We start from the raw sequence: 56,656 nt of genomic DNA on the forward strand, positions 1-56,656 counted from the left end.
CACCGAGGACGCCACCAAAGTGGTGCTGCTCACCGGCTCCATGGGCATGCCCGCGCGCCGGAAAGCGCTGCTCGACCTGGCGACCGGCGAGGCGGGCATCGTCATCGGCACACACGCGCTGATCGAGGACAAGGTCCGCTTCCACGACCTCGGCCTGGTCGTCGTGGACGAGCAGCACCGCTTCGGCGTGGAGCAGCGCGACGCCCTGCGCTCCAAGGGCAAGCAGCCGCCACACCTGCTGGTCATGACCGCCACCCCCATTCCCCGTACGGTCGCGATGACCGTCTTCGGCGACCTGGAGACCTCCGTCCTGGACCAGCTCCCGGCCGGCCGCTCGCCGATCGCCAGCCATGTGGTGCCCGCCCAGGACAAACCGCACTTCCTGGCGCGCGCCTGGGAGCGTGTGCGGGAGGAAGTGGAGAACGGCCACCAGGCGTATGTCGTCTGCCCCCGGATCGGCGACGACGCCGACGAGGCGGCCAACGCGAAGAAGAAGTCTCCGGAGTCTCCGGAGTCCCCGGAGGACGCAGCGGAGAAGCGTCCCCCGCTGGCCGTGATCGAGATCGCCGAACAGCTCGCGGCGGGCCCCCTGCGCGGTCTGCGCGTCGAAGTGCTGCACGGACGGATGCAGCCGGACGACAAGGACGACGTCATGCGCCGCTTCGCCGCGGCCGAGGTGGACGTCCTGGTCGCCACCACCGTCATCGAAGTCGGCGTCGACGTCCCCAACGCCACCGCCATGGTGATCATGGACGCGGACCGGTTCGGCGTCTCACAGCTGCACCAGCTGCGCGGCCGGGTGGGCCGTGGCTCGGCCCCCGGGCTGTGTCTGCTGGTCTCCGAGATGCCGGAGGCGAGCCCCGCCCGGGCCCGGCTCAAGGCCGTCGCCGCCACGCTCGACGGCTTCGAGCTCTCCCGTATCGACCTCGAACAGCGCCGCGAGGGCGATGTGCTGGGCCAGGCCCAGTCCGGAGTGCGCTCCTCGCTGCGGATGCTCGCGGTCATCGAGGACGAGGAGATCATCGCGGCGGCCCGCGAGGAGGCGGTCACGATCGTCAGCGAGGACCCGGCGCTGGAGCGGCTGCCCGAGCTGCGTACGGCGCTGGACGCGCTGCTCGACGAGGAGCGCGAGCAGTACCTCGACAAGGGGTGACCGCCCGCCCACGACCCGGTGGGGCGCGAGGTCATATCGTGGGGGGTGCCCGACACCACGCACGCCCCCACGACCCGACGACGAGGACCGACACCATGACCCGCGTGATCGCCGGCGCGGCCGGCGGCCGTCGCCTCGCCGTCCCGCCCGGCACCGGCACCCGACCCACCTCCGACCGTGCCCGTGAGGGGCTGTTCTCCAGCTGGGAGTCCCTCCTCGGCACATTCAGCGGCATCCGTATCGCCGATCTGTACGCGGGCTCCGGAGCCGTGGGCCTGGAGGCGCTCTCCCGGGGCGCGTCCCACGCCTTCCTGGTCGAGGCCGACGCCCGCGCCGCCCGCACCGTCCGGGACAACGTCCGCGCGCTCGGACTGCCGGGCGCCGAGGTCCGTACCGGCAAAGCGGAACAGATCGCCACAGGTCCGGCCCCCGACGCCCCGTACGACGTGGTGTTCCTCGACCCTCCGTACGGCGTCGCCGACGACGAACTCCGCGAGATTCTGCTCACACTCCGTACGCGGGGGTGGCTCGCGGACGATGCTCTCGTCACCGTGGAGCGCAGCACCAGAGGCGGCGCCTTCGTATGGCCGCAGGGCTTTGAACCACTGCGGGCGCGTCGCTACGGCGAGGGCACGCTTTGGTACGGTCGCGCCGCATCCACGTGCGAAGACGCACGATGACCGAACCGGAGAGCGAGGGACTTCCGTTGCGCCGAGCAGTCTGTCCAGGGTCATTCGACCCCATCACCAATGGACACCTCGACATCATTGGCCGCGCCTCCAAGCTGTACGACGTCGTCCACGTCGCGGTGATGATCAACCAGTCCAAGCAGAGCCTGTTCACGGTCGAGGAGCGGATCGACCTGATCCGCCAGGTCACCAGGGAGTACGGAAACGTCGAGGTGGAGTCTCACCACGGCCTTCTCGTCGACTTCTGCAAGCAGCGCGACATCCCGGCCATCGTCAAGGGGCTGCGCGCGGTCAGCGACTTCGACTACGAGTTGCAGATGGCCCAGATGAACATCGGCCTCTCGGGCGTCGAGACGCTGTTCGTCCCGACCAACCCCACCTACAGCTTCCTCTCCTCCAGCCTCGTCAAGGAGGTCGCCGCCTGGGGCGGCGACGTCTCTCACCTGCTGCCTCCCGTCGTACACCGGGCCCTGACCGAGCGCCTCGGTGAGAAGTGACGGTCTGACAGTCGAACTGCCCGTACAGTCGTTCCGTCCGTCTCCAATCAGCTGTAGAGAGTGGCGAGCACACGGTGGACGTGCAGAAGAAGATCGACGAGATCGTCCAGGCGGTCGGGAACGCCCGGTCCATGCCCATGTCGGCCTCCTGCGTGGTCAACCGCGCCGAGCTGCTCTCCATGCTCGAAGAGGTCCGCCAGGCCCTCCCCGGCTCGCTCGCCCAGGCGCAGGAGCTGATCGGCGGCCGTGAGCAGCTGGTCGAGCAGGCCCGCGCGGAGGCCGATCGGATCATCGAGACCGCCCACGCCGAGCGCGGTTCGCTGATCTCGGACACCCAGGTCGCCCGCCAGTCCCAGGACGAGGCCGAGCGCATCCTCGCCGAGGCCCGCCGCGAGGCCGAGGAGATCCGCGCCGAGGCCGACGACTACGTCGACTCCAAGCTCGCGAACTTCGAGGTGGTCCTCACCAAGACCATCGGCTCCGTGGACCGCGGTCGCGAGAAGCTCCTCGGCCGGGGACCCGGCCTGGACGAGCAGGGGTACGCGGACGCGGACGCCCCGGAGTACAGCGCGGACCCGCAGACCCTGATCCAGCGCGCGGACGAGTACGTCGACACCAAGCTCGGCGCCTTCGAGGCCGTGCTCTCCAAGACCCTCGTCGCGGTGGGCAAGGGGAGGCTGAAGCTGCACGGGCGGACCACCAGCGACGCGCTGGGCGAGCACATGGCCGCCCAGGACGCGGCGGGGACGCAGCAGCACGCCAGTGACGCCGACTATCTGGCGGGTCTCGCGGAGCTGCCCGAGCAGCAGCAGGTCCAGCCGCCACCGCAGTACCAGCCGCAGCCCCAGCACGACCCGTACGCCTACCAGCAGCAGCAGCAGCAGCAGCAGCAGCAACAGCAGCAGCCGCAGGAGGCCTACGCCGCCTACCAGCAGCAGGATCCGTACGCCGCGTACCAGCCCCAGCAGCCCCAGCAGCAGGGCTACGACCAGCAGTACGCGCAGCAGGACCCGTACGCCTACCAGCAGCAGCAGCAGCAGCAGCCCCAGCCCCAGCCCCAGCAACCGCCGCAGCAGGGCTCCGCTCTCGACGAGACGAGCCTCTTCGATACGAGCATGATCGACCTCGAACAACTGCGCCGGTACGAGCAAGAGCGCTGAGCAGGAGGCGCGTCCCGGCCGCCGAGTACCGGATTGGGTCTACGGCGGCCGGTCAAGTATCCTGGCTCTTCGGTCGCGCGTAGATCCGCGATCCCGGCTGCCCGCTTCGACTCCGGAGCAGGACGGCCCCTCCATACGATCCGAAAGTGGTAAATCCCCTGAAAGCGCGCCTTGACCATCGCAACCCCCTCGTGTTCGACACACACGAGCTGGGGCGGCGTCCCGGTGCGCTCCAGCGGCTGAACCATACGGTCGAGACTCCCCCGGACTTCGGTATCGAAGGGGTTGTCGGTGTGCCCGTGGGCGCGCCGATGAAGCTTTACCTCCGCCTCGAGTCGGTCATGGATGGTGTGCTTGTCTCCGGCACCGCCCGTGCAACGGCCGAGGGGGAGTGCGTAAGGTGTCTGGAGCCGATGCGCCAAGATGTCGTGGCGGACTTCCAGGAACTGTTCACGTACCCCGACGCCGACGACCGGCTCCGCGGTCACACCGCGGAGCCGGTCGACGACGCCGAGGACGAGGACGTGCTCTCTCTCGAGGATGGTCTGTTCGACCTCGAACCGGTGCTGCGTGACGTGGTAGTGCTCGCACTGCCGATGCAGCCGGTGTGCCAGGAGAGCTGTGCCGGCCTGTGCCCCGAGTGCGGGGTCAGGCTGGATGAGAACCCGGACCACCACCATGAGGTCGTCGACATTCGTTGGGCGGCACTGCAGGGACTCGCCGAAACCGTCAAGGACGGCGAGAAGGACGATATGGGCGACGACGCTGATCCAGGCGTCGACGAGAAGCAGGAGAAGTAGCCGTGGCTGTTCCGAAGCGGAAGATGTCGCGCAGCAACACGCGCCACCGCCGGTCGCAGTGGAAGGCTGCGGTCCCCACCTTGGTTTCGTGTGAGCGTTGCCAGGAGCCGAAGCTTCAGCACATTGCGTGCCCGAGCTGCGGCACTTATAACAAGCGCCAGGTCCTCGAGGTCTGAGCGGCTGGTGAGAGGCCCGATGTCTGAGCTGTCCAATGCCAAGAAGCAGGCAGACGACGCAGTAAACACAGTCAGCGCAGCCTCGTCCCACACGATCCTGGAAGGGCGGCTCGGGTATCACCTCGAGACCGCCCTTCTGGTGCGTGCGCTGACCCACCGTTCGTACGCGTATGAGAACGGCGGTCTGCCCACCAACGAGCGGCTCGAATTCCTCGGGGATTCGGTGCTCGGTCTGGTGGTCACCGACACGCTGTATCGCACCCACCCCGACCTGCCTGAAGGCCAGCTGGCCAAATTGCGGGCCGCGGTGGTCAATTCGCGTGCGCTGGCGGAGGTCGGTCGTGGCCTTGAACTCGGTCTTTTCGTTCGGCTCGGCCGGGGCGAAGAAGGCACGGGAGGCCGGGACAAGGCGTCCATCCTCGCCGACACCCTGGAAGCGGTGATCGGCGCGGTCTACCTCGACCAGGGCCTCGAAGCGGCCTCGGAGCTGGTGCACCGGCTCTTCGACCCGCTGATCGAGAAGTCCTCCAACCTCGGCGCGGGCCTGGACTGGAAGACCAGTCTCCAGGAACTGACCGCCGCTGAGGGGCTCGGAGTCCCGGAGTATCTCGTCACCGAGACCGGCCCGGACCATGAGAAGACCTTCACTGCTGCCGCCCGCGTCGGTGGTGTCTCGTACGGCACCGGCACCGGCCGCAGCAAGAAGGAAGCGGAGCAGCAGGCGGCGGAGTCGGCGTGGCGGGAGATCCATGCCGCTGCGGACGCACGCGTGGCGGTGGGGAAGGAACCCGCGGCCGCGGTGACCGACGTGGCCGACGGCACCACGCCGGCCTCCGAGGAGCCGACCGAGTCGACCGAGTCGACCTCGGAGCCCGCGGACAAGGCCTCGGCCTGATTCTGCATTCTGCGTTTCCGCGCTTTCAGCCGTGAGGCCCCGCTCTCCTGGAGTCGGGGCCTCACGGCTTTCGGCGACGGCCGCGGCGGTACGCTGCGGGCGTCACCGTGTGAGTATTGAAGGAGCCCCGTGCCCGAGCTGCCCGAGGTCGAAGTCGTACGGCGCGGACTCCAGCGCTGGGTCAGCGGACGCACGATCGCCGAGGTGGAGGTCCTCCACCCGCGCGCGGTCCGCCGTCATCTCGGCGGCGGCGACGACTTCGCGGCCCGGCTCAAGGGCCACACTGTCTCCATCGCCGCCCGCCGCGGCAAGTACCTCTGGCTGCCGCTGGCGGACACGGACTCCTCGATCCTGGGCCACCTCGGGATGAGCGGCCAGCTTCTCGTACAGCCACAAGCCGCCCCCGACGAGAAGCATCTGCGCATCCGCATCCGCTTCGACGACGCGCTCTCCACCGAGCTGCGCTTTGTCGACCAGCGCACCTTCGGCGGGCTCTCCCTGCACGACAACACCCCGGACGGCCTTCCCGATGTGATCGCGCACATCGCCCGCGACCCGATCGACCCGGCCTTCGACGACGACGCCTTCCACACCGCGCTGCGCCTGCGCCGTACGACCGTCAAACGCGCGCTGCTCGACCAGTCGCTGATCAGCGGCGTCGGGAACATCTACGCGGACGAGGCCCTGTGGCGCGCGAAGCTCCACTACGAGCGGCCCACCGCGGCTCTCACTCGTCCCCGCTCGGTCGAGCTCCTCGGCCATATACGGGAGGTGATGGTCGCGGCCCTCGCCGTCGGCGGCACCAGCTTCGACAGCCTGTATGTGAACGTCAACGGCGAATCGGGCTATTTCGACCGGTCATTGGACGCGTACGGGCGTGAGGACGAGCCGTGCCGTCGCTGTGGCACACCGATGCGCCGCCGCCCCTGGATGAACCGGTCGAGCTACTTCTGCCCGCGCTGTCAGCGCCCGCCGCGCGCCTCGGCCCGCGTCTCGCCCCGCATCGCGTCGTAGCGCTCCCGCGCCGACAGCACCTCGGGCATCTGCCCCTCCACGAACTGGATGAGGTTCAGCAGCCGCTCCGAGACCTGGCGGCCGAGCGGGGTGAGCTCGTAGTCGACCCGCGGGGGATTGGTCGGCTGCGCTTCGCGCCGTACGAGCCCGTCGCGTTCCAGCGCATGCAGAGTCTGGGAGAGCATCTTCTCGCTCACGCCGTCCACCCGCCGCCGCAGCTCATTGAAGCGGAGGGTGCCTTCGTGCAGCGCCCCGAGGGTGAGACTGCCCCAGCGGCCGGTCACGTCCTCCAGAGTGGAGCGCGACGGGCACTGGCGGGAGAACACATCAAAGGCGCTCGGCATGCGGCCACCATACGACACTGCGCTAACTGACGGATTGCGCAAACTCGCGGTTAGGGTGCGGTCCTACGTGCGACCTCAGAGGCGCGAGGGTGGCGCGGGCGACCTCGACGTTCAGAAACCGAAGTTCTGCGTCCACCAGGGACCGCCGGCGCCCAGGTGCACACCCACGCCCAGCGTCTTGTAGTCGCAGTTCAGAATGTTCGCGCGGTGGCCGTCGCTGTTCATCCACGAGGTCATCACCGCAGCCGCGTCGGCCTGCCCGCGGGCGATGTTCTCGCCGCCGAGACTCTCCACGCCCGCCTGGGCGGCACGGTCCCACGGCGTCAGACCGTCCGGGTTGGTGTGGTCGAAGAAATCACGCGCGGCCATGTCGGCGCTGAAGTTCCCGGCGAGATCCGCGAGCGCGGCATCCGCCCGCACCGGGCTGCACCCGACCTTCGCCCGCTCCTCGTTGACCAGACTCAACACCGCCGCCTCGGCGGCCGCGGCACTGGACGAACCGGTGGAACCGGACGGCGCGGGCCGCTCCTGCGACCTGTCGGCGGCAGGCGGCTCCGTACGGGGCGGGATCGTGGAGGGCTTCTTCTCCTGCGCCTGCGGAGCCTTCGTCTGCTCCGAGGGCTCCACCGACGGCTTGGCCGGCTTGACCGGCGTGGGCGAAGCTGTCTTCTTCGGCGGCGCCTGCGGTGTCTGCGGGGTCCGGGCGCTCGGGCTCGTGGGAGCTGCGACGCTCTCCGTCGGCTCGGCGCTCGCCTCACCCTGTGTCACGAGCTCCGGGGGGCCGTCGGTGCGCACCTGCCCGCCGGAGTCGCTGCCGCCGCCGATGTTGAACGTTTCGCCGCCCGGCAGCAGGCCGGACGTAACGGCCACGGCGCCTACCGCCATGGCCGCGGAGACCCCGAGCAGGCCGGTACGTATGGGCACACGGCGCGGCTTGCGGCGCCCGTCACCTCGGTGACTGCCTGCCGGTCCGTCCGCGTAGTCATCCGCGACGGGTACGGCGGCGGAGCGTCGGTGGCGTCCCATCTGCTGTGCCTTCCTGATACCTGAGCTCGGAGGTCAAACGTCAAATGCTTCACCCATACGGGTGACTCGCATTGCGACGGGACTGTAGCCCATGGCCTCTGGGCCCGAAGTGCTCTGAGCGGAATTGGCCGGTTACCTTGCACGCATGAGCGACGTTGCGCGACTGACCGCCTGGGTACGCGGCCGAGTACAGGGAGTGGGCTTCCGCTGGTTCACCAGGGCAAATGCTCTGGAGATCGGGGACCTCACGGGATTCGCCCTGAATCTGGACGACGGCAGAGTGCAGATCGTGGCGGAAGGCCCACGTGAGAATTGCCACCGTTTGCTGGAGTGGCTTCGCTCCGACGACACACCCGGCCGTGTGGAAGGTGTCACTGAGATCTGGGACACCCCGCGTGGTGGTTACCAGGACTTCGCGATCCGGTGACGCCGACGCGATTCCGTCCGTCCGGAGCCCGCCGGAGAGTCGCCGCAGACGGCAGCCCACAGCGGAAAGCCGCTGGTGGTTGCCAAGAAGAGCCACTCGTGCCAGGCTGCGCCGGTAAGAATGATCTCCACGCCCTCAGGGCCCCGCAGCAGAGGCTCGGCCGCGCATTTCACGGCCGTATACCCCCGGGTTGCCCGCCGATACGGGGCGTGATCGTGTTGACCGTCAAACTTTTTGGTGAGACTCTGGAATCCCCGCGCACCTTAGCTGTTTGGCAGTACGAACCGCAGCGTCAGTAGGCAAGTACACGCACTGTCGAGCACCGCGGGTGCGAATCCCTCACGACCCACACCGCTTCGGTCGGTCACTCAGTGTGGAGGACCATCCATCATGGCAAAGGCGCTTCTCGGTTACGTCGGCGGTTCAGACCCGCGACTCCTCGCCGAGATGCGACGGCTTCAGCAGCGTGTCCAGGACCTCGAATCCGAGCTGGTACGGATTCAGTCCGAGAATGACGCGCTCAACGCCGCCGTCGCTCACCACCCCGGAGAGTCGTCGATGCTTGACGGCATCGACATCGACGTACACCAGCCGGAGCCCGCGCTCACCTGAGCTCGGGGTTCTGCGCCGGGAGTCCGGGAGTTCCGAAGTTCCGTCGCACCATCGCACAAGATATGCAAGGGACGCCTCGGCGTCCCTTCTTTCTTTTACGTCTTCGTCTGTATCTGCCCTCCACCTTGATGGGTGAAACCGACACGACCTGTCCGCCCGGGCTGTCCGCCCGGGCGAGTCGCAGTCCATCGGCTCCGGCAGTACCGGCACAGCGAAAGGTAGAGTCGGGTGGCGTGCATCTCAAGGCCATGACCCTGCGCGGGTTCAAATCCTTCGCGTCCGCCACGACGCTGCGCTTCGAGCCCGGCATCACCTGCGTTGTCGGGCCCAATGGCTCCGGCAAATCGAATGTGGTGGACGCGCTCTCCTGGGTCATGGGCGAACAGGGAGCCAAATCGCTGCGCGGCGGCAAGATGGAAGACGTCATCTTCGCCGGGACGACCGGGCGGCCCCCGCTCGGCCGCGCCGAGGTCTCCCTCACCATCGACAATTCCGACGGCGCGCTCCCCATCGACTACGCCGAAGTCACCATCACGCGGATCATGTTCCGCAACGGCGGCAGTGAGTACCAGCTCAACGGCGACACCTGCCGCCTCCTCGACATTCAGGAACTGCTCTCCGACTCCGGCATTGGCCGCGAGATGCACGTCATCGTCGGGCAGGGCCAGCTCGACTCCGTACTGCACGCCGATCCCATGGGACGCCGGGCCTTCATCGAGGAGGCCGCCGGGGTACTCAAGCACCGAAAGCGCAAGGAGAAAGCGCTGCGGAAACTGGACGCGATGCAGGCCAACCTCGCCCGCGTGCAGGATCTGACCGACGAACTGCGCCGCCAGCTCAAACCGCTGGGGCGGCAGGCCGCGGTGGCGCGGCGGGCCGCCGTCATCCAGGCCGATCTGCGCGACGCCCGGCTGCGGCTGCTCGCCGACGATCTCGTACGGCTCCGGGAGGCGCTGCGCGGCGAGCTCGCCGACGAGGCCGCGCTCAAGGAGCGCAAGGAGGGCGCGGAGGCCGAGCTCAAGGCCGCGCTGACGCGCGAGGCGGAGCTGGAGGACGAGGTAAGGCGGCTGGCGCCGCGGCTGCAACGGGGCCAGCAGAGCTGGTACGAACTCTCCCAGCTGGCCGAACGGGTGCGCGGCACGATTTCGCTGGCGGACGCGCGCGTGAAGAGCGCGACCGCGGCGCCGGCGGACGAGCGGCGCGGGCGCGACCCCGAGGACATGGAGCGCGAGGCCGCCCGGATCCGCGAGCAGGAGGCGGAACTGGAGGCCGCGCTGGAGGCGGCCGAACACGCCCTGGAGGACACCGTCGCGCACCGCGCCGAGCTGGAACGGGAGCTGACGGTCGAGGAGCGCCGGCTCAAGGATGTGGCACGGGCGATCGCCGACCGGCGCGAAGGGCTGGCCCGGCTCGGCGGCCAGGTGAACGCGGCCCGTTCGCGGGCGGCCTCCGCACAGGCCGAGATCGACCGGCTGGCCGCCGCGCGCGACGAGGCGCGGGAGCGGGCCGTTGCCGCGCAGGAGGAGTACGAGCAGCTCAAGGCCGAGGTCGACGGCCTCGACGCCGGTGACACCGTACTGGGGGAGCGGCACGACGCGGCAAAACGCGACCTCGCGGAGGCGGAGGCGGCGCTGAGCGCGGCCCGCGAGGAACTCACCACCGCCGAACGCAAACGCGCGGCGCTGGCCGCCCGCCGCGAGGCCCTGGCCCTGGGCCTGCGCCGCAAGGACGGCACAGGCGCGCTGCTGGCCGCGAAGGATCGCCTGGCGGGGCTGCTGGGGCCGGCGGCGGAACTGCTCAGGGTGACCCCGGGCTTCGAGATCCCGGCGGCGGCGGCGCTGGGGGTGGCCGCGGACGCGGTAGCGGTGACGGACCCGGCGACGGCGGCGGAGGCGATTCGTCTGCTGCGCAAACAGGACGGGGGCAGGGCGGTACTGCTGCTGGCGGGGACGGGGGGCGGGGCACCGGACCGGCCGCTGGGTGTGGGCGAGGGCGCGGCCGGTGCGGCGGGCCAGGCGGCTCCCGGCTCGGGGGCGGACTCGGGCGTGGTGCTGCCCGGTCAGGCGGCCCCCGACCGGGCCGACGACGCCGCGCGCCTGCTCCTGGCCGAGGGCCGAGCGGCCCGGGACGCGGCGGACGGACCCGGCACGTCCGGACCCGGCGGGGTTTCCGCGGACGTCGGCGCGCCCGCTGACACGCAAGGCGCCGCCGACACGCAAGGCGCCGCCGACACGCGTGGCGCCGCCGGCACGCAAGGCGCCGCCGGCACGCGTGGCGCCGCCGGCACCGTACGCGACGCCGCCCGCTCCCCCCGTGTCGTCGAACTCATCCGCGGGCCCGCCGAGCTGATGACCGCCGTACACCGGCTTGTACAGGACATGATCGTCGTCGGGACGCTGGAGGACGCCGAGGACCTCGTCTCCTCGCGGCCCGAGCTCACCGCCGTAACCGCCGAGGGCGACGTACTCGGAGCGCACTTCGCGCAGGGCGGCTCCGCCGGAGCGCCGAGCCTGCTGGAGGTGCAGGCGTCCGTGGACGAGGCCGCCGCCGAGCTGGACGTCCTGGACGTACGGTGCGAGGAGCTGTCCGCCGCACAGCGGGACGCCGCCGGGCGGCGCGGTGAATGCGCCGCGCTCGTCGAGGAACTGGGGGAGCGCCGGCGGGCCGCCGACCGCGAGAAGTCGGCCGTCTCGGGCCGGCTGGGGCGGCTGGCAGGACAGGCCCGCGGCGCCGCCGGGGAGGCCGAGCGGACGACCGCGGCCGCCGCCAGGGCCCAGCAGGCGCTGGAGCGGGCGCGCGAGGAGGCCGAGGAACTGGCCGAGCGGCTGTTCGTCGCCGAGGAGGCCGCCGGGGACAGCGCGGAGGAGGAGCCCGATACGCAGGTACGGGACCGGCTCGCCGCCGACGGCGCCAACGCGCGCCAGACCGAGATGGAGGCCCGCCTCCAGGTCCGTACGCACGAGGAGCGCGTCAAGGGGCTCGCGGGTCGGGCCGAAGCGCTCGACAGGGGAGCGCGCGCCGAGCGCGAGGCACGGGCGCGCGCCGAACAGCGCCGCGCCCGGCTGCGCCACGAGGCGGAGGTCGCCGCCGCGGTGGCGAGCGGCGCACGCCAGCTCCTGGCGCATGCCGAGGTGTCGTTGGTACGGGCCGAGGCCGAGCGGGTCGCCGCGGAGGCGGCCAAGGCCGAGCGTGAGCAGCAGCTGACGGCCGCCCGCGCACAGGGGCGCGACCTCAAGAGCGAGCTCGACAAACTCACGGATTCAGTTCACCGCGGCGAGGTACTCGGAGCGGAAAAGCGGCTGCGGATCGAGCAATTGGAGACCAAGGCCCTGGAGGAATTGGGCGTGGAACCGGCCGGGCTGATCGCCGAGTACGGCCCCGACCAGCTGGTGGAGCCGTCCCCGCCCGCGGAGGGAGAGGACCTGCCGGATGACCCCGACCACCCACGCAACCAGCCGAAGCCCTTCGTACGCGCCGAACAGGAGAAGCGGCTCAGGTCCGCCGAACGGGCGTACCAGCAGCTCGGAAAGGTGAACCCGCTCGCTCTGGAGGAGTTCTCGGCGCTGGAGGAGCGGCACCAGTTCCTCTCCGAGCAGCTTGAAGACCTGAAGAAGACGCGGGCCGACCTGTTGCAGGTGATCAAGGACGTGGACGAGCGCGTCGAGCAGGTCTTCACCGAGGCGTACCGGGACACGGCCCGGCAGTTCGAGGGCGTCTTCTCGCGGCTCTTCCCCGGCGGCGAGGGGCGGCTGATCCTGACGGACCCCGACAACATGCTCACCACGGGCGTGGACGTCGAGGCCAGGCCCCCCGGCAAGAAGGTCAAGCGGCTCTCGCTGCTGTCGGGCGGCGAGCGGTCGCTGACCGCCGTCGCGCTGCTGGTGTCGATCTTCAAGGCGCGGCCGAGCCCGTTCTATGTGATGGACGAGGTCGAGGCGGCGCTCGACGACACCAATCTCCAGCGGCTGATCCGGATCATGCAGGAGCTCCAGGAGTCCTCCCAACTGATCGTGATCACGCACCAGAAGCGGACGATGGAGGTCGCCGACGCGCTGTACGGCGTGTCCATGCAGGGCGACGGCGTCTCCAAGGTCATCAGCCAGCGTCTCCGCTAACTCTTCAAATAATGAACACAATTCGCAGATCTTTGTGTCCATTTTGGGCTATATCTCGAATATTTACTTCAAAACTTGAAGGAATATCCTCTGCAACGTTGCCTTTGCCTTCAAGTGGTGGGCGAGCGGAAGTCGTGCGCCACTTAAAGGGCTCGCCCCACGCCCGGCGAAGCTGCCGGACGGCCCCAGGAGTACACCGTGACCAGCACCGCGCAGCCCCCACCGCCATCGGGAGCCCGAGAGGCCCACCCCGATCATCTCGGGCATGTCATCTTCATCACGGCCGCCGCCGCGATGGGCGGCTTCCTCTTCGGTTACGACAGTTCCGTCATCAACGGCGCCGTCGAAGCCATCCGGAGCCGCTACGACATCGGCTCGGGCACGCTCGCCCAGGTCATCGCCGTCGCCCTGATCGGCTGCGCCATCGGCGCCGCCACCGCCGGCCGGATAGCCGACCGCATCGGCCGCATCCGCTGTATGCGGATCGCCGCCACGCTCTTCACCATCAGCGCCGTCGGCTCGGCGCTGCCGTTCTCGCTCTACGACCTCGCCTTCTGGCGGATCGTCGGCGGCTTCGCCATCGGCATGGCCTCCGTCATCGGCCCCGCGTACATCGCCGAGGTCTCCCCGCCCGCGTACCGCGGCCGGCTCGCCGCCTTCCAGCAGGGGGCGATCGTCATCGGCATCGCCGTCTCCCAGCTGGTGAACTTCGGCATCCTGCAGATCGCGGACGGCGACCAGCGCGGCGAGATCCTGGGCATCGAGGCCTGGCAGTGGATGCTCGGCGTCATGGTCGTCCCGGCGGTGCTGTACGGACTGCTGTCCTTCGCGATCCCCGAGTCGCCCCGCTATCTGATCTCCGTCGGCAGGATCACCAGGGCCAGGGAAGTCCTCCGCGACGTCGAGGGCCACGCCGTCGACCTGGACGCCCGCGTCGCCGAGATCGACCTCGCGATGCGCCGCGAACACAAGTCGACCTTCAGGGACCTGCTGGGCACGCGTTTCGGCTTCCTGCCCATCGTCTGGGTCGGCATCGGACTCTCGGTCTTCCAGCAGCTCGTCGGCATCAACGTCGCGTTCTACTACTCCGCGACGCTGTGGCAGTCGGTCGGCGTCGACCCGTCCAGCTCGTTCCTGTACTCCTTCACCACATCCATCATCAACATCGTCGGCACCGTGATCGCGATGACCCTGGTGGACCGGATCGGCCGCCGTCCACTCGCCCTCATCGGCTCGACCGGCATGGCGCTCGCGCTGGCCGTCGAAGCCTGGGCCTTCTCCGCCGACCTGGTCGACGGCAAACTGCCGACCACCGAGGGCACCGTCGCGCTGATCGCCGCGCATGTCTTCGTGCTCTTCTTCGCCCTCTCGTGGGGCGTCGTCGTCTGGGTCTTCCTGGGCGAGATGTTCCCGAACCGGATCCGCGCCGCCGGTCTTGGCGTCGCCGCCGCCGCGCAGTGGATCGCGAACTGGGCGATCACCGCCAGCTTCCCGAGCCTGTCGGACTGGAACCTCTCCGGTACGTACGTCATCTACACGGTCTTCGCCGTACTCTCCATCCCCTTCGTACTCAGGTATGTGAAGGAGACGAAGGGCAAGGCGCTGGAGGAAATGGGCTGACCCGGCTGACCCGGCTGCCCTGGCTCACGTGGACGTGGAGGTGAGCCGGGGCAGTACGTCTTCGCAGAACAGCCGCAAGCCGCGCCACCCCTCGTCCACGGGCAGCCCGCCACACAGCGGATGCAGCACCAGACTGTCCGCGGCGAGCTGCGCGCACTGGTCCGGCGTCACGATCCGGTACACACCCTCGCTCCGCAGTTCCTCGACCGTCGTGGCCTTCGAGCGCACCGCCGAGCGGATGTCCTTGGACTGCCAGGAGGCGTACATCCGCGCCTCGTGCAGGAAATGCCCGCCGTACTGGGCCCAGGCGCGGTCCGGGTCCTCCGCGATGTGCAGCAGCGGCGTCGTCGCCGCGGGCATCATGGTCCAGCCCTCCGTCCCGTACTCCGCACGCCGCTCGTGGTAGTACGCCTCCAGCTCCGGCAGATGCGCGCTCGGGAAGAAGGGCAGCCCCAACCGGGCGGCGCGGCGCGCCGCGGCCTGCGACGAACCGCCCACCAGCAGCAGCGGGTGCGGTTGCGTGTACGGACGCGGGGTGACCCGTACCGTACGTCCGCGGTACTCGAAGGGCTCGCCCGTCCACGCCTTCAGCAGCGTGTCGAGGAGCTCGTCCTGAAGCCTGCCGCGCCGGCCCCACTCGACGCCCAGTTGCTCGTACTCCTCGGGCCGGTACCCGATGCCCGCGACTGTGACCAGCCGCCCCTTGCCGATCAGATCCAGTACGGCGATGTCCTCCGCCAGCCGCAGCGGATCGTAGAGCGGACCGATGATCGCGGAGACGGTGACCGCTATACGGCGCGTCGCGCCGAGCACCGCGCCGGCGAAGACGAAGGGGGAGGGCAGCCAGTTGTTGGCGGCGCCGTGGTGCTCCTCGGTCTGGACGGTGTCGACGCCGTGGTCGTCCGCGTACGCGGCCATCTCCAGGGCGGCGCGGTAACGGGCCGCGTGGGTCTCGGGCGTCGCGTCGGGTTCTACGAGATTGAAGCGGGCCACTGTGAAGGCCATGGGAACGGTCCCCTCCGCCGGGTGTGGGTATGCGAGGGGGAGATTAGCTGACGCAGTGTCAGGTAGACAGGGTGTTGACGGGGCCCCGCCGAGCCTGCCGGGAAACGAACGGGCCTCCGCCCGGTCACGCATACTGGGCCCTGTTATGGACTTCCTCATCATTGCTGTAGTCATCGCCCTGGTCGCGGTCGGCGCGATCAGCGCGCTCGTGGTCGGCAGCCGCAAGAAGAAGCAGCTGCCCCCCTCGGCGCCGCCGCGCACGCCGACCATCACTGCTCCGCCCGCCGAACCTCAGGTCGGCGAGGAGGCCGCCCCGACGGTCGAGGAGCCACGCCGAACGATCGAGGAGGTCGACCTCCCCGAAGCCGCCGAGGCCGTCGAGACCCCGACCGCCGTCGAGGACCCGGTCGTCGCGGCACCCCCCATCCCCCAGATCGAGATTCCCGAGCCGACCGCGGGCCGACTGGTCAGGCTCCGCGCCCGCCTCGCCCGCTCCCAGACCACCCTCGGCAAGGGACTGCTCACGCTGCTGTCGCGCGAGCACCTGGACGAGGACACCTGGGAGGAGATCGAGGAGACCCTGCTCACCGCGGATGTCGGCGTCGCGCCGACGCAGGAGCTGGTCGAGCGGTTGCGCGAGCGCGTACGGGTGCTCGGCACGCGCACTCCCGAGGACCTGCGCACCCTGCTGCGCGAGGAGCTGCTGAACCTCCTCGGCACGGACTTCGACCGCGCGGTGAAGACCGCGGGCGGCCTGGAGACCCCGGGCGTCGTCATGGTCGTCGGCGTCAACGGCACCGGAAAGACCACGACCACCGGCAAGCTGGCGCGGGTCCTGGTCGCGGACGGCCGCTCCGTGGTCCTCGGCGCGGCGGACACGTTCCGCGCGGCAGCCGCGGACCAGCTCCAGACCTGGGGTGAACGGGTCGGCGCGCGCACGGTGCGGGGGCCGGAGGGCGGCGACCCTGCGTCGATCGCGTTCGACGCGGTCAAGGAGGGCATCGCCGAGGGCGCGGACGTCGTCCTGATCGACACGGCGGGCCGGCTGCACACCAAGACGGGCCTGATGGACGAGCTCGGCAAGGTCAAGCGCGTCGTGGAGAAGCACGGCCCGCTGGACGAGATCCTGCTGGTCCTGGACGCCACGACGGGCCAGAACGGCCTGGTGCAGGCGCGGGTCTTCGCGGAGGTCGTGGACATCACGGGCATCGTGCTGACGAAGCTGGACGGCACGGCGAAGGGCGGCATCGTGATCGCGGTCCAGCGGGAGCTGGGGGTGCCGGTGAAGCTGATCGGGCTGGGGGAGGGAGCGGATGATCTCGCCCCCTTCGAGCCGGAGGCGTTTGTGGACGCGCTGATCGGCGAGTAAGGGTCCCGTGCCGGGGGCGCTGCCCCCGGCCCCGCGCCTCAATCGCCGACGTGGCTGACTTCGTGCCCCGGGCCCTTGTCGGGGCGCTGCGCGAACCCCGAACCCCGAACCCCGCGCCTCAATCGCCGGCGGGGCTGGTTTTTGCCGACGGGACTGACTTTTCGCCCCGGGCCCTGGTCGGGGGCACTGCCCCCGACTCGCCTCCACGCCTTGGCGGGCGTGGGGGACCCCAAACGCTCCATCTCCCCATAGCCTTCGGCATGAGACATGAGAGGTGCCCCCGGACGGGCTTGAATTTGCCGGGCCACCGGCAACCTGAGCCTCGTCGGCGGAAAACCCAGCCCCGCCGGCGTTGAGGCGCTGGGGGGTCCCCACGCCCCAGGGCGTAGGGGGCGGGTTCGGGGCAGCGCCCCCGACCAGGGCCCGAAGCATCCAGCCCGTCTGGGGTAACGGGGACCCCGCACCCCGCCAAGGCGCAGGGGGCTGGGGCGCCAGCCCCAATCAGGGGTGCGAGCGATGGCAGACGTACGCCAGCGTGCCCAGCAGCAGCCGCGCCTGTGGCGGCGACACCGCCGTGTCCAGCGACGGCCCCCGCAGCCACCCCACCGGCCCCAGCCCCGCCCGGTCCGACGGCGGCGCCGTGATGTAATCGCCCGCGCCCAGACAGCGCAGGTCCAGATCCGCGTCGTCCCAGCCCATCCGGTAGAGCAGCTCCGGAAGCTCGGCCGCGGCCCCCGGGGCGACGAAGAACTGGCAGCGGCCGTCCGGGGTCGTCAGGACCGGGCCCAGCGGGAGCCCCATCCGTTCCAGGCGCACCAGCGCCCGGCGGCCCGCACGGACGGCGACGTCAAGGATGTCGAACGTACGGCCGACGGGCAGCAGCACAGCCGCCCCCGGCACCTCCGACCACGCCTCCGTGACGTCGTCCAGCGTCGCGCCGGCCGGGACCTCCGGGGCGAAAGCGAGCGGGTGCGCGCCCGGGGACGTACAGTTCGGGACGCCGCAGGAGCACTGGCCCGACGACCCCGCTCGCGCGCCCGGGACCACGGCCCAGCCCCACAGGCCGGTGTACTCGGCCACCACCGTGCACTCTCGTGCCCGGCCACGGCGGCGTGAACCGGGCGGCCTGATCTCTCTCATGCCCCGGCTCTCGCTGGCGCCGCGGCTGCCGCCGATCGTGAAACCCATGCCCCCTCCAACTGGTCGCACTCGCCGGTGGTTACGACCCGAAGTCTCCTCGTAACACAGCGTCGCTATCGGTTGAGTTCGGGCGGCGCACTGTGGCGAGCGGGGTAGTGCGGACCAGACCGCGCGCCTGTGGGCGCAACGCTCCGCTGACTCCGGACTGTCGTGTGCCAAGTGAACCGTGGGTGACCGTAGGGGAGTTCATTCGAAGGGGTGGCGAATGGTGGCGTTTATGGAATATCCCTCGCTGGAGCGGTGATCGTAGGGTTACGTTCAGTGCACGAGTCCTGGAGTTTCGCGCAACCGCGGGTATGCCGGTGGCAACTCGGCCTCCTGTTCGATGGGGCGCTTACCTCCGTTCAGGCCGTTGCAACTCACGGCATTCTGGTAGGGGTTCGAGCGACATGGCTTCATCGGATGGGGGCGTTCCCGTGGACAGCAGCGGCGCGAGCGGCGCAGGCGGCGCAAGCGATACGGGCGATGCGGGCGGCGTGCCCGGCACGGACACCGGCAAGCGCCCCAACGCGCAGTTGAGTTCCTGGTTCGCGCGCAGCGGCTGGTCGAAGGGCGAGCTGGCCCGCCAGGTGAACCGCCGCGCCCGCCAGCTGGGCGCGCACCACATCAGCACCGACACCTCACGCGTACGCCGCTGGCTGGACGGCGAGCAGCCGCGGGAGCCCATCCCGCGCATCCTCTCCGAGCTGTTCTCCGAACGGTTCGGCAGCGCCATCGCCATCGAGGACCTCGGACTGCGCTCCGCGCACCAGTCACCCTCCGTGTCCGGCGTCGACCTCCCCTGGGCGGGCCCCCAGACCATCACGCTGATCAGCGAGTTCTCACGCAGCGACCTGATGCTGGCGCGACGCGGCTTCCTCGGGACCTCGCTCGCGCTGGCTGCCGGCCCCGCCCTCGTAGAGCCCATGCAGCGCTGGCTCGTGCCCACCCCCCCGGGCGAACCCAAGCGGCAGGTGGAGCCGACAGCGCTGCGCAGGGCCTCCCGGCTCTCCAAGCCCGAGCTCGACCTGCTGGAGACCACCACCGCGATGTTCCGGCAGTGGGACGCGCAGTGCGGCGGCGGACTGCGGCGCAAAGCGGTCGTGGGCCAGCTCCACGAGGTCACCGACCTCCTCCAGGAGCCGCAGCCCCCTGCCACCGCCCAGCGGCTCTTCGCCTGCGCCGCCGAACTCGCCGAACTGGCAGGCTGGATGAGTTACGACGTCGGCCTCCAGCCCACCGCCCAGAAGTACTTCGTACTGGCGCTGCACGCCGCCAAAGAGGCGGGCGACAAACCGCTCGGCTCGTACGTCCTCTCCTCCATGAGCCGCCAGATGATCCACCTCGGGCGGCCCGACGACGCCCTGGAACTCGTCCATCTCGCGCAGTACGGCAGCCGCGACTGCGCGTCCCCGCGCACCCAGGCAATGCTGTATGCGATGGAAGCGCGCGCGTACGCCAATATGGGCCAGCCGAGCAAGTGCAGGCGGGCCGTCCGGATGGCCGAGGACACCTTCTCCGACGCCGGTCTCGACGGCGAGCCGGAGCCCGACTGGATCCGCTTCTTCTCCGAGGCCGAGCTCAGTGCCGAAAGCGGCCACGCGTACCGCGACCTCGCCTATGTGGCAGGCCGCAGCCCTACGTACGCCTCGCTCGCCGAGCCGGTGATGGAGCGCGCCGTCGACCTGTTCCGCGATGACCCCGAACACCAGCGGTCGCACGCGCTCAACCTGATCGGCATGGCCACCGTCCACCTGCTGAAGCGAGAGCCCGAGCAGGCCACAGCCCTGGCCGCGCAAGCGCTCAAGGTCGCCGGAAAGATCCGCTCCGAGCGGGTCAACACCCGACTGCGCAAGACCGTGGACACGGCCGCCCGGGACTTCGGCGACGTCCCCGACGTTGCCCACCTCACCGACAAGCTCACCTCCCAGCTGCCCGAGACCGCGGAAGCGGTCTGAGCGGTTTTTGGCGGTCTGAGCAGTCGGGCCGCAGGGCCTCCGGCCGCGACGCTCACCCACCACAGCCGACTCGGCTCCCCCCGTGCCAGGACCGCCGGATGATCGTCGCGGCCGGGCCTCCGCCCACGCGCAAGGCACCCCGGCAAGGTTGCGGCATGGTAACGGCGGTGCGGACCATGGAACGGCAGTTCATCGGGGCGTAACACAGCGGACGTCTTCGTCACTGCCTCGAAACATCGAGGGGCATCGACGGAAACCGCATTACGCCAATCTCGTGCCCCATAACCGGCCCGCCCTTCCGCACGGGCTCCCCCGCACGCGGCCGCACCTACCGACTGAGGAGACGCCGATGCCTTCAGGCATCTCGACGCTTGCAGCAGACGCAGCACCCACACTGTCTGCCGCCAACACCGGCTTCATGCTCATCTGCTCCGCTCTGGTGATGATCATGACGCCGGCCCTGGCCTTCTTCTACGGAGGCATGGTCCGGGTCAAGAGCACCCTCAACATGCTGATGATGAGCTTCATCAGTCTCGGCATCGTCACCATCCTCTGGGTGCTCTATGGCTTCAGCGCCGCCTTCGGCACCGACAAGGGCGGCTTCATCGGCTGGACCTCGGACTACGTCGGACTCAGCGGCATAGGGATCACCGAACTGTGGCCGGGCTACACCATCCCGGTGTACGTCTTCGCCGTCTTCCAGCTGATGTTCGCGATCATCACGCCCGCGCTCATCAGCGGCGCGCTCGCCGACCGCGTGAAGTTCACCGCCTGGGCGCTGTTCATCACCCTCTGGGTCACCGTCGTCTACTTCCCCGTCGCCCACTGGGTCTGGGGCACGGGCGGCTGGCTCTTCGAGATGGGTGTCATCGACTTCGCCGGTGGTACCGCGGTCCACATCAACGCGGGCGCCGCCGCCCTCGGCGTGATCCTCGTCATCGGCAAGCGCGTCGGCTTCAAGCGCGACCCGATGCGCCCGCACAGCCTGCCCCTGGTCATGCTCGGCGCCGGCCTCCTGTGGTTCGGCTGGTTCGGCTTCAACGCCGGCTCCTGGCTGGGCAACGACGACGGCGTAGGCGCCGTGATGTTCGTCAACACCCAGGTCGCCACCGCCGCCGCCATGCTCGCCTGGCTGGCATACGAGAAGATCCGCCACGGCGCCTTCACCACCCTCGGAGCAGCCTCCGGCGCCGTCGCCGGTCTGGTCGCCATCACCCCGTCCGGCGGCGCCGTCTCCCCGCTCGGCGCGATCGCCATCGGCGTCATCGCCGGTGTGCTCTGCGCCATGGCCGTCGGCCTCAAGTTCAAGTTCGGCTACGACGACTCCCTCGACGTCGTCGGCGTCCACCTCGTCGGCGGTGTCGTCGGCTCCCTGCTCGTCGGCTTCTTCGCCACCGGCGGCGTCCAGAGCAAGGTCGAGGGCCTCTTCTACGGCGGCGGCTTCGAGCAGCTCGGCAAGCAGGCCACCGGCGTCTTCGCCGTACTGGCCTACTCTCTGGTGGTATCGGCACTCCTCGCCTTCGTCCTCGACAAGACGATCGGCATGCGCGTGCCCGAGGACGTCGAGGTCGCCGGCATCGACCAGGTCGAGCACGCCGAGACCGCGTACGACTTCAGTGGTGCGGGCGGCGGGGCAGGGTCCCGGCAGACCACAACCACACCGGGTGACTCCGTGGCAGCCGCGGGACAGAACAAGAAGGTGGACGCATGAAGCTCATCACCGCAGTCGTGAAGCCACACAGGCTGGACGAGATCAAAGAGGCCCTCCAGGCCTTCGGCGTCCAGGGGCTCACGGTCACAGAGGCCAGCGGATACGGCCGCCAGCGCGGCCACACCGAGGTCTACCGCGGCGCCGAGTACACCGTCGACCTCGTCCCCAAGATCCGTATCGAGGTACTGGTCGAGGACGCCGACGCCGAACAGCTCATCGAGGTCATCGTCAAGGCGGCCCGCACGGGCAAGATCGGCGACGGCAAGGTCTGGAGCGTGCCGGTCGACACGGCGGTACGCGTACGAACCGGCGAGCGCGGACCCGACGCTCTCTAAAGCGACGCACTGCAAGGCTGTACGGCTGTAAAGGGAGCTGCTGGGTGACGAGTGTCGAAGTGACCACCGAAGCGGAAGACTCGGGACCCAGCGGCTATGCGGCGGCCCGGCTGGCCCTTCTCACCGAGAAGGGCCAGCCGGGGCCGCCGCGCCGTACCGCCCTGGCCCAGCTGACCGACGACTGGCTGTCCGCGCTGTTCACCACCGCGGCCAAGGAAGCCGGAGTACGGAGCGCGGCGCTCGTCGCCGTCGGCGGCTACGGCCGCGGCGAACTGTCGCCACGCAGCGACCTCGACCTGCTCCTGCTGCACGACTCGAACGCCGACGCGAGCGACATCGCCGCCCTCGCGGACCGCATCTGGTACCCGGTGTGGGACCTGGGCCTGGCCCTCGACCACTCCGTACGCAACCCCGCCGAAGCCCGCAAAACCGCGGGCGAGGACCTCAAAGTGCAACTGGGCCTCCTGGACGCACGCCCCGTCGCCGGAGACCTCGGACTGGTCGCCGGACTGCGCACCGCCGTACTCGCCGACTGGCGCAACCAGGCCCCCAAACGCCTGCCCGAACTGGACGAACTCTGCCGCGAGCGGGCCGAGCGCCAGGGCGAACTGCAATTCCTCCTCGAACCCGACCTCAAAGAAGCCCGCGGCGGACTGCGCGACGTCACCGCACTGCGCGCCGTCGCCGCCTCCTGGCTCGCCGACGCACCCCGCGAAGGCCTCGCCGACGCCCGCAGGCGGCTGCTGGACGCCCGCGACGCACTGCACCTGACCACCGGCCGCGCCACCGACCGGCTCGCCCTCCAGGAGCAGGACCAGGTCGCCGCCGAACTCGGCCTGCTGGACGCCGACGCACTGCTGCGCCAGGTCTACGAAGCCGCACGCGTCGTCTCGTACGCCACCGACGTCACCTGGCGCGAAGTGAACCGCGTACTGCGGGCACGGTCCGTACGACCCCGGCTGCGCGCCATGCTCGGCGGCGGCCGCGGCCCCCAGACCGAACGCACCCCGCTCGCCGAAGGCGTCGTCGAACAGGACGGCGAGGTCGTACTCGCCCGCGCCGCCAAACCCGACCGCGACCCGGTGCTCCCGCTGCGCGCCGCCGCCGCCGCGGCCCAGTCCGGCCTGCCGATCTCCCTGCACGCCGTCCGCCGGCTCAGCGCCGCGGCCGCGAACCACCCACTGCCCGTGCCATGGTCCGCCGAGGCCCGTGAAGAGTTCGTCACCCTGCTCGGCGCCGGCGAACCGACGATCGCCGTCTGGGAGGCGCTGGAGGCCGAAGGCCTGATCACCCGGCTGCTGCCCGACTGGGAACGCGTACGGTGCAGGCCGCAGCGCAACCCCGTACACACCTGGACAGTCGACCGGCACCTCGTCGAAGCGGCGGTCAAGGCCTCCGCACTCACCCGCCGGGTGGGCCGCCCCGACCTGCTGCTGGTCGCGGCCCTCCTCCACGACATCGGCAAGGGCTGGCCCGGCGACCACTCCGTGGCCGGCGAGACCATCGCCAAGGACGTCGCCACACGGATCGGATTCGACCGGGCGGACGTGGCCGTGATCGCCACGCTCGTACGCCACCACCTGCTGCTCATCGACACCGCGACCCGGCGCGACCTGGACGACCCGGCGACGGTCGCCGCCGTCGCCGAGGTCGTCGGGACGGTGGGCACGCTGGAGCTGCTGCACGCCCTCACCGAGGCCGACGCGTACGCCACCGGGCCCGCGGCCTGGTCCACCTGGCGCGGCTCGCTGGTCGCCGACCTCGTACGCCGGGTCGCGGCGGTCCTCGCGGGCGACGCCCCCGCCGCACCGGAACCGGCCGCGCCGAGCGCCGAACAGGAGCGGCTCGCCATAGAGGCGCTGCGCACCGGCGAGCCGGTACTCGCGCTGCACACCCACACCGAGCCGCCGGACGATTCCGCGGACCCGGCACAGGCTCTGCCCGAACCGGTCGGCGTGGAGCTCCTGATCGCCCTGCCCGACCAGCCGGGCGTGCTGCCCGCGGCGGCGGGAGTCCTGGCCCTGCACCGCCTGACGGTCCGCGCCGCCGACCTGCGCTCGATCGAGCTGCCCACGGAACTCGGGGGCTCCTCGGACGTACTGCTGCTGAGCTGGCGGGTGGCGGCCGAGTACGGCTCCCTGCCCCAGGCGACCCGGCTCCGTGCCGATCTCCTGCGGGCGCTGGACGGCACGCTCGACATCCCGACCAGGCTCGCCGAACGGGAGGCCGCGTATCCGCGCCGCCGCGGGGTCAAGGCCCCGCCGCCCCGGGTGACGGTGGCTGCGGCGGGCTCGGCACTGGCCACGGTGATCGAGGTCAGGGCGCAGGACGCTCCGGGGCTGCTGCACCGGATCGGGCGGGCGCTGGAGGACGCGGCGGTACGGGTGCGGAGCGCGCATGTGTCGACGCTGGGGGCGAATGCGGTGGATACGGTCTATATCACCCGCGAGGATGGCTCGCTGCTGGCGGATACGGAGGCGTCGGCGCTGGCGAAGGTGCTGGAAGACAGCTTGCGGTAGCGGAGGGCGTGACCTGCGGCGTGGTGGGGCGTTGAGCATGGTGTGCTCCCCGAGCGTGCGGGGATGGTCCCACGATGGTCGCAGATCCTCGAGGTTGGGGACAGTGCTCCCCGCACTTGCGGGGCTTATACGCCCTCGTCCGCCGATTCCGGTGGGCGAGGGCGATGTACTTGCGGGGCCGGATACCCTAGAGGCCGACTGCCATCTGTCCCCGACACCGCTGAGGATCCGCGACCACCGTGTTCGATACCCTTTCTGATCGCCTCGCCGCGACTTTCAAGAACCTCCGGGGCAAAGGCCGGTTGAGCCCTGAGGACATCGACGCCACGGCACGTGAGATCCGTATCGCGCTGCTGGAAGCAGACGTCGCACTGCCCGTCGTTCGGGCCTTCATCGCGAAGGTGAAGGAAAGGTCGCTCGGCGCTGAGGTCTCAAAGGCGCTCAACCCGTCGCAACAGGTCATCAAGATCGTTAATGATGAGTTGGTCGGCATCCTCGGCGGTGAGACGCGCCGCCTTCGTTTCGCCAAGCAGGCCCCGACCGTGATCATGCTCGCCGGTCTCCAGGGCGCCGGTAAGACCACCCTCGCCGGAAAGCTCGGCCTCTGGCTCAAGAGCCAGGGCCACTCGCCCCTGCTCGTCGCGTGTGACCTCCAGCGCCCCAATGCCGTGAACCAGCTCGCCGTCGTCGCCGAGCGCGCGGGTGTCGCCGTGTTCGCGCCCGAGGCGGGCAATGGCGTCGGCGACCCGGTCAAGGTAGCCAAGGACTCCATCGAGCACGCGAAGACCCGGCAGTACGACGTCGTGGTGGTCGACACCGCCGGGCGTCTGGGCATCGACGTCGAGATGATGCAGCAGGCCGCGGACATCCGCGACGCCGTCAGCCCCGACGAGATCCTCTTCGTCGTCGACGCGATGATCGGTCAGGACGCGGTCAACACCGCAGAGGCCTTCCGCGACGGCGTCGGCTTCGACGGTGTGGTCCTGTCCAAGCTGGACGGCGACGCCCGCGGTGGTGCCGCGCTCTCCATCGCGCACGTCACCGGCCGCCAGGTCATGTTCGCCTCCAACGGCGAGAAGCTGGACGACTTCGACACGTTCCACCCGGACCGTATGGCGTCCCGCATCCTCGGCATGGGCGACATGCTCAGCCTGATCGAGAAGGCCGAGCAGACCTTCAGCCAGGAAGAGGCCGCCCAAATGGCCTCCAAGCTGGCGAGCAGCAAGGGCAAGGACTTCACGCTCGACGACTTCCTGGCGCAGATGGAACAGGTCCGCAAAATGGGCTCCATCTCGAAGCTCCTCGGAATGTTGCCCGGCATGGCGCAGATCAAGGACCAGATCAACAACATCGACGAGCGGGAAGTGGACCGCACCGCCGCGATCATCAAGTCGATGACGCCTGGTGAGCGTCACGAGCCGACGATCATCAACGGTTCGCGCCGTGCTCGTATCGCCAAGGGTTCAGGTGTTGAGGTCAGCGCCGTGAAGAACCTGGTGGAGCGGTTCTTCGAGGCGCGCAAGATGATGTCGAAGATGGCTCAGGGCGGCGGGATGCCCGGCATGCCCGGGATGCCGGGCATGGGTGGTGGCCCCGGCCGCCAGAAGAAGCAGATCAAGCAGGCCAAGGGCAAGCGCAAGAGCGGCAACCCGATGAAGCGCAGGGCCGAGGAGCAGGCAGCCGCGGAACGCCGCGAACAGGCGGCGCAGGGTGGGGCCTTTGGGCTTCCCGCGGCTGAGCAGGACAAGAACTTCGAGCTGCCGGACGAGTTCAAGAAGTTCATGGGCTGACACCTGGTACGAGTCCCCGAGCCCGAGCCCGCGCCGCCAGAAAGCGGACGCGGGCTCGGTGCGTACGTACGTGTCAGGGCGTACGCGCGATCAGGTACCGGAACACATTCGGCATCCACACCGTGCCGTCCCGCCGCTTGTACGGATGCAGCGCCTCCGTTATCTCCTTCTCCACCTGCGCCTGGTCCGTCGCCTGGATCGCCGCCGTGTACAGGCCCGTCGACAGCATTCCGCGCACCGCGCTGTCCATGTCGGCGTAGCCGAACGGGCACGCCACCCGCCCCGAACCGTCCGGCTTCAGGCCCGCCTGGTGCGCGACGTCCTCCAGGTCGTCCCGCAGCGCCGGGCGGTAGCCGCCGCTCGTGCGCAAGCGGTCGGTGAGGCGGCAGGCCACCCGTAGCACCCCCGAGGTGGCACAGCGCTCCGGTGGCCCCCAGCTCGTCAGCACCACGGCTGCGCCGTGTTCCGAGAGTCCGACGGAGGTTTTCAGCGCCGGTACGAGGTTCTCGGTGTCGCCCGCCGCGCCACCGATCGGCTGGAACGCGGTGATCAGGTTGTACGGCGGCCGGCCCGGCCCCTCCGCGGCCGAGGCATCGCCATCCAGCAGCTCGGCACGGGCACCCGCACCGCCCCGAGCCGCCCCCATTCGGTCGCGCGCCAGCGCCAGCCGCTCCCGGTCCGTGTCGACGCCGGTCACCCCCGCACCCCGCGAAGCCGCGATCAGCAGGGCCAGGCCTGAGCCGCAGCCCAGGCCGAGGAGCTTTGTCCCGGAGTCGGTCTCAAGTCGCTCGTACACCGATTCGTAGAGCGGCACCAGCATCCGTTCCTGGATCTCGGCCCAGTCGCGGGCGCGGGCGTGCGCCTCCGTCGGAGACGTCAGCTCTGTGCTGGGTCGGTCGTGTCGGTGCTGGACGAGCGTTGGTGTCATCGAAGCGCCCCAATCCGCCAAGAGGTCAGCGAGCCCTGAAGGACAGCCCCCCGTGTGCGTACGCTTGCGCTCCCCCCCCCGTATGCCAGAGAACTCCGCATGCGTCCCCAAGTCCAGTGCTTGTAGGGCAATGCTTGTGTGCTGCTTGTGTGCTCCGGGCGTGCTCTCGGCATGCTCCGGTCGTGCGCCCCCGTGACGCCGCCGATTCAGGGTCGATTTACGCTCGGGTGCCGTGTCGCCGTACCATGCCCGCCATGGCAAAGGCACCCGTTCTCACGCCCCAGGCGGAAGACTTTCCACGCTGGTACCAGGACCTGATCACCAAGGCCGAACTGGCGGACAACGGACCGGTGCGCGGCACCATGGTCATTCGGCCGTACGGCTACGGCCTGTGGGAGCGGATGCAGCACGAAATGGACGCCCGCATCAAGAACGCGGGTGCCCAGAACGCCTACTTCCCGCTCTTCATCCCTCAGTCTTACCTGACGAGGGAAGCTCAGCATGTCGAGGGTTTCGCCCCGGAGCTGGCGGTGGTCACGCACGGTGGCGGCAAGGAGCTGGACGAGCCCGTCGTCGTACGCCCCACCTCCGAGACGATCGTCAATGAGTACTTCTCGAAGTGGATCCAGAGCTACCGCGATCTGCCGCTGCTGATCAATCAGTGGGCGAACGTGGTCCGCTGGGAAATGCGCCCGCGTGTTTTCCTCCGTACGACGGAATTCCTCTGGCAGGAGGGCCACACAGCCCACGCCACGTACGAGGACGCCCGCGACTACGCCGCGCATATCCACCGGGATGTCTACGCGGACTTCATGGTCAAGGTCCTCGGCATCGATGTGGTGCTCGGCCGTAAGACGCCCAAGGAGCGGTTCGCGGGGGCCATCAACACCCTCACGCTCGAAGCGATGATGGGCGACGGCAAGGCCCTCCAGATGGGTACGAGCCATGAGCTCGGCGTCAACTTCTCCAAGGCTTTCAACACCACGTATCTGTCGAAGGACGGCAAGCAGGAGCTGGCCTGGCAGACGTCCTGGGGGTCCTCCACCCGGATGGTCGGCGGGCTGATCATGTCGCACGGCGACGACAACGGGCTGCGTGTCCCGCCGCGGCTGGCGGCCGTCCAGGTCGTCGTCGTGGCCATCAAGGGCGACGAGGCGGTGGCCAAGGTCCGGGAACTGGGCGACCAGCTGACGGCGGCCGGGCTGCGTGTGCAGGTCGATGACCGTATCGATACGCCGTTCGGGCGCCGCGCGGTCGACTGGGAGCTCAAGGGCGTTCCGGTGCGGATCGAGATCGGCCCGCGCGATCTGGAGGCGGGCACCGCGATGCTGGCCCGCCGTATCCCGGGGGGCAAGGAGCCGGTGCGGATCGAGGCGCTGGCCGGGCTGTTGCCAGAGGTCCTTGAGAAGGATCAGGCGCAGTTGCTGCGGGAGTCGCGTGAGCGCCGTGAGTCGCGTACGAGCGAGGTGACGACCGTCGAGGCGGCCGCGGAGGCGGCGGTCGCCGGTGGCTGGGCGCGTATCCCCTGGTCGACGCTGGGCCCGGAGGGTGAGGCCAAGCTCGCGGAGCAGGCGGTGTCCGTACGGTGTCTGGTGGCCGAGGACGGGTCGGTGCCGGATACCGACGACGCCCCCGGTACGGTCGCGATCGTGGGCCGCGCCTACTGATGGTCACGTCCATCGGTCACGTCCATCGGTCGCGCCATCGGTCGCGGTGATTGGTCGCGTTCATCAGTTACGTCCATCAGTTACGTCCATGCCTCCGGCAATGCCCGGCGCGCGGACTGTCTCTACGCGCCGGGGCGTACGCGCCGCTACGTACCAGCTTGGTGCGAGCTGTGAAGCTTTCTCCGCAGATCAGCGCACCCGCCCTCGTCAGGACGCATCAATGGCAACTGACGGGTACGTGCAAATTATTTGGGATGCCCCGTAATGGAACCCGTGGGCACTTCGGCTCGTTATCACGACGTGAGCACGACACCACCTGTTCTCGCCGCAGAGCTGGCACAGGCGTGGGCCGATATTCAGCGGCACCACCCCGAGTTGCCTGATCTAGCCGCGCCAGAGTCCCTGATCGGAGAGTCCTCGTCCGCCTGCGGCGCCGAGCTCTCCTTCGAGCGACTGCTCCATGAGGCAGTCCATGGCATTGCCGCCGCCCGAGGTGTCCGCGACACCTCACGCGCCGGCCGCTACCACAACCGTCGATTCCTGGCGATCGCCGAGGAGATGGGCCTTGACCATGCCGAGGAGCCGCATCCCAGCAGCGGTTTCTCCCTGGTCGTGCTCAGCCCCGAGGCGAAGCGCCGCTACCGTCCAACGATGGAGAGACTCCAGCGTGCCCTCAAGGCACACTCGGTCGCCACGGCCGCCGATACGAAACGGACCTTCCGGGGTCCGGCCGCCCGCCATGGCTCCTCCGGCGGCGGCGTGCGCGTCAAGGCCGTCTGTGACTGCGGGCGCAATGTCCGGGTCGTGCCGTCGGTCCTCGCGCAGGCGCCGATTGTCTGCGGCGGCTGCGGCAAGCCCTTCCGTATCCCGGAGGTAGTGGGCATGGCGAGCTGACCGCATGGTCTGTGGCACAATGGCTTGCTGTACTCGACAGCCGCATAGGAACCCTCTCGCCTCCGGCTGACGCGTCCATCGGGCACCCCGAGTACCGCAACCCCACGTGGCATCTCGTTGTGCCCAACCACGTCAAGACCAGGAGACACCACTTCCGTGGCAGTCAAGATCAAGTTGAAGCGACTCGGCAAGATCCGTTCGCCTCACTACCGCATCGTCGTCGCCGACTCCCGTACCCGCCGTGATGGCCGGGCGATCGAGGAGATCGGCCTGTACCACCCGGTCCAGAACCCGTCGCGCATCGAGGTCGACTCGGACCGCGCGCAGTACTGGCTGTCCGTCGGCGCGCAGCCGACCGAGCCGGTCATGGCGATTCTGAAGCTCACCGGCGACTGGCAGAAGCACAAGGGCCTGCCGGCCCCGCCGCCGCTGCTGGTCGCGGAGCCGAAGGCCGACAAGCGCGCCGCGTTCGACGCTTTCGCCAAGGGCCTTGAGACCGACGAGTCGAAGGGTGAGGCCATCACCCCGAAGGCGAAGAAGGCCGACAAGAAGGCGGACGAGGCCGAGGCTGCCTCGTCGGCGTCCGCCGCTGAGTCGACCGAGGCCTGAGCATGCTCGAGGAGGCTCTCGAGCACCTCGTGAAGGGCATTGTCGACAACCCGGACGATGTGCAGGTCGCCTCGCGCACTCTGCGCCGCGGACGGGTGCTTGAGGTCCGGGTTCACCCGGATGACCTTGGTAAGGTGATCGGCCGCAATGGCCGCACCGCACGCGCCCTGCGTACCGTCGTGGGCGCCATCGGCGGCCGTGGGATCCGCGTCGACCTCGTTGACGTGGACCAGGTTCGCTGAGCAGCTGAACGTACGCGGATGTACGTAACACCGGCACGGGCCGGGGAGGGCTTTCGGGCCGTCCCCGGCCCGTAGCCGTCTACGCGGCCCCTGAGCCGTAGGCACACGACAGGAGTACTCACGTGCAGTTGGTAGTCGCGCGGATCGGCCGCGCCCATGGGATCAAGGGCGAGGTCACCGTCGAGGTGCGTACGGACGAGCCTGAGCTGCGGCTCGCGCCCGGCGCCGTACTGGCCACCGAACCGGCCTCCACCGGACCGCTGACCATCGAGACCGGGCGTGTGCACAGCGGCCGGCTGCTGCTGCGCTTCGAGGGCGTACGGGACCGCACGGGCGCCGAAGCCCTGCGCAACACGCTGCTGATCGCCGAGGTGGACCCGGAGGAGACGCCCGAGGACCCCGAGGAGTTCTACGACCACCAGCTGATGGACCTCGATGTGGTGCTCGCGGACGGCACGGAGATCGGCCGGATCTCCGGGATCAGCCATCTGCCCTCACAGGACCTGTTCATCGTGGAGCGGCCGGACGGCAGCGAGGTGATGATCCCCTTCGTGGAGGAGATCGTGTCCGAGATCGACCTGGAGGAGCAGCGGGCCGTGATCACCCCTCCGCCCGGACTGATCAACGCCGATGAGGCGGTGGTCGTCTCGTCCCGGGACGAGACGACGCAGGATACGGCTCAGGACGACACGCAGGACGACACGCAGGGCAAGACGCGGGACGAGAACTGATGCGGCTCGACGTCGTCACGATTTTCCCCGAGTACCTGGAACCGCTGAACGTCTCGCTCGTCGGCAAGGCACGCGCGCGTGGGCAACTCGGCGTCCATGTCCACGACCTGCGGGAGTGGACATACGACCGGCACAACACCGTGGACGACACCCCCTACGGCGGCGGCCCGGGCATGGTCATGAAGACCGAGCCCTGGGGCGACGCCCTCGACGACGCGCTCGCGAGCGGCTACGAGGCGGGCGCGCACCATCCCGTGCTGGTCGTGCCCACACCCAGCGGCCGGCCCTTCAACCAGGAGCTCGCCGTCGAGCTTTCCGAGCGGCCGTGGCTGATTTTCACCCCGGCCCGCTACGAGGGCATCGACCGCCGCGTCATTGATGAGTACGCGACGCGGATGCCGGTGTACGAGGTGTCCATCGGGGACTACGTCCTGGCCGGCGGCGAGGCGGCCGTACTGGTGATCACGGAGGCGGTGGCCCGGCTGCTGCCCGGCGTACTCGGCAACGTCGAATCGCACCGGGACGACTCCTTCGCGCCAGGTGCCATGGCCAATCTGCTGGAGGGCCCCGTCTACACCAAGCCCCCGAAGTGGCGCGGACAGACGATTCCGGACGTGCTGCTCAGCGGGCACCACGGGAAGATCGCGCGGTGGCGGCGGGACGAGGCGCTGCGGCGTACGGCACTCAACCGGCCCGATCTCATCGAGCGCTGCGACCCGGCAGCCTTCGACAAGAAGGACCGCGAGATCCTCTCCATACTGGGCTGGTCACCCGAGCCCGGCGGCCGATTTTGGCGCAAGCCGCAGGACGTGGAAGAATAGGCCGCTGCTCTAGATCCGGTCGGCGCCCCTGCCACAGGGGGAACGACGCCCGCCCGACGCGAACAGCACCCAGACTCTCTCCTTACGATCATCCGCCGATGACCTGTGGCATCGGCGAGGAAGCAGACCATTCATGGCCAGCCTGCTCGACACTCTCAACTCCGCGTCGCTGCGCAGCGACCTCCCCGCCTTCCGGCCCGGCGACACCGTGAACGTTCACGTGCGTGTCATCGAGGGAAACCGCTCGCGTATCCAGCAGTTCAAGGGCGTTGTCATCCGCCGTCAGGGCTCGGGCGTCAGTGAGTCCTTCACGGTTCGCAAGGTCTCCTTCTCCGTCGGTGTCGAGCGCACCTTCCCCGTGCACAGCCCGATCTTCGAGAAGATCGAGCTCGTCAGCCGCGGTGACGTGCGTCGCGCCAAGCTGTACTACCTGCGCGAGCTGCGCGGCAAGGCTGCCAAGATCAAGGAGAAGCGCTACAACTGAGTAGCGCTGCGGGAGCGCCGCGATTGACGCGACTGAGCTTCGGCTCACACTCGCGCGCTCACGCCCAGGGCTCATAGGACGGCCGGATAGGCTCTGAGCCCGATGGACACCGAAGCGAAGCACACGGAGCGCGACCGCTCTTCCTCCCCCGACGCCGGGGAAGAGGAAGAGGGGTCGCGCTCCGTGCGTGCGTCGCGCCTCTTGCGCGGGGCGCGCCTGGCCGGGATCTCCTGGCGCAGAGCGGGGGCGCTCGGGCTTGTCTGCACGGTTCTCGTGCTGCTGTTCAGCCATTTCGTGGTGCAGCCCTTCCAGATTCCCAGCAGCTCCATGGAGCCAACCCTGCAGGTCGGGGACCGGCTGCTGGTGAACAAACTGGCGTACGGGTCCGGCTCCGGGCCGCAGCGCGGGGACGTGGTCGTCTTCGACGGCACGGGATCCTTCGTACGGGAGGGTGTGGCGGAGAATCCGGTCAGTGCGGTGACGCGCGGGGCGCTGGCGGCGCTGGGGCTGGCGGAGCCCGCCGAGACCGACTTCGTGAAGCGCGTGGTGGGCGTGGGCGGTGACCGCGTGGTCTGCTGTGACAGGGGAGGCAGGGTCGAGGTGAACGGCGTACCGGTCGAGGAGAGCTATCTCCATCCCGACGACGTCCCCTCGGAGGTCCCCTTCGATATCGTCGTGCCACAGGGCACTCTGTGGGTCATGGGAGACCACCGGAGCAACTCGCGCGACTCCCGGGATCATCTCGGGGAGCCCGGCGGTGGCATGGTGCCCGTCGACAAGGTGATCGGACGGGCGGACTGGATCGGCTGGCCGGTCGGCCGGTGGACCGGGCTGGAGGGGACGGACGTGTTCTCCCGCGTACCGGACCGGGTGCCGGACGACTACGTACCGGATTCGGGAGCACAGGAATCCGGAGTGCCGGATTCCGGAGTACCGAAATCTGGAGTGCCGGATTCCGGAGTACCGAAATCTGGAGTGCCGGAGCCGGGACGAACGCCCGGCGGCGCCCATGGGTAACCGCGGGCGCTCTGCGAGCCACCGGTCCGACACCCGGCTGCCGACGGGGACCCGGCCGACGAACGGCGCCAGGTCGCTGCCCGGCCGGGCGGAGCGGCGCAGGCTCGCGTCGAAGGTGAAGCGCAAGCGGCGCCGGTCGGCGGTGAAGGAGATACCGATCCTGATCACCGTGGCGCTGATGATCGCGCTGGTGCTCAAGACGTTCCTGGTGCAGGCCTTTGTGATCCCGTCGGGCTCGATGGAGCAGACGATACGGATCCAGGACCGGGTGGTGGTGGACAAGCTCACGCCGTGGTTCGGCTCGAAGCCGCAGCGTGGCGATGTCGTGGTCTTCAAGGATCCCGGCAACTGGCTCGAGGACGAGAAGGCGCCGGCGAAGGACGATCCGGTCGTCGTCAAGCAGGTCAAGCAGGCCCTGACGTTCATCGGGCTGCTGCCGTCGGACGGTGAGCAGGATCTGATCAAACGGGTGGTGGCGGTCGGCGGGGACACCGTGAAGTGCTGCGGCGCGGACGGGCGGGTCACCGTCAACGGCGTAGCGTTGAACGAGCCGTATCTGAAGCCCGGAAATGTTCCCTCGACGCTGAAGTTCGAGGTGCGGGTGCCGGTCGGGCGGATCTTCGTGATGGGGGACCACCGGTCGAATTCGGCCGACTCGCGTTTCCACCTGAATGAGAAGGACCGTGGCACGGTTTCGGTGGACGAGGTCGTCGGGCGCGCGGTGGGCATCGTCTGGCCCGTCGGGCACTGGCGGCAGCTGGACGAGCCGGAGACGTTCGCGTCCGTGCCGAACGCGCGCGCCGGGGCGACCGCTGCGCTCCGCCCGTCGAATAGTGTGTCCCTTCAGGATCTGAACGGGATGATCCTGCTCCCGAGCCCTGCGGAACTCCCGCTCGTTATGGGAGTGGTGGGCCTGCTCCGGTTTCGGCGCAGGCGGTTCGCACGGAGTGAGGAGTGGATGTGGGGGATGTGGCGCTCGGCGCACGATCCGGACACGACGAGCCCGAGGAGAGGCCCGGGAAGCTTGTCGAGTCACCCGCGGCCGTGACGGACGATTCGGATAGGACCAACGATTCTGTCGTGATGGACGATTCGGCCAGTGGTGGAGGGCCGGAAGAGGCTTCGGGTTCGGTTGCGGACGGCTCTTCGGAAAACAGCGGTACGGGACAGAAGAAGCAGCGATCCTTCTGGAAGGAACTGCCGCTCCTGATCGGTATCGCGCTGCTTCTGGCGCTCCTGATCAAGACATTCCTGGTGCAGGCCTTCTCGATCCCCTCGGACTCGATGCAGGACACCCTGCAGCGCGGCGACAGGGTGCTGGTGGACAAGCTCACGCCGTGGTTCGGCTCGGAGCCCGAGCGCGGCGAGGTCGTGGTCTTCCACGACCCGGGCGGCTGGCTGGACGGCGAGCCCACCCCCGACCCGAACGCCGTGCAGGAGTTCCTCAGCTTCATCGGCCTGATGCCGTCCGCGGAGGAGAAGGACCTGATCAAGCGGACGATCGCGGTCGCCGGTGACACGGTGGCGTGCAAGAAGGGCGGCCCGATCACGGTCAACGGGAAGACACTCGACGAGCCGTATATCTTCCCCGGCGACACCGCCTGCGACGACATGCCCTTCGGGCCGCTGAAGGTGCCCAAGGACCGGATCTGGGTGATGGGCGACCATCGCCAGAACTCCCAGGACTCGCGGTACCACACGGCGGACAAGAACGGCGGGTTCGTGCCGGTCGACAAGGTTGTCGGACGTGCTGTCGTGGTTGCCTGGCCGCTCGACCGCCTGGCGACGCTGCCGGTGCCGGACACCTTCGACCAGTCCGGGATCAACGCCGCTGCTGCCCCTGTCGCCGCCGCTCTGCCGGCCGCGCCCGCGGCGATGGGCCTGGTGGGTGCGGTGCCGGTCGTGCTCTGGCTCAGGCGCAGGCGGGGGCTGACCGGCGGGCGTACCGCCGGGTAGGGTGCCGTCCCGGATCGCGGATCTCCTGGGCTCGGCTCGCGGGGACCGAATCTCCGAGGTGGGGAGCGCTGGGATGGGCGGTACAGGCGGAACAGGCGGCACGGCCAGTACGGGTACTGGCGGAGCCGGCGAAACGGGACGTACGCATGACGGCCGCGGCCGGCTCGGCAATCTGCTGTCGGGCTTGGTCGTGGCCGTCGGCTGTGTGCTCTTCCTCGGAGGGTTCGTCTGGGGCGCCGTCGTGTACCAGCCGTACACCGTGCCCACCGACTCGATGTCCCCGACCATCGCGGCCGGGGACCGGGTGCTGGCGGAGCGGATTGACGGTGACGCGGTACGCCGCGGGGACATCGTGGTCTTCCGGGACGCGCAGTGGGGCGATATGCCGATGGTGAAGCGCGTCGTGGGCGTGGGCGGCGACACGATCGCGTGCTGCGGCGAGGGCGGTCGGCTGACCGTCAACGGCAAGGCGATCGCGGAACCGTATCTGCGCACCACAGGGGCCGCGTCGAACAGCTTTACGGCGGCGGTCCCCCAGGGGCAGCTGTTCCTGCTCGGTGACGAGCGCAGCGGTTCGCTGGACTCGCGCGTACATCTTCAGGACCCGGGACAGGGGTCCGTGCCGCGCTCGGCGGTGACGGCGCGGCTGGACGCCGTGGCCTGGCCGCTGGACGGCGGTCTGCTGGAGCGGCCTGAGGGGTTCGCGGCACTGCCGGGCGGGGTCTCGGGGCTGGGGCCGGTGAAGCTGGTGGTCGGCTCGGTGGTGGCCGGGGCACTGCTGATTTTCGTCGGAGCGGCGTACGGTCCGGTGGCTCGTGTGCTCTCGAAGTCGCGGCGCGGCACAGGCGGTGGCGGTGCGGGCATTGGCAAGGGCGGGGCCGGCGGCGGGAGCGGGAAGGCGGCAGCCGGTGTCGGATGAGGTCAGCGAGGGCAGGCCGCGGCGGGTCGCACGGGTGGTACTCCTCGACCCCGAGGACCGCATTCTGCTGATGCACGGGCATGAACCGGACGATCCGGCCGACAACTGGTGGTTCACGCCGGGCGGCGGTCTGGAGGGCGAGGAGACCCGGGAGGAGGCCGCGCTGCGCGAGCTGGCCGAGGAGACCGGGATTACAGAGGTGGAGCTGGGGCCGGTGCTGTGGCGGCGGAGCTGCTCCTTCCCGTTCGACGGACGCCGCTGGGAACAGGACGAGTGGTACTTCCTGGCCCGTACCGCGCAGACCGTGACCGACTCGCGCGGACAGACGGAGCTGGAGCGGCGCAGTGTCGCTGGGCTGAGGTGGTGGACTTCCGCCGAACTGTCGGCGGCGCGTGAGACGGTGTATCCGACCAGGCTCGCCGAGCTGCTGCGTACGCTGCTCGCCGAGGGCCCTCCGGGCGCGCCGGTGGTCCTGGCCCCCGAGATTGCTTAAGGGGTGCCGAGGGCTGGCGCACAATGGGGGGACGGAAGGCTGAAGGGGAACATGCCATGAGCGCCGAGGACCTCGAGAAGTACGAGACCGAGATGGAGCTGAAGCTCTACCGGGAGTACCGAGACGTCGTCGGTCTGTTCAAATACGTGATCGAGACTGAGCGTCGTTTCTACCTCACCAATGACTACGAGATGCAGGTGCACTCGGTCCAGGGCGAGGTCTTTTTCGAAGTGTCGATGGCGGACGCCTGGGTCTGGGACATGTACCGGCCGGCCAGGTTCGTCAAGCAGGTGCGGGTGCTCACGTTCAAGGACGTGAATATCGAGGAGCTGAACAAGAGCGATCTCGAACTTCCGGGTGGCTGAGTTATCCACAACGGGAGAGTTGTCCACCAAGATCCACACTTGATGGGCTGAGGCGTCACAGTCGGTGCCGGAGGTGGTGCCGATATGGACGCTACGAACGCGGCGAACGCGAGGAACGCGAGGAACACACCGGGCCCGACCGGCGCGGTGAACGCGACGGGTGCGCTGGGGCGGTACGGCGAGGATCTGGCGGCCCGGCTGCTGGTCGAGGCCGGTATGACGGTGCTGGCGCGGAACTGGCGCTGTGGGCGGGTCGGCGAGATCGACATCGTCGCCCGGGACGGCGATGTGGTGGTCGTCTGCGAGGTCAAGACCCGCAGAGCGGGCCCCTTGGGCCCCTTCGAGCATCCGATGGCCGCGGTGACGCCGACGAAGGCGGAGCGGCTGAGACGCCTCGCCGAGTGCTGGCTCGACCGGCACGGCGGGCCGCCGTCCGGCGGGGTGCGGATCGATCTCGTGGGGGTGGTGCTGCCCCGGCGCGGCGCGCCGTTTGCCGAGCATGCGCGGGGGGTGGCCTGACATGGGCTTCGCGCGGGCGTGTTCGGTGGCGCTGGTGGGCGTCGAGGGTGTGGTGGTCGAGGTCCAGGCCGACCTGGAGCCGGGCGTGGCGGCGTTCACGCTGGTGGGGTTACCGGACAAGAGCCTGGTGGAGAGCCGGGACAGGGTCAGGGCGGCGGTGGTGAACTCCGGCGCGGAGTGGCCGCAGAAGAAGCTCACGGTGGGGCTCAGCCCGGCGTCCGTACCCAAGAGCGGAAGCGGTTTTGATCTCGCCGTTGCCGCGGCGACCCTGGGGGCGGCGGAGCGGATCGACCCCAGGGCCATCGCCGATCTGGTGCTGATCGGGGAACTGGGACTGGACGGCCGGGTGCGGCCGGTGCGCGGGGTGCTGCCGGCCGTCCTCGCCGCGGCCGAGGCGGGCTACCGGCAGGTGGTCGTCCCGGAACAGACTGCGGGGGAGGCCTCGCTGGTGCCCGGGATCGCGGTGCTGGGCGTGCGGAGTCTGCGGCAGCTCATCGCCGTACTGGCCAATGAGCCGGTGCCCGAGGAGGAACCGGCCCCTGAAGGCAGCCCGGACACCATGCTGGCGGGGCTGATGGTGTCCGGCGCCGGGGTGGGGACCGGGCTGGCGATGGTCCCGGGGGACGGATCCGACCTGGCCGATGTCGCCGGGCAGCGCGCGGCCCGCACGGCGCTGGAGGTCGCGGCCGCAGGCGGCCACCATCTGCTCCTGCACGGCCCGCCGGGCGCGGGCAAGACCATGCTGGCCGAGCGGCTGACCGGGGTGCTGCCGCCGCTGACCAGACGGGAGTCCCTGGAGGTCACCGCGGTCCACTCGGTGGCGGGCATCCTGCCGCCCGGGGAACCCCTGGTGCGTACGCCGCCGTACTGCGCGCCGCACCACTCGGCGACGATGCAGTCGCTCGTCGGCGGCGGAAACGGACTGCCGAGGCCGGGAGCCGTGTCGCTGGCACACCGGGGCGTGCTTTTTCTGGACGAGACTCCCGAGTTCTCGGGCAAGGCGCTGGACGCTCTTCGGCAGCCGCTCGAATCGGGGCATGTGGTGGTGGCGCGGAGCGCGGGAGTGGTGCGGCTGCCCGCCCGTTTCCTGATGGTCCTGGCGGCGAACCCCTGTCCCTGCGGCCGGCACACCTTGCACGGGGCCGGGTGTGAGTGTCCGCCGTCGGTGATCCGCCGGTATCAGGCGCGGCTGTCCGGGCCGTTGCTGGACCGGGTCGACCTGCGGGTGGAGGTCGAGCCGGTGAGCCGCGGCGACCTGCTGGGCCAGGGCGGGCGCGGCGAGCCCACGGAGGCGGTGGCGGCCCGGGTGCGGCAGGCCAGGGAGCGCACCGCCGCGCGGCTCCAGGGCACCCCGTGGCGGGTCAACAGCGAGGTGCCGGGCCATGAGCTGCGTACGCGCTGGCCCGTGGCGGCGGGGGCGCTGGCGGCGGCCGAGCGGGACCTGGAGCGCGGTCTGCTCACGGCCCGTGGCCTGGACCGGGTGGTGCGGGTGGCGTGGACGATCGCGGACCTCGCCGGACGGGACCGGCCGCTTGCGCACGACGTCGATCTGGCACTGGAGCTGCGTACGGGGATCTCGCGGGGCGTGTCCATGGCGGTCGGCGGGGGAGGAGGTCAGCGATGACGAGCACGGGCCCGGGAGCGGGAGCGGGAGCGGAAGCGGGGGAAGAGGAGCGGGTCGCGCGGGCGGCGTTGACGCGGGTGATCGAGCCGGGGGACGAGTGCGGCGGGCGGTGGCTGCGCGCGTTCGGGCCTTGTGGGCTCATGGCCCGGCTCATCGCGCCGGAGTCCGGGGAGGCGGCGCTGCCCGGAGCCACGACGCGGCGGCTGGCCGCCTACCGGATACGGGCGGCGGCGGCCGAGCCGCACCGCGATCTGGCCGCGGTCGCCGCGGTCGGAGGCCGCTTCATCTGTCCCGGAGACCAGGAGTGGCCCACCCAGCTCGATGATCTCGGCGACGGGCGGCCCATCGGACTCTGGGTGCGGGGGCGGGCCGACCTGCGGATATGGGCCCTGCGGTCCGTCGCCGTCGTCGGCGCCAGGGCCTGCACGCCGTATGGGGCGCATATGGCGGCAAGTCTCGGCTCGGGGCTCGCGGAGCGGGGGTGGGTCGTGGTGTCCGGCGCCGCGTTCGGAGTCGACGGCTCGGCGCATCGCGGGGCGCTGGCCGCCCGCGGGGCCACTGTCGCGGTGCTCGCCTGCGGCGTCGATGTCGTCTATCCGCGCGGCCATGCCGGGCTGATCGGACGCATTGCCGAACAGGGGCTGGTCATCGGCGAGTTGCCGCCCGGCGCCCACCCCACACCCAGCAGGTTCATCCTCCGCAACCGAGTGATCGCCGCGCTTACCAGGGGCACCGTCGTGGTCGAGGCCGAGTACCGCAGCGGTTCGCTGGTCACCGCGCGCAGCGCGCAGAAGCTGGGCCGCTTCACGATGGGCGTCCCCGGACCCGTCACCAGCGGGCTCTCGGCCGGTGTGCATGAGCTTCTGCGGGGAGAGGGCGTGCTGGTCACCGACGCCGCCGAAGTGGCCGAGCTGGTCGGCGACATCGGCGACCTCGCCCCGGACCGCAGGGGACCCGTGGTGCCCCGGGATCTGCTGGATCCCGTCAGCGCCCGCGTTCTTGAGGCGCTGCCGGCCCGTGGCGCGGTTGCCGGAGAGCAAGTGGCGCTCGGTGCCGGGACGACCGCCGACGAGACGCTCGGCAGGCTCTACGAACTGCACTCCCTGGGCTTCGTCGAACGGCAGGGAGACAACTGGCAGTTGACGACCGACGCGATCCGCCGCTCGAACGCGCGGCGAGGCGGTACTTGACCTGGCGCATTCGGGTGAAAAGGTGACGTTGATGAGCTTTGGAGTCCTGTCGGCCCCACCTGAGGGGTTGGCGTGCGCGGTCTCGCTCCCGGTTCGAAGGTGTGGCCGTCAGCGGATATCCGCACACCTTTGTTCCTTGACGCTCGCTCACCGCGACCGTTTGGTCACGCTACGCTCACCAGGTTCCGGCCCAGGCCTTCATTCGTTTCCCCGTCCGCCCCTTCTCGCGTTTCTCGTCATATCGCTGATACCCCCCACATATCGCCCTCATATTCCCCCTCACAGCAGAACGGCTCAAGGCAACGCATGCCCCAGCACACCTCCGGGTCTGACCGCGCGGCAGTGCCACCCGCTGCCCGTGGCACCGTGCGGCCCCCCGCTCCCTCGTCGCTCGACGAGTTGTGGCGGTCGTACAAGGCCACGGGTGACGAGCGGCTGCGAGAGCAGTTGATCCTGCACTACTCACCCCTGGTGAAATACGTCGCGGGCCGGGTGAGCGTGGGGCTGCCGTCCAATGTCGAGCAGGCGGACTTCGTCTCCTCCGGGGTCTTCGGGCTGATCGACGCCATTGAGAAGTTCGACATCGAGCGGTCCATCAAGTTCGAGACGTACGCGATCACCCGCATCCGCGGCGCGATGATCGACGAACTGCGGGCCCTGGACTGGATTCCGCGCTCCGTGCGGCAGAAGGCCAGGGCCGTCGAGCGCGCCTACGCCACGCTGGAGGCGCAGCTCAGGCGTACGCCGTCCGAGTGTGAGGTCGCCGCCGAGATGGGCATTGCCGTCGAGGAACTGCATGCGGTTTTCAGCCAGTTGTCACTGGCGAACGTCGTCGCGCTGGAGGAGTTGCTGCATGTCGGCGGCGAAGGCGGCGACCGGCTCAGCCTGATGGACACCCTGGAGGACACCGCCGCCGACAACCCCGTCGAGGTGGCCGAGGACCGGGAGCTTAGGCGGCTGCTCGCCCGCGCTATCAACACTCTTCCCGAGCGAGAGAAGACCGTCGTCACCCTCTACTACTACGAGGGCCTCACTCTCGCCGAGATCGGCAATGTCCTCGGCGTCACGGAGAGCCGGGTCAGTCAGATCCACACAAAGTCGGTGCTGCAGCTGCGCGCGAAGCTGGCCGACGTCGGACGATGACGCTGAATCGTCCCTGCCTCATCCGTAGAGTGTTCATGTGCCCAGGATTCGAGCGGCCTCCGTGGCCGAGCACCGGACGATGCAGCGCGACGCCCTGCTGGACGCCGCGCGTTCCCTGTTGTCCGAAGGCGGTACGGAGGCGCTGACCTTCCCCGCCCTCGCCGAGCGTACGGGCCTGGCCAGGTCCTCCGTCTATGAGTACTTCCGCTCGCGCGCCGCGGTCGTGGAGGAGCTGTGCGCGGTCGACTTCCCCGTCTGGGCGGCGGAGGTCGAGGCCGCGATGCAGCGGGCGGACACGGCCGAGGACAAGGTCGAGGCGTATGTACGCCAGCAGCTGGAGCTGGTCGGGGACCGTCGCCACCGGGCCGTCGTCGCTATCTCCGCCGGCGAACTGGACGCAGGGGCGCGAGAGAAGATCCGCGCCGCGCACGGCGGCCTGATCGCGATGATCGTAGAGGCGCTCGGGGAACTGGGCCAGGAGCAGCCCCGGCTGGCGGCGATGCTGCTGCAGGGTGTCGTGGACGCCGCGGTGCGCCGTATCGAGCTCGGCGCGGCGGAGGACCCGGCGGCCATCGCCGACGCGGCGGTGTCGATCACGCTGCGAGGCGTGACGGGTTGACCCCCGGCGGCCCGGCGCCCCCGCCCATGCACCCGCGCATCCGCTCACCCTCGCCCATGCCCCGCCGCAGCCGCCGGCCTGCCGCGGCGGCTGTGACCAGGAGCAGCGCGGCGTGTGTGGCTCCGGCCGCCCCCGCGCGAAGCGGCGCGGCGACCGGAGCCCCGGCCCCCGTCGCGAGGGCCGGGACGCCGATGACGGGGAGCAGCCGGGACGGGCCGTGGCGCAGCAGCTGGGGCGGTAGCAGGGACAGCGGATCCAGATACTCCGAGCCGCGCAGCAGACCCCAGTGCAGGCAGCCCGCACCGCAGTGGGACGGCCCCGCGGTGACCGTGGCCACCACCTGGCCCGCGACGGCCTTCGCCCCCACCGGGAGCAGCGGCCGGACCGGTTCGTACGTCGTCCGCAGTGGCGGCTCGCCCGTACGGGCGAGGGTCAGGGAGAGCACCCCCCGTCCCGCGACCACCGCCGCGAACGAGACCCGGCCGGGCCCCGTGGCCCGCACGGGGGTGCCCGGCGGCGCGGCCAGATCCACTCCGCGGTGCCCCGGCCCGTACGCCGAGGACGGCGGCTCCCAGCCCCGTACGACCACGGGACGCGGCGGCCCCACCGGCCAGCCGGTGGCCGAGGCCGCGTGCCCTGCGCCCACAAGGAGGAGCGCGGCCAGCAGCGCGGAGACGACAAATCCGCGGGGGACGCGATACGCGACGCGATATGCGACGCGGTACACGGTGCGAAACAGGGCGCGGTACATGGCACAACCGTCCCGCGGAACGCCATACCCGCGTTGATCAAGGTCCGGAACTGTGGACTACTGACGGGTTGTGGACAGCGCCGTCACCCGAGCGTGTCCCGGTCCCGTACACTTCTTCTGGCGATCCGGGTCACCGGGTCGACTTCGCACGCCCCGCCACCTCACCTTCAACGGTCGGTGGCCGCGCTCCTCGGTCCCTTGTGGCACGGCGCGTCGGGGCGTCAGGACATAACCGAGCACCCAAGGAGATACGGCCATGGCCGTCGTCACGATGCGGGAGCTGCTGGAAAGCGGCGTCCACTTCGGTCACCAGACCCGTCGTTGGAACCCGAAGATGAAGCGATTCATCTTCACGGAGCGCAACGGCATCTACATCATCGACCTGCTCCAGTCGCTGTCGTACATCGACCGCGCCTACGAGTTCGTCAAGGAGACCGTCGCCCACGGCGGCTCCATCATGTTCGTCGGCACCAAGAAGCAGGCCCAGGAGGCCATCGCCGAGCAGGCGACGCGTGTTGGCATGCCTTATGTCAACCAGCGCTGGCTGGGCGGCATGCTCACCAACTTCTCCACCGTCTACAAGCGCCTTCAGCGTCTGAAGGAGCTTGAGCAGATCGACTTCGACGATGTGGCCGCCTCCGGCCTCACGAAGAAGGAGCTCCTGGTCCTCTCTCGCGAGAAGGTCAAGCTGGAGAAGACCCTCGGTGGTATCCGCGAAATGCAGAAGGTGCCCAGCGCCGTCTGGATCGTCGACACCAAGAAGGAGCACATCGCCGTCGGTGAGGCGCGCAAGCTCCACATCCCGGTCGTCGCGATCCTCGACACCAACTGCGACCCCGACGAGGTCGACTACAAGATCCCGGGCAACGACGACGCGATCCGCTCCGTCACCCTGCTCACCCGCGTGATCGCCGACGCCGTCGCCGAGGGCCTCATCGCCCGTTCCGGCGTCGCCACCGGCGACACCAAGCCGGGCGAGAAGGCCGTTGGCGAGCCGCTCGCCGAGTGGGAGCGCGACCTGCTCGAGGGCGAGAAGAAGGCCGACGAGGCCGAGGCCCCCGCCGCCGCTGAAGCCGAGACCGCTGCCGCCGAGGCGCCCGCCGCCGAGACGGTTGAGACGGTTGAGACCGCTGAGACGGCTGAGACCCCGGCGCCCGCCGCCGAGGCTCCGGCCGCCGCTGAGGCCCCGGCCGAGACCGAGGCCGAGAAGCCGGCCGCGGACTCCGAGCAGGCCTGACCTCTCAGGTTCGGTTGTTGAACGGCGGGGGACGGTGCCACAGGCGCACCGGCCCCCGCCGCTCACCCGTAAAAGCCGCTCACCGATAGAGCCGCGCACCCATAGATCTTCGACTTTCGAGAGAGAATCAAGGACATGGCGAACTACACCGCCGCTGACGTAAAGAAGCTCCGCGAGCTCACCGGCGCCGGCATGATGGACTGCAAGAAGGCCATCGACGAGGCCGACGGCAATGTCGACAAGGCCGTCGAACTGCTCCGCGTGAAGGGCCAGAAGGGCGTCGCCAAGCGCGAGAGCCGCAGTGCCGAGAACGGCGCCGTCGTCTCCCTCATCTCCGAGGACAAGACCTCCGGCGTTCTGCTTGAGCTGAAGTGCGAGACGGACTTCGTCGCCAAGGGCGACAAGTTCCAGAAGGTCGCCAACACGCTCGCCGCGCACGTGGCCAAGACCTCCCCGGCCGACATCGACGCGCTGCTCGCCTCCGAGATCGAGCCGGGCAAGACCGTCCAGGCGTACGTGGACGAGGCCAACGCCACCCTCGGCGAGAAGATCGTCCTCGACCGCTTCGCGCAGTTCACCGGCGGCTACGTGGGCGTCTACATGCACCGCACCATGCCCGACCTTCCGCCGCAGGTGGGCGTCCTGGTCGAGCTGGACAAGGCGACCGACGGCGCCGCTGTCGTCGCCAAGGACATCGCGCAGCACATCGCCGCCTTCTCGCCGAAGTACCTCAGCCGCGACGAGGTCCCGGCCGATGTCGTCGAGAACGAGCGTCGTGTCGCCGAGGCCACCTCCCGCGAGGAGGGCAAGCCCGAGGCCGCCCTGCCGAGGATCGTGGAGGGGCGCGTCAATGGCTTCTTCAAGGAGGTCACCCTTCTTGAGCAGGCATTCGCCAAGGACAACAAGAAGTCCGTCCAGAAGGTTCTGGACGAGGCCGGTGTCACGCTGAAGCGCTTCGCGCGCATCCGCGTCGGCGCCTGAGCCTGAGCCGGTACGCGTTCGACCCGGGAGCCCGATAGGGTTTTCCCACGCAGTCATCGGCCGCGCAGGCGCCGGACGACCGCAGATCTGACGAGGAGGCCATTGCCGACAGGGACACCAGCACCCACGGCAATGGCCTTCCTCGTATGTGCACGAGGAGATCTCCATGAACAAGCGCGCGGACGGCAGCACGGCTGCCGACGACAAGAGCGACGACCACGACGACAAGAAGTCCGGCCGCTTCATGCTGAAGCTGTCCGGTGAGGCCTTCGCCGGCGGCGGGGCGCTCGGCGTCGACCCCGACGTCGTACACGCCATCGCGCGGGAGATCGCCGCGGTTGTCCGGGACGGCGCGGAGATCGCGGTCGTCATCGGCGGCGGCAACTTCTTCCGCGGAGCCGAGCTTCAGCAGCGCGGGATGGACCGGGCCCGCTCCGACTACATGGGCATGCTCGGCACGGTGATGAACTGCCTCGCGCTCCAGGACTTCCTGGAGAAGGAGGGCATCGACTCACGCGTCCAGACCGCCATCACCATGGGGCAGGTCGCGGAGCCGTACATTCCGCTGCGTGCGGTACGCCACCTGGAGAAGGGCCGCGTCGTCATCTTCGGCGCCGGTATGGGCATGCCGTACTTCTCCACCGACACCACCGCCGCGCAGCGTGCCCTGGAGATCGACGCCGAGGCTCTGCTGCTGGGCAAGAACGGCGTCGACGGGGTGTACGACTCCGACCCCAAGACCAACCCCGACGCGGTGAAGTTCGACGCGCTGGAGTACAGCGAGGTGCTCGCCCGCAACCTCAAGGTCGCCGACGCCACCGCCATCACCCTCTGCCGCGACAACGACCTCCCGATCCTCGTCTTCGAACTGCTCAACGCAGGCAATATCGCCAGGGCCGTCCGGGGTGAGAAGATCGGCACTCTTGTGAGCGACCAGGGCACCCGGGCCTGAATCGGGGATGGACAAAGTCCTGCCGGTCGGACACCGTGCAGGAAAGACGCGACGCAGGTTCCGCCGGCCCCGCTTCAGCCGGGCCACTCAAGACACGCAGGAGCAAGTGGTGATCGAAGAGACCCTCCTCGAGGCCGAGGAGAAGATGGAGAAGGCCGTCCTGGTCGCGAAGGATGACTTCGCAGCGATTCGTACCGGACGTGCTCACCCGGCGATGTTCAACAAGATCGTCGCGGACTACTACGGTGCGCTGACCCCGATCAACCAGCTGGCCTCGTTCTCGGTTCCCGAGCCGCGGATGTGCGTGGTGACCCCGTTCGACAAGAGCGCTCTGCGCAATATCGAGCAGGCGATCCGCGACTCCGACCTCGGCGTCAACCCGAGCAATGACGGCAATATCATCCGGGTGGTGTTCCCGGAGCTCACGCAGGACCGCCGCAAGGAGTACATCAAGGTCGCCAAGACCAAGGCCGAGGACTCCAAGATCTCGATCCGCGCCGTGCGCCGCAAGGCCAAGGAGAGCATCGACAAGATGATCAAGGACGGCGAGGTCGGCGAGGACGAGGGCCGCCGCGGCGAGAAGGAGCTCGACGACACCACCGCGAAATACGCCGCGCAGGTGGACGAGCTGCTCAAGCACAAGGAAGCCGAGCTGCTCGAGGTCTGATGAACGACTCTTCCTGGGGTGCCCCGCCGCGAGCCGGTTACGTCGGGGAACAGCTGCCTCCCGATCAGCGGGCCACCCCGGCGGGTCCGGCATATGATGAGCAGGACATACAGCACACTCGGCCCATGTCCGTCGTGCCGGGCGCCGCGCCGGGTTTTCCCGGCGCCGGCGGCGAGGCCGCGGGCAGAGCGGCCGACGGCCGTGCCGACGGTGACGACCGAGACCGGGGGGCTGCTCGGCTGAGCGGCCCCCTGTTCCGCGACGAGATGCCGCAGGAGCCCATGCCCACCCCGCCGCCGGCGGCACCCGAGCCGCCGAAGAAGAAGCGGGCCGGCCGTGATCTGCGGGCGGCCATAGGGGTGGGTCTCGGACTCGGCGCGATGCTGGCCGTGTCCCTCTTCATCGTCGAGGCCGTGTTCGTCGGCGTCGTCGCGGTCGCCGTGATGGTCGGCCTGTGGGAACTCACCTCGCGCCTCGAAGAACGCAAGCAGATCAAGGCGCCGCTGGTGCCGCTCGCCATCGGCGGCGCGGCGATGGTCGTGGCCGGTTATGTGAGCGGTGCGGACGGCGCGTTCGTCGCCATGGCGCTCACGGCGCTGGCGGTGCTCGCCTGGCGGATGACCGAACCGCCCGAGGGCTACCTGAGGGACGTCACGGCGGGCGTCTTCGCGGCCTTCTACGTGCCCTTCCTGGCGACGTTCGTCGTGATGATGCTCACCGCGGACGACGGTGCGCTGCGGGTGCTCATGTTCCTGGTACTCACCGTGGTCAGCGACACCGGCGCGTACGCCGTCGGCTGGCGGCTGGGCACGCACAAGCTCGCGCCGCGCATCAGCCCCGGGAAGACCCGCGAGGGCCTGGCGGGCGCGGTGGCGTTCGCCATGGCCGGGGGCGCGCTGTTCATGCAGTTCGTCATCGACGACGGCGTGTGGTGGCAGGGCCTCATCCTGGGCTTCGCGGTCGCGACCACCGCGACGCTCGGCGACCTGGGCGAGTCGATGATCAAGCGCGACCTCGGCATCAAGGACATGGGCACGCTGCTGCCGGGGCACGGCGGCATCATGGACCGGCTGGATTCGCTGCTGCCGACCGCTCCCGTGGTGTGGCTGTTGCTGGTGATCTTCGTGGGCAGCGGCTGACCGGAGGCGGTTACCCTGGAAGGGCTCGTCGCCGCTGAGCGACGGGCCTTTTCTGCTTCGCGCCTGCTGGGGTGACCCCAACAGGTCTCCTGGCTTCGGCATTGCCACTTTGCCGCTTGCCGATTGCCGCTCTGCCGCTTCTGAGGAGTTACCGCTGATGGCCCCCGCCCCGGGAGAACTGATTTTCGCCGCCCCCCGGGGAGCCAAGATGCCCCCACGGCACCTCGCCGACCTCACCCCCGCCGAGCGCAGGGACGCCGTCGCCGCGATCGGTGAGAAGCCGTTCCGCGCCAAGCAGCTCTCCCAGCACTACTTCGCGCGGTACGCCCACGACCCCGCGCAGTGGACCGACATCCCCGCCGCCGCGCGCGAGAAGCTCGCCGCGGAGCTGCTGCCGGACCTGATGACCGTCGTGCGGCACATCTCCTGCGACGACGACACCACCCGTAAGACCCTGTGGCGGCTGCACGACGGCACACTGGTCGAGTCCGTGCTGATGCGCTACCCGGACCGGGTGACGATGTGCATCTCCTCGCAGGCGGGCTGCGGAATGAACTGCCCCTTCTGCGCCACGGGACAGGCCGGCCTCGACCGCAATCTCTCCACCGCCGAGATCGTGCACCAGATAGTGGACGGCATGCGCGCCCTGCGCGACGGCGAGGTCCCGGGAGGACCCGCCCGCCTGTCCAACATCGTCTTCATGGGGATGGGCGAGCCGCTCGCCAACTACAAGCGGGTCGTCGGCTCCATCCACCGCCTGACCGACCCCGAGCCGGACGGCCTCGGCATCACGCAGCGCGGGATCACCGTCTCCACCGTCGGTCTGGTGCCCGCGATGCACCGCTTCGCCGACGAGGGCTTCAAGTGCCGCCTCGCCGTCTCGCTGCACGCGCCCGACGACGAGCTGCGCGACACCCTCGTCCCCGTCAACACGCGGTGGAAGGTACGGGAGGTGCTGGACGCCGCCTGGGAGTACGAGGCGAAGTCCGGCCGCCGGATCTCCATCGAGTACGCGCTCATCCGCGACATCAACGACCAGGCGTGGCGCGGCGATCTGCTGGGCCGCCTGCTCAAGGGCAAGCGGGTCCACGTCAACCTCATCCCGCTCAACCCGACGCCGGGATCGAAGTGGACGGCCTCGCGCCCCGAGGACGAGAAGGCCTTCGTGGAGGCCATCGCCGCGCACGGCGTGCCGGTCACCGTCCGCGACACCCGTGGCCAGGAGATCGACGGCGCATGCGGCCAGCTCGCCGCGACCGAGCAGCGGTAGTCTGAGCACGAAAGTCTGTATGTAATCCGACAGGGGAGCGCCACAGCGCTGAGAGTGCGACACCCGTCGCAGACCCTCTGAACCTTGCCCAGGTCATTCTGGGTAGGAAGTTCGGTCACCACTCAAGCTGTTGCGCCCTGCTCACTTCCTGTGAGCGGGGCCGCGTCTCTTCCTGGTCACTCCAGGAGGAATTTCAGTGAGCACCACCAAGAAGCTGGCGGTCACCGCCGTCGCCGCCGCGCTGGGCATATCCACGCTCGCCGCCTGCGGCGGGGAGTCCGAGGACTCCGCCGACACCGGTTCCAAGGCCAAGCCCACGTCCAAGACCGTGACGCTCGTCAGTCACGACTCCTTCGCCGCCTCCGCCGCCGTACTGAAGGAGTTCACCCGGCAGACCGGCTACACCGTCCAGGTGCTCAAGAGCGGCGACGCGGGCGCGGCTCTCAACAAGGAGATCCTCACCAAGGGCGCCCCGCAGGGCGATGTCTTCTTCGGCGTCGACAACACCCTGCTCTCGCGGGCGCTCGACAACGGCCTGTTCACGCCGTACGAGGCCAAGGGCCTGGACCGGGTCGCCGACGCGGCGCAGCTCGACAAGGACAAGCACCGGGTCACGCCCGTCGACACCGGTGACATCTGCGTCAACTACGACAAGAAGTACTTCGCCGACCGGAAGCTGGCTCCGCCGCAGTCCTTCGAGGACCTGGTGAAGCCCGCGTACAAGAACCTTCTGGTGACGGAGAACGCCGCGACCTCCTCGCCCGGCCTCGGCTTCCTGCTCGGCTCGGTCGGCAAGTACGGCGACGACGGCTGGCAGGACTACTGGAAGCAGCTGAAGGGCAACGGCGTCAAGGTCGTGGACGGCTGGGAGCAGGCGTACAACGAGGAGTTCTCCGGCTCCGCGGGCGGCAAGAAGACCAAGGGGGACCGGCCCCTGGTCGTCTCGTACGCGTCGAGCCCGCCCGTCGAGGTGCTCTACGCCGAGCCACAGCCGGCCGAGGCGCCCACGGGTGTCGCGACCGGCACCTGCTTCCGGCAGACCGAGTTCGCCGGCCTGCTCAAGGGCGCCAAGAACGAGGCGGGCGGCAAGGCGCTGCTGGACTTCCTGGTCTCCACGAAGTTCCAGGAGGACATGCCGCTGAAGATGTTCGTGAACCCGGTGGTCAAGGACGCGAAGCTGCCCGAGCTGTTCACCAAGCACGGCGTGGTGGTCGACAAGCCCGAGACCGTCGCTCCTGATGAGATCGCCAAGAACCGTGAGCAGTGGGTCCAGTCGTGGTCCTCGCTCGTACTGAAGTAACCACCTCGCTGCGCGGGAATGCGGCGCGGCTCGCGCTGATGGCCGGGCCCGTCGCGTTCTTCGCGGTCTTCTTCGCCTATCCCGTCGCCGCGATTGTCGGCCGTGGCCTGCGGATCGACGGAGTGTGGCAGTTCGGCCGGATCGGTGAGGTGCTCGGGCGCGCCGACATTCTGCGGGTGCTGTGGTTCACCACCTGGCAGGCGCTCGCCTCCACCGGGCTCACGCTGCTGATCGCGCTGCCCGGTGCGTACGTCTTCGCCCGCTTCGCCTTTCCCGGGAAGCGGCTCCTGCGGGCGGCGGTGACGGTTCCGTTCGTGCTGCCCACCGTCGTCGTCGGCACGGCGTTCCTGGCGCTGCTCGGGCGCGGCGGGCTGCTCGACCAGGCGTGGGGCGTGCGGCTGGACACCACCGTGTGGGCGATCCTGCTCGCGCACGTCTTCTTCAACTACGCCGTGGTCGTACGCACGGTGGGCGGCCTGTGGGCGCAGCTCGACCCGCGCCAGGAGGAGGCTGCCCGGGTGCTGGGCGCCGGGCGGTTCGCGGCATGGCGGCGGGTGACGCTGCCCGCCCTCACGCCCGCCGTGGCCGCCGCCGCGCTCATGGTGTTCCTCTTCACCTTCACCTCCTTCGGCGTCGTACAGATCCTCGGCGGACCCACCTACGCGACGCTGGAGGTGGAGATCTACCGTCAGACGGCACAGCTGCTGGACCTGCCCACGGCGGCCGTACTGACGCTGGTGCAGTTCGCCGCGGTGGGCGCGATCCTCGCCGTGCACGCGGCGACGGTACGGCGGCGGGAGACCGCGCTGAAGCTGGTGGACCCGGCGCGGACCGCGCACCGGCCGCGCGGCGCGGGGCAGTGGGCGCTGCTCGGCGGGGTGCTGGCCACCATTGTCCTGCTGATCCTGGCGCCCCTCGCCGTACTGGTCGAGCGGTCTCTCGACACGCCCGGCGGCCATGGCTTCGGCTACTACCGGGCGCTGATGACCAGCGATCCGAGCGGCGGCGTGTTCCTCGTACCGCCGATCGACGCCGTGTGGAACTCCCTCCAGTACGCGCTGGCCGCGACCGCCATCGCGCTGGCCGTCGGCGGGCTCGCGGCGGCGGCGCTGACGCGGCGCGCCGGGCGGCTGGTGCGCGGCTTCGACGCGCTGCTCATGCTGCCGCTCGGGGTGTCCGCCGTGACCGTCGGCTTCGGGTTTCTGATCACCCTCGACGAGCCGCCGCTGGACCTGCGGGCGTCGTGGATTCTGGTGCCGCTCGCGCAGGCGCTGGTCGGCGTTCCCTTCGTCGTACGCACGATGCTGCCGGTCCTGCGCGCGGTGGACGAACGGCTGCGCGAGGCGGCGGCGGTGCTCGGCGCGTCGCCGTGGCGGGTGTGGCGGGAGGTGGATCTGCCGCTGGTGCGGCGGGCGCTGCTGATCGCGGCGGGGTTCGCCTTCGCCGTGTCGCTGGGCGAGTTCGGGGCGACCGTCTTCATCGCCAGGCCGGACAATCCGACGCTGCCGGTGGCGGTGGCACGGCTGCTCGGGCGACCCGGCGAGCTCAACTACGGGCAGGCGATGGCGCTGTCCACGATTCTGATGGTGGTGTGCGCGGTGGCGCTGCTCCTGCTTGAACGCGTACGTGTGGACCGATCCTCGGGGGAGTTCTGATGGCTGCTTCGCTGCGACCGGCTTTGCTGCGGCTTGAGGGCGTGACCGTACGGTTCGGGGCGCGGGCGGCGCTCGACGCGGTGGATCTGGAGGTCGCCGAGCACGAGATCGTGTGCGTGCTGGGGCCCAGCGGCAGCGGCAAGTCCACGCTGCTGCGGATCGTCGCCGGGCTCCAGGACGCGGACGGCGGGCGGGTGCTGCTGTCCGGCGCCGACCAGGCGGGGGTGCCGGTGCACCGGCGCGGCGTGGGCCTGATGTTCCAGGACCAGCAGCTCTTCCCGCAGCGCGACGTCGGCGGCAATGTCGCCTTCGGGCTGCGGATGCACGGCAAGGGGCGGGCGGAACAGGCGCGCCGCGTCGGCGAGTTGCTGGAGCTGGTCGGGCTTCCGGCGGCGCAGCGGCGGGCCGTGGCCTCGCTGTCCGGTGGGGAGCAGCAGCGGGTGGCACTGGCCAGGGCGCTCGCGCCGGAGCCGCGGCTGCTGATGCTGGACGAGCCGCTCGGCCAGCTGGACCGGGGGCTGCGGGAGCGGCTCGTGGTCGAACTGCGCGGACTGTTCGGGCGGTTGGGTACGACGGTGCTCGCGGTCACCCATGACCAGGGGGAGGCCTTCGCGCTCGCCGACCGTGTGGTGGTCATGCGGGAGGGTCGGATCGCGCAGGTGGGTACGCCGCTGGCGGTCTGGCAGCGGCCCGCGTCGGAGTTCGTGGCGCGCTTCCTGGGCTTCGACAATGTGGTGGCGGCGACGGTGAGCGGGTCGGCGGCGGACACCCCGTGGGGCAAGGTGCCGGTGCCTGACGGTTCGCCGCAGGGCGAGCGGAAGGTGCTGGTGAGGCCCGCGGGCGTACGGCTGGCGGACGCCTCGGAGGGGCTGCGCTGCACGGTGGCGGCGCGGACCTTCCGGGGCAGCCATGTCGCCGTAGGGCTGCGGCCTTTGGACGGGCCGCCGCTGGAGGCGGAGTGTTCGCTGCGGGACGCGCCGGAGGAGGGGGCGGAGGTGGGCGTGGTCTTCGCCGCGGAGGAGGTGGTGGTGCTCGACTGACCGACTCAGGGGAGTCGGGCGAGTTCCTCGGGGGTGACGGCGTCGGCCGGTTGGGAGTCGTCGTGCGGGTCCTTGTCGTCGTGGCTTTCCGACGCGCCGAACCAGGCCACCGCGACCGCTCCCGCCACCGCCAGTACGAAACCGAGCACCGCCATCCAGGCGAGGCCGGAGCGCGAGGCGTCGCCCAGCCACAGCACGCCGATCATGCCCGGCAGCACGGTCTCGCCGACCACCAGCGCCGCCGTGGCCCCGTTCACCGAACCGATCTGCAGGGCGACGGTGTGCAGATACATGCCGCCGATGCCCGCGACCAGGATCGCGTACAGCGCCGGGTCGGCGAGCAGCGTGCCGAGGTCGAAGGGGTCGACGCCGTTCAGTACGCGTACGCCGACACCCAGCGCGCCGAAGCCGAGGCCGGACAGCAGACCGGCCAGGATCGCGGCGCGCGCGCCCAGCAGACGTACGGCGACGGTGCCGCCGATCATCAGCAGCAGCGAGATCGCCAGCAGCCACCAGTGGGTGGCGATCGGGGTGTGGCCGCTGCCCTCCGGGCCCGCCGCCGAGGCCAGCAGCACCAGGGCGGAGCAGACGACGCCGATGGACGTCCACTCGGCGCGGGTCAGCCGGATCCCCAGCAGCCTGACGCTGAGCACCGCCGTGATCACCAGATTGGCGCTGATGACGGTCTGCGAGAGGAACAGCGGCAGCAGGCGCGCGGCGAGGGCGCCGAGCCCGAAGCCGACGAAGTCCAGGATCGTGCCGACGATGAACTCCCACGTCATCGCGGCTTTGGCGGTCGAGGACAGGTTCGGCCCGCCGTGCTGGGTGACACCGGACGCCGCTGCCTCCCGGCGGGCGGACTTGCGGGAGCCCACGGCTTGCAGCACCGACCCCGTGCCGTAACAGATCGAGGCCGCGACAGCGGTCAGTAGGCCGATCAGCACCTGGGGCTCCGTTCACGTGGGTCAGTTCGCGATGTCGTTCCGACGGACTGCCAGACGTGCGTTCGGCCCTGTGCGTTGCCTGTGTGCAGGGATTACGTCGCTACGTGTTGAGACCGGACAGCCGGCGCAGCGCGTCGGGGGCCTCGTCCACCGTGTCGACCAGCGCGATACGGGACTCCATCGGGCGGCCCGCCGCGAGGGACTGCAGCAGCGGCCAGGCGGGGAGCCGCTCCGTCCAGTGCGCGCGGTCGACGAGGACCATCGGGGTCGGCTCGCCACGGGACTCGTAGTAGTTCGGGGTCGCGTTGTCGAAGATCTCCTGGACGGTGCCGGCGGCCCCGGGCAGGAAGATCACTCCCGCGCGGCAGCGGGCCAGTAGACCGTCCTCGCGGACGGCGTTGGCGAAGTACTTGGCTATGTGTCCCGCGAAGGCGTTCGGCGGCTCGTGGCCGTAGAACCAGGTGGGGATGGCGACGGATTCGCCGCCGCCGGGCCAGCGCGACCGTATGTCGAAGGCGGCGGCTGCCCAGTCCGATACGGAGGGGACGAACGACGGGGTTTTGGCAAGGAGTTCGAGCGCCTCGTCCAGCATGTCATCGGGGTACGGGCCGGCGTACGCCCCGAGGTTTGCGGCCTCCATGGCGCCGGGCCCGCCGCCGGTCGCGACGGTGAACCCGGCCCGGCCGAGCGCCCGCCCGAGGCGGGCGGCACCGGCGTACGCGTCCGTGCCGCGGGCCATCGCGTGACCGCCCATCACGCCCACGACGCGGGCGCCGACGAGGAGTTCGTCCAAGGCGTCGGAGATCGCGTCGTCGTGGATCGAGCGGAGCATCGAGCTGAATATGTCGCCGTCGGCCTTGGTCCGCTGGAACCAGGCGTAGGCGAGGGCGTCCGGGGTGGCGTCGTAGCCGTCGGCGGCGAGGCCGTCGAAGAGCTCGTCGGGGGAGTAGAGCAGCCCGCGGTACGGGTCGAAGGGCACATCGGGCACCGGCGGGAAGACGAGCGCGCCGTCGGCACGGACCTTGGCGGCGGCGCCGGGCTCCATGGGGCAGCCGAGGAACACGGCGGTGGAGGTGTCGGCGGAGAGCAGCGCGAAGGTCCGGTGGGTGAGGTCGACGGACTGTACGCGGTACCCGACGAGGGAGCCGCGGGAGACGACGTCGTCGAACTCGTCGAGGGACTCGATCTCCCGGTCGGTGGGGCGGTGTTGTCCGAGGGGCATGGGGTCACGATAGGGGGTGGGGGCGGGGCGGGCGCGGGTGGGTGCGGGGCGCGGTCGCGTGCGGGGTGCGGTGGTGCGGGTGGCGCCTGCGGCGGGCTGTCCCCTACCCGCCCCTTCCCGAACTGGGGCTCCGCCCCAGACCTCCCCCTACGCCTAGCGGCGTGGGAGGTACCCCCAGTCCTCAATCGCCGGACGGGCTCTAAAGAGCCTCGCCGGCGATTGAGGCGCGGGGGTTCGGGGGCAGCGCCCCCGACAAGGGACGACAACCCTCACCCCGACAACGGCAGCGCCGCCAACGCCCCCACCACCCACCCCAGCGGCGCGAACACCGCCAGCAGGACCGCCGCGCGCAGTGTCACGGCCTCCCGGAGCGCCGCCTTCGGCGCGCCCAGGCGGTGCAGGGCCGCCGTCGTGTCGGCGCGGGACTGCCTCGCCTCCAGGGCCGCGGTGAGCAGCGTCCCCATGGCGCACGACACGACCAGAGTCGCGCCGAGGCCGGTCAGCGGGCCGAAGGGGCTCGGGCCCGAGCCGTACAGCGTCGTGGCCGTGGTCGCCGCCGCGGCCACCGCGCAGACCACGCCCAGCGGGCGGCCGATGCGGTGGGACTCCGCCATCAGGATGCGGCCCGCCAGCAGTCGCGTCGCCCCCGGGCGGGCCGACTGAAGCAGTCGGCCGCACAGTTGGGTGATTCCCGGGCCGACGAGCGCCAGGCCCAGTGCCGTGACCGTCCAGCCCGCGAGGACGCCCGCCGGGCTGCCCTCGAAGCGGACCGGGAGGGGCAGTGCCGCGAGCGGCGAGTGGGGGCCACCGGGGCCGCCCCGGCTCGCGTACGTCTCGACCGCCAGGCCCGCGGCGGTCAGCGCGACTCCCCACGGAAGCCACG

At 70.0% G+C, this 56,656-nt stretch carries 53 protein-coding genes, 1 pseudogene and 1 riboswitch (2 of these 55 cut by a window edge); of the genes and pseudogenes, 45 read left to right on the plus strand and 9 right to left on the minus strand.

The features are described 5' to 3' along the window. From recG to mutM, 8 genes are all read left to right on the plus strand, one after another. Positions 1–1,153 carry the 3' portion of an ATP-dependent DNA helicase RecG gene (recG, locus tag ACIHCQ_RS11825; RefSeq protein WP_399660722.1) on the plus strand. Its footprint begins 1,058 nt before the window's first position, so the window shows 1,153 of its 2,211 coding nt (coding positions 1,059–2,211); its start codon lies beyond the left edge, outside the window; the stop codon is at positions 1,151–1,153. A 95-nt stretch (positions 1,154–1,248) separates the two neighbouring features. Further along, positions 1,249–1,833, plus strand: coding sequence for a 16S rRNA (guanine(966)-N(2))-methyltransferase RsmD (gene rsmD, locus ACIHCQ_RS11830; RefSeq protein ID WP_399660725.1), 585 nt, complete (start codon positions 1,249–1,251; stop codon positions 1,831–1,833). Between the two features lie 26 nt (positions 1,834–1,859). Then, complete coding sequence (gene coaD / locus ACIHCQ_RS11835) at positions 1,860–2,339, plus strand: pantetheine-phosphate adenylyltransferase (protein WP_399660892.1); 480 nt, start codon at positions 1,860–1,862, stop codon at positions 2,337–2,339. Between the two features lie 74 nt (positions 2,340–2,413). Beyond that, a complete protein-coding gene (locus tag ACIHCQ_RS11840; protein WP_399660728.1) occupies positions 2,414–3,499 on the plus strand; it encodes an ATP synthase F0 subunit B in 1,086 nt (361 codons plus the stop codon). A 158-nt stretch (positions 3,500–3,657) separates the two neighbouring features. Next, complete coding sequence (locus ACIHCQ_RS11845; RefSeq protein ID WP_399660894.1) at positions 3,658–4,299, plus strand: YceD family protein; 642 nt, start codon at positions 3,658–3,660, stop codon at positions 4,297–4,299. Between the two features lie 2 nt (positions 4,300–4,301). Then, positions 4,302–4,475 carry a 50S ribosomal protein L32 gene (rpmF, locus tag ACIHCQ_RS11850; protein ID WP_003965982.1) on the plus strand — a complete coding sequence of 58 codons (174 nt, stop codon included), beginning with the start codon at positions 4,302–4,304 and terminating at the stop codon, positions 4,473–4,475. A 19-nt stretch (positions 4,476–4,494) separates the two neighbouring features. Beyond that, on the plus strand, positions 4,495–5,370 hold the full coding sequence (gene rnc, locus ACIHCQ_RS11855; protein ID WP_399660731.1) for a ribonuclease III: 876 nt from the start codon (positions 4,495–4,497) through the stop codon (positions 5,368–5,370). Between the two features lie 129 nt (positions 5,371–5,499). Beyond that, a complete protein-coding gene (gene mutM / locus ACIHCQ_RS11860) occupies positions 5,500–6,384 on the plus strand; it encodes a bifunctional DNA-formamidopyrimidine glycosylase/DNA-(apurinic or apyrimidinic site) lyase (protein ID WP_399660734.1) in 885 nt (294 codons plus the stop codon). Here the strand turns inward: mutM and ACIHCQ_RS11865 are convergent. Beyond that, positions 6,333–6,728: a winged helix-turn-helix transcriptional regulator gene (locus ACIHCQ_RS11865; protein WP_399660737.1), complete on the minus strand. Its 396-nt coding sequence runs from the start codon at positions 6,726–6,728 to the stop codon at positions 6,333–6,335. The genes mutM and ACIHCQ_RS11865 overlap by 52 nt on opposite strands. A 111-nt stretch (positions 6,729–6,839) precedes the next feature. Continuing rightward, positions 6,840–7,754: a CAP domain-containing protein gene (locus tag ACIHCQ_RS11870; protein WP_399660740.1), complete on the minus strand. Its 915-nt coding sequence runs from the start codon at positions 7,752–7,754 to the stop codon at positions 6,840–6,842. A 145-nt stretch (positions 7,755–7,899) separates the two neighbouring features. Here ACIHCQ_RS11870 and ACIHCQ_RS11875 point away from each other — a divergent pair, with 145 nt between their 5' ends. The 4 genes from ACIHCQ_RS11875 to ACIHCQ_RS11890 all read left to right on the plus strand — a co-directional run bounded on the left by ACIHCQ_RS11875 (position 7,900) and on the right by ACIHCQ_RS11890 (position 14,528). Beyond that, complete coding sequence (locus ACIHCQ_RS11875; RefSeq protein ID WP_399660743.1) at positions 7,900–8,181, plus strand: acylphosphatase; 282 nt, start codon at positions 7,900–7,902, stop codon at positions 8,179–8,181. A 390-nt stretch (positions 8,182–8,571) separates the two neighbouring features. Next, the gene (locus ACIHCQ_RS11880) at positions 8,572–8,793 is read left to right on the plus strand and encodes a hypothetical protein (protein WP_399660745.1); all 222 of its coding nucleotides are present in this window, start codon (positions 8,572–8,574) and stop codon (positions 8,791–8,793) included. Positions 8,794–9,026: 233 nt separating this feature from the next. Further along, complete coding sequence (locus tag ACIHCQ_RS11885) at positions 9,027–12,908, plus strand: AAA family ATPase (RefSeq protein WP_399660748.1); 3,882 nt, start codon at positions 9,027–9,029, stop codon at positions 12,906–12,908. Positions 12,909–13,106: 198 nt separating this feature from the next. Beyond that, on the plus strand, positions 13,107–14,528 hold the full coding sequence (locus ACIHCQ_RS11890; protein WP_399660751.1) for a sugar porter family MFS transporter: 1,422 nt from the start codon (positions 13,107–13,109) through the stop codon (positions 14,526–14,528). Between the two features lie 24 nt (positions 14,529–14,552). Here the strand turns inward: ACIHCQ_RS11890 and ACIHCQ_RS11895 are convergent, their stop codons facing one another. Next, complete coding sequence (locus tag ACIHCQ_RS11895) at positions 14,553–15,533, minus strand: LLM class flavin-dependent oxidoreductase (RefSeq protein ID WP_399660754.1); 981 nt, start codon at positions 15,531–15,533, stop codon at positions 14,553–14,555. A gap of 145 nt (positions 15,534–15,678) precedes the next feature. Between ACIHCQ_RS11895 and ftsY the strand changes: the two genes are divergently transcribed. Beyond that, on the plus strand, positions 15,679–16,902 hold the full coding sequence (ftsY, locus tag ACIHCQ_RS11900) for a signal recognition particle-docking protein FtsY (RefSeq protein ID WP_399660757.1): 1,224 nt from the start codon (positions 15,679–15,681) through the stop codon (positions 16,900–16,902). Between the two features lie 501 nt (positions 16,903–17,403). Here ftsY and ACIHCQ_RS11905 read toward each other — a convergent pair. Continuing rightward, positions 17,404–18,090, minus strand: coding sequence for a bifunctional DNA primase/polymerase (locus ACIHCQ_RS11905; RefSeq protein WP_399660760.1), 687 nt, complete (start codon positions 18,088–18,090; stop codon positions 17,404–17,406). Between the two features lie 401 nt (positions 18,091–18,491). Between ACIHCQ_RS11905 and ACIHCQ_RS11910 the strand changes: the two genes are divergently transcribed. The 5 genes from ACIHCQ_RS11910 (at position 18,492) to ffh (ending at position 26,394) form a co-directional block, all read left to right on the plus strand. Then, positions 18,492–20,039: a hypothetical protein gene (locus ACIHCQ_RS11910; RefSeq protein ID WP_399660763.1), complete on the plus strand. Its 1,548-nt coding sequence runs from the start codon at positions 18,492–18,494 to the stop codon at positions 20,037–20,039. A gap of 349 nt (positions 20,040–20,388) precedes the next feature. Next, positions 20,389–21,750 carry an ammonium transporter gene (locus tag ACIHCQ_RS11915; RefSeq protein ID WP_399660765.1) on the plus strand — a complete coding sequence of 454 codons (1,362 nt, stop codon included), beginning with the start codon at positions 20,389–20,391 and terminating at the stop codon, positions 21,748–21,750. Continuing rightward, positions 21,747–22,085, plus strand: a complete 339-nt coding sequence (locus tag ACIHCQ_RS11920) for a P-II family nitrogen regulator (RefSeq protein ID WP_399660768.1) — start codon at positions 21,747–21,749, stop codon at positions 22,083–22,085. Before ACIHCQ_RS11915 ends, ACIHCQ_RS11920 begins: the two co-directional genes overlap by 4 nt. Positions 22,086–22,129: 44 nt before the next feature. After that, complete coding sequence (locus ACIHCQ_RS11925; RefSeq protein ID WP_399660771.1) at positions 22,130–24,604, plus strand: [protein-PII] uridylyltransferase; 2,475 nt, start codon at positions 22,130–22,132, stop codon at positions 24,602–24,604. 239 nt (positions 24,605–24,843) lie between these two features. Continuing rightward, on the plus strand, positions 24,844–26,394 hold the full coding sequence (gene ffh / locus ACIHCQ_RS11930; protein WP_399660774.1) for a signal recognition particle protein: 1,551 nt from the start codon (positions 24,844–24,846) through the stop codon (positions 26,392–26,394). A gap of 73 nt (positions 26,395–26,467) precedes the next feature. On the opposite strand, the gene ACIHCQ_RS11935 is transcribed toward ffh, so the two are convergent. Further along, the gene (locus ACIHCQ_RS11935; RefSeq protein WP_399660777.1) at positions 26,468–27,322 is read right to left on the minus strand and encodes an SAM-dependent methyltransferase; all 855 of its coding nucleotides are present in this window, start codon (positions 27,320–27,322) and stop codon (positions 26,468–26,470) included. A 254-nt stretch (positions 27,323–27,576) separates the two neighbouring features. On the opposite strand from ACIHCQ_RS11935, the gene proS reads away from it, so the two are divergent. The 18 genes and pseudogenes from proS to ACIHCQ_RS12025 all read left to right on the plus strand — a co-directional run bounded on the left by proS (position 27,577) and on the right by ACIHCQ_RS12025 (position 42,615). Further along, positions 27,577–28,989 carry a proline--tRNA ligase gene (proS, locus tag ACIHCQ_RS11940; protein ID WP_399660780.1) on the plus strand — a complete coding sequence of 471 codons (1,413 nt, stop codon included), beginning with the start codon at positions 27,577–27,579 and terminating at the stop codon, positions 28,987–28,989. 264 nt (positions 28,990–29,253) lie between these two features. Continuing rightward, complete coding sequence (locus ACIHCQ_RS11945) at positions 29,254–29,883, plus strand: hypothetical protein (RefSeq protein ID WP_399660783.1); 630 nt, start codon at positions 29,254–29,256, stop codon at positions 29,881–29,883. Positions 29,884–30,039: 156 nt separating this feature from the next. Beyond that, a complete protein-coding gene (rpsP, locus tag ACIHCQ_RS11950; RefSeq protein WP_399660785.1) occupies positions 30,040–30,492 on the plus strand; it encodes a 30S ribosomal protein S16 in 453 nt (150 codons plus the stop codon). A 2-nt stretch (positions 30,493–30,494) separates the two neighbouring features. After that, positions 30,495–30,734 (plus strand): RNA-binding protein, encoded by a 240-nt coding sequence (locus ACIHCQ_RS11955; RefSeq protein WP_003980229.1) that lies wholly within the window; start codon positions 30,495–30,497, stop codon positions 30,732–30,734. A gap of 122 nt (positions 30,735–30,856) precedes the next feature. Beyond that, positions 30,857–31,465, plus strand: a complete 609-nt coding sequence (gene rimM / locus ACIHCQ_RS11960; RefSeq protein ID WP_399660789.1) for a ribosome maturation factor RimM — start codon at positions 30,857–30,859, stop codon at positions 31,463–31,465. Beyond that, positions 31,465–32,286: a tRNA (guanosine(37)-N1)-methyltransferase TrmD gene (gene trmD, locus ACIHCQ_RS11965; protein ID WP_399660791.1), complete on the plus strand. Its 822-nt coding sequence runs from the start codon at positions 31,465–31,467 to the stop codon at positions 32,284–32,286. The genes rimM and trmD overlap by 1 nt, the downstream gene beginning before the upstream one ends. A 133-nt stretch (positions 32,287–32,419) precedes the next feature. Continuing rightward, on the plus strand, positions 32,420–32,770 hold the full coding sequence (gene rplS / locus ACIHCQ_RS11970) for a 50S ribosomal protein L19 (RefSeq protein WP_399660794.1): 351 nt from the start codon (positions 32,420–32,422) through the stop codon (positions 32,768–32,770). A 102-nt stretch (positions 32,771–32,872) separates the two neighbouring features. Then, positions 32,873–33,787 (plus strand): signal peptidase I, encoded by a 915-nt coding sequence (lepB, locus tag ACIHCQ_RS11975; protein ID WP_399660797.1) that lies wholly within the window; start codon positions 32,873–32,875, stop codon positions 33,785–33,787. Beyond that, positions 33,780–34,851: pseudogene (gene lepB, locus ACIHCQ_RS11980) on the plus strand (signal peptidase I). The gene lepB (ACIHCQ_RS11975) and the pseudogene lepB (ACIHCQ_RS11980) overlap by 8 nt, the downstream one beginning before the upstream one ends. 19 nt (positions 34,852–34,870) lie before the next feature. Continuing rightward, positions 34,871–35,743 carry a signal peptidase I gene (gene lepB, locus ACIHCQ_RS11985; protein ID WP_399660896.1) on the plus strand — a complete coding sequence of 291 codons (873 nt, stop codon included), beginning with the start codon at positions 34,871–34,873 and terminating at the stop codon, positions 35,741–35,743. A gap of 73 nt (positions 35,744–35,816) precedes the next feature. Then, positions 35,817–36,662, plus strand: coding sequence for a signal peptidase I (lepB, locus tag ACIHCQ_RS11990; RefSeq protein ID WP_399660801.1), 846 nt, complete (start codon positions 35,817–35,819; stop codon positions 36,660–36,662). Beyond that, positions 36,652–37,155: an NUDIX hydrolase gene (locus ACIHCQ_RS11995; RefSeq protein ID WP_399660804.1), complete on the plus strand. Its 504-nt coding sequence runs from the start codon at positions 36,652–36,654 to the stop codon at positions 37,153–37,155. The genes lepB (ACIHCQ_RS11990) and ACIHCQ_RS11995 overlap by 11 nt, the downstream gene beginning before the upstream one ends. Before the next feature lie 56 nt (positions 37,156–37,211). Beyond that, entirely contained in the window at positions 37,212–37,520 is a 309-nt protein-coding gene (locus tag ACIHCQ_RS12000; protein WP_003965949.1) for a DUF2469 domain-containing protein, read from the plus strand. A gap of 147 nt (positions 37,521–37,667) precedes the next feature. Then, positions 37,668–38,039, plus strand: coding sequence for a YraN family protein (locus tag ACIHCQ_RS12005; protein ID WP_399660898.1), 372 nt, complete (start codon positions 37,668–37,670; stop codon positions 38,037–38,039). Position 38,040: 1 nt separating this feature from the next. Beyond that, positions 38,041–39,663 (plus strand): YifB family Mg chelatase-like AAA ATPase, encoded by a 1,623-nt coding sequence (locus ACIHCQ_RS12010; protein ID WP_399660807.1) that lies wholly within the window; start codon positions 38,041–38,043, stop codon positions 39,661–39,663. After that, positions 39,660–40,853 carry a DNA-processing protein DprA gene (gene dprA / locus ACIHCQ_RS12015; protein ID WP_399660810.1) on the plus strand — a complete coding sequence of 398 codons (1,194 nt, stop codon included), beginning with the start codon at positions 39,660–39,662 and terminating at the stop codon, positions 40,851–40,853. Before ACIHCQ_RS12010 ends, dprA begins: the two co-directional genes overlap by 4 nt. Before the next feature lie 306 nt (positions 40,854–41,159). Then, positions 41,160–41,996, plus strand: coding sequence for an RNA polymerase sigma factor WhiG (gene whiG / locus ACIHCQ_RS12020; protein ID WP_399660812.1), 837 nt, complete (start codon positions 41,160–41,162; stop codon positions 41,994–41,996). Between the two features lie 61 nt (positions 41,997–42,057). Continuing rightward, complete coding sequence (locus ACIHCQ_RS12025; RefSeq protein WP_399660900.1) at positions 42,058–42,615, plus strand: TetR/AcrR family transcriptional regulator; 558 nt, start codon at positions 42,058–42,060, stop codon at positions 42,613–42,615. On the opposite strand, the gene ACIHCQ_RS12030 is transcribed toward ACIHCQ_RS12025, so the two are convergent. Next, positions 42,590–43,366 carry a M23 family metallopeptidase gene (locus ACIHCQ_RS12030; protein WP_399660815.1) on the minus strand — a complete coding sequence of 259 codons (777 nt, stop codon included), beginning with the start codon at positions 43,364–43,366 and terminating at the stop codon, positions 42,590–42,592. The two genes, ACIHCQ_RS12025 and ACIHCQ_RS12030, sit on opposite strands and share 26 nt — an antisense overlap. Before the next feature lie 256 nt (positions 43,367–43,622). Here ACIHCQ_RS12030 and rpsB point away from each other — a divergent pair, with 256 nt between their 5' ends. The 9 genes from rpsB to ACIHCQ_RS12075 all read left to right on the plus strand — a co-directional run bounded on the left by rpsB (position 43,623) and on the right by ACIHCQ_RS12075 (position 53,607). Further along, the gene (gene rpsB, locus ACIHCQ_RS12035; protein ID WP_399660817.1) at positions 43,623–44,603 is read left to right on the plus strand and encodes a 30S ribosomal protein S2; all 981 of its coding nucleotides are present in this window, start codon (positions 43,623–43,625) and stop codon (positions 44,601–44,603) included. A gap of 135 nt (positions 44,604–44,738) precedes the next feature. Beyond that, a complete protein-coding gene (gene tsf / locus ACIHCQ_RS12040) occupies positions 44,739–45,584 on the plus strand; it encodes a translation elongation factor Ts (protein ID WP_399660819.1) in 846 nt (281 codons plus the stop codon). A 166-nt stretch (positions 45,585–45,750) separates the two neighbouring features. Next, entirely contained in the window at positions 45,751–46,536 is a 786-nt protein-coding gene (gene pyrH, locus ACIHCQ_RS12045; protein WP_399660821.1) for a UMP kinase, read from the plus strand. 109 nt (positions 46,537–46,645) lie between these two features. After that, positions 46,646–47,203: a ribosome recycling factor gene (gene frr / locus ACIHCQ_RS12050; RefSeq protein WP_399660823.1), complete on the plus strand. Its 558-nt coding sequence runs from the start codon at positions 46,646–46,648 to the stop codon at positions 47,201–47,203. Continuing rightward, positions 47,203–48,342, plus strand: coding sequence for a phosphatidate cytidylyltransferase (locus ACIHCQ_RS12055; protein WP_399660825.1), 1,140 nt, complete (start codon positions 47,203–47,205; stop codon positions 48,340–48,342). Before frr ends, ACIHCQ_RS12055 begins: the two co-directional genes overlap by 1 nt. A gap of 157 nt (positions 48,343–48,499) precedes the next feature. Further along, positions 48,500–49,612, plus strand: coding sequence for a 23S rRNA (adenine(2503)-C(2))-methyltransferase RlmN (rlmN, locus tag ACIHCQ_RS12060; RefSeq protein WP_399660827.1), 1,113 nt, complete (start codon positions 48,500–48,502; stop codon positions 49,610–49,612). 21 nt (positions 49,613–49,633) lie between these two features. Then, a riboswitch (TPP riboswitch) is annotated at positions 49,634–49,739 on the plus strand. A gap of 69 nt (positions 49,740–49,808) precedes the next feature. Further along, the gene (locus tag ACIHCQ_RS12065) at positions 49,809–50,912 is read left to right on the plus strand and encodes a thiamine ABC transporter substrate binding subunit (RefSeq protein ID WP_399660829.1); all 1,104 of its coding nucleotides are present in this window, start codon (positions 49,809–49,811) and stop codon (positions 50,910–50,912) included. Positions 50,913–50,950: 38 nt separating this feature from the next. Next, complete coding sequence (locus tag ACIHCQ_RS12070; RefSeq protein ID WP_399660902.1) at positions 50,951–52,567, plus strand: ABC transporter permease; 1,617 nt, start codon at positions 50,951–50,953, stop codon at positions 52,565–52,567. Continuing rightward, positions 52,567–53,607: an ABC transporter ATP-binding protein gene (locus ACIHCQ_RS12075; RefSeq protein WP_399660831.1), complete on the plus strand. Its 1,041-nt coding sequence runs from the start codon at positions 52,567–52,569 to the stop codon at positions 53,605–53,607. The genes ACIHCQ_RS12070 and ACIHCQ_RS12075 overlap by 1 nt, the downstream gene beginning before the upstream one ends. 5 nt (positions 53,608–53,612) lie before the next feature. Here the strand turns inward: ACIHCQ_RS12075 and ACIHCQ_RS12080 are convergent, their stop codons facing one another. The 3 genes from ACIHCQ_RS12080 to ACIHCQ_RS12090 form a co-directional block, all read right to left on the minus strand. Then, positions 53,613–54,551: a hypothetical protein gene (locus tag ACIHCQ_RS12080; protein ID WP_399660833.1), complete on the minus strand. Its 939-nt coding sequence runs from the start codon at positions 54,549–54,551 to the stop codon at positions 53,613–53,615. Positions 54,552–54,651: 100 nt separating this feature from the next. After that, on the minus strand, positions 54,652–55,773 hold the full coding sequence (locus tag ACIHCQ_RS12085; protein WP_399660835.1) for an LOG family protein: 1,122 nt from the start codon (positions 55,771–55,773) through the stop codon (positions 54,652–54,654). A 269-nt stretch (positions 55,774–56,042) separates the two neighbouring features. Further along, on the minus strand, positions 56,043–56,656 hold the 3' portion of the coding sequence (locus ACIHCQ_RS12090; protein WP_399660837.1) for a hypothetical protein. It continues 538 nt past the right edge of the window; the window shows 614 of its 1,152 coding nt (coding positions 539–1,152); its start codon lies off the right edge, out of view; it ends in the stop codon at positions 56,043–56,045.

Origin of the sequence: Streptomyces sp. NPDC052236, from assembly GCF_044548015.1 — a bacterium.
GTDB lineage: Bacteria > Actinomycetota > Actinomycetes > Streptomycetales > Streptomycetaceae > Streptomyces.

What these genes read in the sequence shown, in the direction of transcription:
- tsf (WP_399660819.1), top strand. Translation starts at nt 44,739, where the DNA reads ATGGCGAACTACACCGCCGCTGACGTAAAGAAGCTCCGCGAGCTCACC.
- pyrH (WP_399660821.1), top strand. Translation starts at nt 45,751, where the DNA reads ATGAACAAGCGCGCGGACGGCAGCACGGCTGCCGACGACAAGAGCGAC.
- ACIHCQ_RS12010 (WP_399660807.1), top strand. Translation starts at nt 38,041, where the DNA reads ATGGGCTTCGCGCGGGCGTGTTCGGTGGCGCTGGTGGGCGTCGAGGGT.
- ACIHCQ_RS11865 (WP_399660737.1), bottom strand. Translation starts at nt 6,728, where the DNA reads ATGCCGAGCGCCTTTGATGTGTTCTCCCGCCAGTGCCCGTCGCGCTCC.
- lepB (WP_399660801.1), top strand. Translation starts at nt 35,817, where the DNA reads ATGGGCGGTACAGGCGGAACAGGCGGCACGGCCAGTACGGGTACTGGC.
- lepB (WP_399660797.1), top strand. Translation starts at nt 32,873, where the DNA reads ATGGACACCGAAGCGAAGCACACGGAGCGCGACCGCTCTTCCTCCCCC.
- trmD (WP_399660791.1), top strand. Translation starts at nt 31,465, where the DNA reads ATGCGGCTCGACGTCGTCACGATTTTCCCCGAGTACCTGGAACCGCTG.
- whiG (WP_399660812.1), top strand. Translation starts at nt 41,160, where the DNA reads ATGCCCCAGCACACCTCCGGGTCTGACCGCGCGGCAGTGCCACCCGCT.
- ACIHCQ_RS12070 (WP_399660902.1), top strand. Translation starts at nt 50,951, where the DNA reads ATGGCCGGGCCCGTCGCGTTCTTCGCGGTCTTCTTCGCCTATCCCGTC.
- rnc (WP_399660731.1), top strand. Translation starts at nt 4,495, where the DNA reads ATGTCTGAGCTGTCCAATGCCAAGAAGCAGGCAGACGACGCAGTAAAC.
- ACIHCQ_RS11920 (WP_399660768.1), top strand. Translation starts at nt 21,747, where the DNA reads ATGAAGCTCATCACCGCAGTCGTGAAGCCACACAGGCTGGACGAGATC.
- ACIHCQ_RS11875 (WP_399660743.1), top strand. Translation starts at nt 7,900, where the DNA reads ATGAGCGACGTTGCGCGACTGACCGCCTGGGTACGCGGCCGAGTACAG.
- proS (WP_399660780.1), top strand. Translation starts at nt 27,577, where the DNA reads ATGGCAAAGGCACCCGTTCTCACGCCCCAGGCGGAAGACTTTCCACGC.
- lepB (WP_399660896.1), top strand. Translation starts at nt 34,871, where the DNA reads ATGGACGATTCGGCCAGTGGTGGAGGGCCGGAAGAGGCTTCGGGTTCG.
- ACIHCQ_RS11870 (WP_399660740.1), bottom strand. Translation starts at nt 7,754, where the DNA reads ATGGGACGCCACCGACGCTCCGCCGCCGTACCCGTCGCGGATGACTAC.
- ftsY (WP_399660757.1), top strand. Translation starts at nt 15,679, where the DNA reads ATGGACTTCCTCATCATTGCTGTAGTCATCGCCCTGGTCGCGGTCGGC.
- ACIHCQ_RS12075 (WP_399660831.1), top strand. Translation starts at nt 52,567, where the DNA reads ATGGCTGCTTCGCTGCGACCGGCTTTGCTGCGGCTTGAGGGCGTGACC.
- ACIHCQ_RS11905 (WP_399660760.1), bottom strand. Translation starts at nt 18,090, where the DNA reads ATGGGTTTCACGATCGGCGGCAGCCGCGGCGCCAGCGAGAGCCGGGGC.
- rplS (WP_399660794.1), top strand. Translation starts at nt 32,420, where the DNA reads ATGGCCAGCCTGCTCGACACTCTCAACTCCGCGTCGCTGCGCAGCGAC.
- rlmN (WP_399660827.1), top strand. Translation starts at nt 48,500, where the DNA reads ATGGCCCCCGCCCCGGGAGAACTGATTTTCGCCGCCCCCCGGGGAGCC.
- ACIHCQ_RS12055 (WP_399660825.1), top strand. Translation starts at nt 47,203, where the DNA reads ATGAACGACTCTTCCTGGGGTGCCCCGCCGCGAGCCGGTTACGTCGGG.
- rsmD (WP_399660725.1), top strand. Translation starts at nt 1,249, where the DNA reads ATGACCCGCGTGATCGCCGGCGCGGCCGGCGGCCGTCGCCTCGCCGTC.
- ACIHCQ_RS11895 (WP_399660754.1), bottom strand. Translation starts at nt 15,533, where the DNA reads ATGGCCTTCACAGTGGCCCGCTTCAATCTCGTAGAACCCGACGCGACG.
- ACIHCQ_RS11915 (WP_399660765.1), top strand. Translation starts at nt 20,389, where the DNA reads ATGCCTTCAGGCATCTCGACGCTTGCAGCAGACGCAGCACCCACACTG.
- ACIHCQ_RS11945 (WP_399660783.1), top strand. Translation starts at nt 29,254, where the DNA reads ATGGAACCCGTGGGCACTTCGGCTCGTTATCACGACGTGAGCACGACA.
- rpsB (WP_399660817.1), top strand. Translation starts at nt 43,623, where the DNA reads ATGGCCGTCGTCACGATGCGGGAGCTGCTGGAAAGCGGCGTCCACTTC.
- ACIHCQ_RS11880 (WP_399660745.1), top strand. Translation starts at nt 8,572, where the DNA reads ATGGCAAAGGCGCTTCTCGGTTACGTCGGCGGTTCAGACCCGCGACTC.
- ACIHCQ_RS11935 (WP_399660777.1), bottom strand. Translation starts at nt 27,322, where the DNA reads ATGACACCAACGCTCGTCCAGCACCGACACGACCGACCCAGCACAGAG.
- ACIHCQ_RS11955 (WP_003980229.1), top strand. Translation starts at nt 30,495, where the DNA reads ATGCTCGAGGAGGCTCTCGAGCACCTCGTGAAGGGCATTGTCGACAAC.
- ACIHCQ_RS12085 (WP_399660835.1), bottom strand. Translation starts at nt 55,773, where the DNA reads ATGCCCCTCGGACAACACCGCCCCACCGACCGGGAGATCGAGTCCCTC.
- ACIHCQ_RS12030 (WP_399660815.1), bottom strand. Translation starts at nt 43,366, where the DNA reads ATGTACCGCGCCCTGTTTCGCACCGTGTACCGCGTCGCATATCGCGTC.
- ACIHCQ_RS11910 (WP_399660763.1), top strand. Translation starts at nt 18,492, where the DNA reads ATGGCTTCATCGGATGGGGGCGTTCCCGTGGACAGCAGCGGCGCGAGC.
- dprA (WP_399660810.1), top strand. Translation starts at nt 39,660, where the DNA reads ATGACGAGCACGGGCCCGGGAGCGGGAGCGGGAGCGGAAGCGGGGGAA.
- ACIHCQ_RS12000 (WP_003965949.1), top strand. Translation starts at nt 37,212, where the DNA reads ATGAGCGCCGAGGACCTCGAGAAGTACGAGACCGAGATGGAGCTGAAG.